This window comes from Winogradskyella pacifica, assembly GCF_003386275.1.
GTDB lineage: Bacteria > Bacteroidota > Bacteroidia > Flavobacteriales > Flavobacteriaceae > Winogradskyella > Winogradskyella pacifica.
Window position 1 is genome coordinate 1 of record NZ_QREI01000001.1, and the last position, 57671, is coordinate 57671.

A 57671-nucleotide genomic window follows, 5' to 3' on the forward strand; every position below is an offset into this window, starting at 1 on the left:
TGTATAATGGCCAGTCATGTCAATAACTCTAATGGAACTGAAGATGATGGATTGGATATTCGTAAGACCTTACAATTAGCCAATAAATTACTCCCTTTTGATGAAGGTGAGTTTTTAGATAATGTGAATGTTTTGTTGAAAGATAACAGATCAAATGACTAATATATTCTCAAAGAATACTAAATATCAATTCATTGAACAACCTTCAATACATTATAATAAACATATTTTAAGTTTTCTAAATTATTACCTTTTAATGGCTTTAACATTACCAAACTTGATTAGGTTCCTATCGTTCAATTTTATTTATTTAATTCATTAAACTGTAAGGATATGTACATCGATATTCAAAAATCTTCGAGTATCTCTTCTATCCGTAATTATACTTTTTAATAATTATTTAAAGTATCTTATAATGCACGCTTTTATTTGATGTCATAGAAAATAATTATGTGGCTCTTATATCAAATAATAAAATTAGCTCCGAATTATTATAATTTATAATGCAGACATAAACTTAAGTGTTAAATTTTGTTAAATCGAGACCAATTCGGTGACCAATAAAATCAGATCCTTTTGAAAGCATTATAAACACTGAAAAGTACAATTTATGGTCGTTGTCTCCGACTCCACTATTAAGCACAACTTTGTTGTGCTTTTAAGCATAAAAAGCTCAACAAGTTTTACTTGATTGAGCTTTGTTGTTTAAAAGCATTTGGGCTGAAAGCACAAAAAGTTGTATTTACAGGATGGGATTCACTAGAGAACAACGACGTTAATCTCTCCGACTCCACTTTTAAACCCTGTAAGTTTTTAACTTACAGGGTTTTCTATTTATAGTTCACACATAACACGAATGATATAATCGAATTATTATGTAAATTGCTGTGATTTAGATATGGACCATTGTTTATATTTAATTGTTGTGGGTAATTAGAAAAAAAAAACTTTATGAATAGAAATATAAATCTCGAAATTTCAAATCCTAAAAAGTTCATTTCTGATATAGAAAACAAAAAATTTGTAGAAATACCAGGAAGTGATATTTGGGATTTAGGTTTTTCTAATATACCACATCACAACTATACACAGCCTAAAGATTTTCCAAATTGTTGTGAATACCATAAAAGCATTCTTTCCAACCTAAATGACTGGTTTAATACTTTCCCAAATTGTTGTGACAATCACAAAGCTCTGCTTAAGAAAAAATGGTTTAAAAAAGAATTATATACTGATATTCCAAATAAAGTACTCAATTCAGTTAGCTACACAAGTAGTTTTATTGAGCATAGTATTGAAAAAGATAATTGGTATAAAGAAATAACCGACTATATAGACTATATAATTGATAGCTTTGGAACACCAAGCATAGGTGGAGAAAGGTTTTTTAGTGTTATTGAATATTGGGTAAAAAACAGTCTTGAAATACCAAAAGAAATTGAATGGAAAAGGAATCAACTATTAGACTACTTTAAATCAAAAACTGAGAAGAAAGTTAAAAAAAATACTGATTTAAACCTATTACATTCAACTTTTCAAAATTGGATAAAATTCATTCCCGAAATTCCTGTATTTAATTCTATAAAAATAGCTTATAAAGGTAAACTACCTATGAATTTATTCTTGTATGATGGAGAATACAATAGGTTTACAGGATTAACAACATTCAAAGGTAGAACACAAAGTGAATTAATTGAAATTATTGTTAATCATACAAAGAAAATCTTATTTCAATTAACATCTGAAAATGTTTACAAAAGTTTAAATCTTACAGATAAAGAAAAATATGAAATTCAAATTATTGCTGAGAAGCACAAACTAGGGCAATTATTGCTATTAGAAAACTTCTCAAAAAACGAATTAAAATACATTAAAGTTCTAAAAAAATGGTTGAAAAATGAAAAAGGGTTTATTAGTGAATTAAAGCCTATTTTTGATAAAATTAGTGAACAAAACTTTCATTCTTTTTTAATTCAACAAATATTCTTTTTTGGACAAAGTTTAGAAAAATTAAAACACCTTCATAGCTCATTTGGAGAAGAAGATTTTAGAGATTATTTTCTTCCTCATTTAACTCAAATATCAAAAAAACATATAGCAACTGGAGAAACATTTAATAAAAAAGGGAAAACTGATATCCTAATTCAGGATATGAATGCTATAAATACCTTTGTTGCGGAATGCAAACTATGGAAAGGGAAGTCTTATTTAAGTTCAGCAATTAATCAACTTATAGAAAGATACGTTTTATGGAGAGATGAAAAAATTGCGCTTATTATTTTTAACAAGGACAATAAAGATTTCGCAAAAGTTATTGAAATTGCAAAAGAAACAATTGAGGAACACGAACTTTTCGAATCGTTTGTAGAAGAAAAATTTAAAACAATAATCACTTATAAATTTAAACATTCAGAAGATATAACGAAAATTGTAACACTTGAACTAATTTTATTTAATTGTTATAAGCAATAACTACCCACAGCACCATATATAATTAATGGCTAGTTCTCGCCGACTTACGAAAATCCTCGCAGATATTCTATTGGGTTTTTATTTACTAAATTAGGTGCTTACACACGCCACTAATCATACACAAGACATTTAAACGAAAATGTGCCGATACGGAATTAATACATATAAACCACATTACGCTTGTTTTGAATGTCGGAAAACCTTCAAAAGAAGATTACTGAAGGATATTGATAGAGATTCAATAGAATTTGAAAAACAATCTTATAAATGTCCTGAATGTGGCGGAATAACCGCGAATATGGGATTTGACTTTGAATCACCAAAAAAGCCCAACACAAAAGCCTGGAATCACATGGAATCTCTTTACGAAACAGGGATTACCTTTCATTCGTGTGGCTGTACTGGTCCTGGATATATTCCGAGAGACAAAAACAAATTGATTGAGTTTCTCAATGAGAAAAAAGTCATTTATGTAGAGAATCTAAGGTTTTGGACGACAAGATTAGAACCAAAAAATGAAAGTGAAAAAAGCAAAGATTGGGATAAGAACAGTCACTTTCTATTCAGCCTTCCTAGAGAATTTACAACTGGAACTAAAAAGAAAAGATATACTGATTTAAAAAAAGCAGTGGAATATTGGACCGAAAGAATTAATGAAATTGACAGTAGAATAATAAAAATAACCAACAAAATTAGGCATAGTTAATCGCTCATTCACAATACATTAACAAAAGCCTTAATGCATTTTCTATCTGTGATTTATTGACTAAATTACGGTCATAACCAAGCAACTAACCATTATAGAAAACATATTAACCACTATTGCAACCTCCATGAATAAACTCGATTTTAGTATCTCACTGAGAGAAAAAGGACTAGATTCAAAAGACATAAAAAAGGAAATGAAAGAGAGTGGTTTTGATGATTCTGAAATTCAATATTATTTAAAAAAATCAGATGAAATATTTCTAGATCAGTCTTATCGTTATAACAGATATAAATCTAAAGGCAAAAACAAGAATACATTAAAAATGCTAATACTGATAATCAGCCTCATACTTTTAACAGGAGTGCTCCTCGGATACGCCACTATAGGATTGATTGGACTATTTATTTTGTGGAGCCTAATCGGTTATGGTTCTTTTAGAAATTAAAGTCGAAAATTCGGACTTACAACAACCCAAAATAAAAATAAAGGCTGTTTTATCTATTAATGTGAATTAAAAAGATGCAAATCAAAAACTCCAATCTTTTAGTAAAACTTAAAAATTAAGATTATCAGTATAACTGAACACTAACTACTCAACAACACTAAAACCCTTTTGCAAAGTGGCTACAGAACTCCCTCCAACCCAAACTTCAAATGCACCAGGCTCTACCTCCCATTTTTTATTTGCTGTATAAAACTGAAGTGTCTCAGCATTAATTGTAAACGTGACTGTTTTAGTTTCACCTGCCTTAATCATTAGCTTTTTAAAACCTTTTAATTCTTTAATTGGCCTTACCAAACTACCAACTAAATCTCTAATATATAGTTGCACGACTTCCTCTCCATCTGTATCTCCAGCATTTGTTATAGACACAGAAACATTGATACTGTCAGTCGCTTTTATTTCAGTTTTATCTAATGTTAAGTTATCATATTTAAAAGTGGTATAACTCAATCCATGTCCAAATGGATACAACGCAAATCTTGGTGCATCTCTATAAGCAGAATACGTTACTTGTTTTGATCCGTGAGGTCGTCCTGTGTTTTTTTGATTGTAATATAGCGGCTCTTGCCCTACATGATGCGGAAATGACACTGGTAATTTACCCGATGGATTATAATCCCCAAAAATAACATCTGCTATGGCATTACCAGATTCCGACCCTAAATGCCAACATTCTAAAATAGTTGAAGCCACTTCTGAAGCACGAGTTAAATCCATTGGACGGCCGTTCATCAGCACAATTACAATGTTTTTATTCACCTTTTGAATAGCCTCTAACAATTCTAATTGTAAACCTTTAAATCCGATATCTACCTGACTTCGTCCTTCTCCCGTCTGATAGGCGTCTTCACCTATAGCTAATAAAACCACCTCAGCTTTCTTAGCAGCTTCAACTGCTTTTTTAATTCCTGATCTATCGGTTGTATTAAATTCTAAAGGTATTAAAAACTGATTTTCGCCTGGCTTAACCGTTGGAATCGTTAACTCAATTCCTTTTTCATAATGTATCGTTGTTGACTTAGATACCGCCTGCTTTACGCCTTCTAATAGTGATACCGCAGAATTATAGTCACCTTCTGCTCGCCAATTCCCTAAAGGCGCATTTTTGTCATCAGCTAACGGCCCAATAACAGCGATACTTTTTATGTCTTTTGAAAGTGGTAAGACTTGATTATCATTTTTAAGTAATACAATAGATTTCTTAGCGACATCTCTAGCAATTTCTAAATTCTCTTTAGAATAGATCTCAGTTTTCTCTCTTTCTGTATCACAATATTTATAAGGATCATCAAACAGTCCTAGCTGAAATTTGATTCGTAATACACGTCTCACAGCATCATTTATGACATCTATTGAAACTTTACCTACTTCTATTAATGTTTTTAACGAAGCTTCATAAGCATACGATTCCATATCCATATCACTCCCTGCATTAATAGCAATTTCTGAAGCATGCTTTAAATCTTTAGCATACCCATGTGCTATCATTTCGCCTATACTTCCCCAATCGGAAACCATTAGACCTGGCCAATTCCACTCGTTTTTCAACAAATCTCTTTGCAAATGCCTATGTCCTGTTGCTGGTATGCCATCAATATCATTAAAAGCATTCATAAATGTTGCCACACCGGCTTCTGCAGCAGCTTTAAAAGGAGGTAAAATAGTATTATGAAGTTCATACTCACCAATATTCACCGTATTGTAATCTCTACCAGCCTCACCAAAACCATAACCTGCAAAATGTTTTGCACATGCCGCAATAGTATGTGTTGCCGATAAATCGTCTCCCTGAAACCCTTTTATTCTCGCTACTCCAATTTTTGTAGTTAAATACGTATCTTCACCAGAACCTTCCATTACTCTTCCCCAACGTGCGTCTCTAGAAACATCGATCATGGGTGCAAACGTCCAGTTTAAACCAGATGCAGATGCTTCTTTTGCTGCAATTGCAGCCGATTGTTCTATAATATCTAAATCCCAACTCGCACTTTCACCTAAAGGAATAGGAAATATAGTTTTGTAACCATGAATAACATCATACGCAAAAATAAGGGGAATCTTTAATCGAGAATTCTCCATTACAATCCGTTGTGTTTCTCGGATTGAAGCTACAGAAGCCACATTCAGCATAGAGCCGACTTCACCTTTCTTTAGTTTGTTGTACTTATACTGATCTCTTTCTGAAGTTGATGGACCTGTCGCATTCCATTTACCACTATACTGTACTAGTTGGCCTATTTTTTCATCAATGGTCATTAATGCTAATACAGAATCTACTTTGAGTTCAATCCGCTTATCTATTAAAGACGTTGTGTGTTTTATAAATCCGGAATTAGCCTCTACTGACGTATCAAAATCTACTGTAGCACAAGTAACAAGTAGAATAACAGCAGCCTTTACACTAACGACTGCAAATAGGAATGTTTTTTTTGTATTAATCATTATACTAAAATCATTTTAACTCCATTTCTGTATACACAGGAAAATGGTCTGAAGGGAATTTGAAATCAATAGCACTAGATAATACGGCATACTTATGTACTGTAATGCTAGGAGATTTTGAAATAAAAATATAGTCGATGCGTCGCGTTACGAGTTCATTATATTGAAAGGCATTAAATGTTCCCTCCGGTCCAAACTTTAATGTGGCTATTTGTCTTGAATCTGACATGGTTGGTAAAATTTCTGCTACGACCAGACTATTAGGTTCTACATTAAAATCACCCATAAGCAGAACAGGATAGTTTTGGATGTTTTCTGAAGCTATTTTTTTTAGAATAAGTTTTACACCTTCCTTTTGCGCTTCCGCACCAACATGATCTAAATGGGTATTAAACACCCAAAACTTTTTACCCGTTTTATTTGAAGAAAATAAACCATACGTACAAACTCTAGGATAGGCAGCGTCCCAACCTGTAGAAACTTTATCTGGCGAATCGGATAACCAAAAGGTGAATTGTTCTTCAACCTTTAAGTTGTTTGAATTGTAATAAATTGCAGAGAACTCGCCCTCTCCGTTGCCATCTCTTCCTTCACCTATAAATTTATAATCTTGCAAAGCGGCATTTAAATCTTCAATTTGATTCGGCCGTGCTTCTTGTACTCCAAAAACATCAGGACTAAGAAACAATATTTGAGAACTTAAAAAATCTTTTCGATTTGGCCATGCATTTTCTTCATCTGAAGCAATATCCAAACGAATATTATAAGTCATTGCCTTTAATGTAAACTGTTCATTTTTAGCTTCCGGCTTACTTTTATTAGAACTACAACCTAAAAGTATAAGGCTAATAATAAATAAATTAATTTGTTTCATTTATTTCTTGTTTCGAACTTATGCTCTCTGTCTTTCAAAATAAATTATCGACAGCATAAAAATAATCTCTGATAGCAACGCTTAGTTTGTGCTACTAGAATTTGCTTTTAATTTCTTAAACACCAATTCTGGTTCATCTGTGGTAATATAATCAAAATCATGACTCAATAACCAATCAATATCTTCTTCTTTATTGGCCGTCCATGCATTTAGTTTTAAACCTAAATCTCTAGCTTCTGTAATCCAATTTGGTTTATTTTTTAATTTCCAAACTAAATAATCGAGTCCGGTAATTCCATCTTTATGTAAGTCTTCTGGTGCTTTTGAACCATCTAGATATAAGACCTTAGCATTAGGTTCTATTGTTTTAATGTGTTTAATAACCTCATAACTAAAACTGATATAATAAGACACATACGCTTCTGCCTTAAGCTCTTTGACTGTGGCTACAGCTTTGTCTGCCATAAGAACATTACGTCCTTCAGTTTTAGAAGGTTTTATTTCGCAAACTAAACCTGTAGTGGTATTATTTGTCATGCCCGCAGTAATAAAATCTTTTAAAGTTGGCAGTGTTTCACCGTTTGATAATTTGTGTTTAGCAAGTTCTTCATAGGTTGAAGATTCAATATCTAAACCTTCATAATCGGCATCGTGAGTAACAACTAGGATTTCATCTGCCGTCATACGAACATCAAATTCTGAGCCTGTACATTTTAAACTAATCGCCTCTTTTAATGCCGCAATTGAATTTTTTGGTAAATCTTTAGTTTTCCATGCTCCTCTGTGCGCAATGACAGGGTTATCTGCAAAAGTAATTTCAGTGTCTTTACTTGTAGAATTGCATGAAACAAATCCTATACACAACAACAAAACAGTTAAATATCTCATATGAAATTGTATTTTTAATATATAACGTCTAAATATTAAGAAAACAAAAAGGCAAGTGAACTTGCCCTTTTGTTTCAATAGAATGACTAATTCAAATAATTATTAATTGTAACCATTATTTTGAGGGTAATCTGAACCTAAAAGGTCTAAATCATTTTGAGATATTGGCCAGTTAATAAAATGTGATCTCCAATTCTCTCTAGGATCTTTAGACCCTAAATTGGCTGGAAAATACTCTCCATCACCAGCGTAATTGGTCATTTGAAAATCGATAACCGATTGTCCCATTCGTTTTAAAGTAAACCAACGTTGCCCTTCAAAAGCTAATTCTCTAGCGCGTTCGTCTAAAATGGTTTGTTGATTTACGGTGGTCACTGGCGTAGCACCAGCTCTAGTTCTTACCGCATTTATATATGGTAAAGGATCACCTGAAGATCTCATAATAGCCTCTGCAGCTATTAAATATGTCTCAGCTAATCTGTAAACCGTTACATTACCTCTTATTAAATAAGATTCTTCATTACCATCTTCTTGTGAAAATTTTATACAAGAAGGGTGCATTCTTTGGTAATATGATGTGTAGTTACTACTTGGATTATCTAAATCCGTGATTGCCGCATAATCATCTACTTCCTCACCAATTCTATCTCCAGATGTATAATAATATTTTAATCGAAAATACGTATCATCATCTCTTGTATCGTTTGGATCTTCTGCTAAAAGATTTAACAGATATAGGTTTGGCAAAATTCTAGAAAAACCTCTACCTCCTTGTTCATTATTAGATTCTATACCTGAAATCTGAAAATATTGAGTGACATAATTTGCATTCATCATGGTTGTGTTACCACCACCAAGTAAATCATCTTGAGATTGAATAACGAATAATGATTCAGAATTATTTCTATCACCAGCAAATACATCTGCGGTACTAGACACCAAACCATGAGGTCCTTCTTCTATTAAGGATACCGCTTGATTTTTTGCTTCAGTCCAGTTACCTTGCCACATTGCTACTTTAGCCTTTACATGCTTTGCTGTTCCTTTAGTAACACGTCCAAATGTATCTGACCACTCTAAATTGTCTATCGCAAAGTTTAAATCACTATTGATAAGTGCGAAAATTTCTTGCTCTGTAGATTTATCATTAATAACATCAAAAGCATTATCCACAGTTATAGTTTCTGTCGTCACATAAATATTATTGTACATTCTGTATAAGTAGAAATACGAATGTGCTCTAAAAAACTTTGCTTCAGATAAAATTTGCGCTCTTGTATCTTCATCTATACCCTCTAAAGTTTCAGCTGCATTTATTATTGCAGTCGCTTTATTAGCCATATTATAAAAATGTTTCCAAAATAATGAAGACGCAAAATTAGTACCCTGATCTACTGGAGACGTACCTCTTTCATATCTCCCCATTAAACCAGTATAGCCAGATCTTGAAAAGGTTAAATCACCCCGAGAAGACATCAATACCGATCCCATGAAATCCTCAGTACTATTATCATAACGATCTCTTTCAAACTTATATAAACTTACTACTCCAGATTTTAAGCCTCCTTCAGTAGTATAAACATAATCCGCATCAATTAGCGTACTCGGTTGTTCTTCTAAGAAATCTTCGCAAGAAGTAACAACAAAGAATAACGCCGTGGCTAACAGAAATCCACTTTTTATTTTTGAATAAAAAAACTTCATTTTCATAATATTATTCTTTTTATAATTAAAATTTAACTCTTACTCCAAATGTGAATGACTTTGCATCAGGATAACCCGTATCAGCATTTGAAAAGGTAGATCTAATATTTACCTCTGGACTGTAACCTATATAATCTGTGTTTGTAAATAAATTTGTTGCAGTCACATAAAATTTAATCTGCTCAAAATTTAATTTAGATGTAAACTTGTCTGCTAAAGTATATCCTAAGCTCACCGTTCTTAATCTAAGGTAAGATGCATCCTTAACCGCTAAAGCATTTAAATACTGATCGGCAGCATCTTTATTCGGACGCGGAAATGAATTTGACGGATTTTCTGGTGTATAATAATCTACTTTAACACCGTTTATATCTCCTCTTAAAGTCCCACCATTATTGTACTCATTTAAGAATGGATTCACTTTTGTAGCCCCTTCTACAGCATAGAAATCGACAAGTAAATCAAACCCTTTATAATATACTGTTGTAGATAATGACCCAAACCAGTCTGGATTAGGATCGATAAACACACGATCTTCTTGTGTAATTTTACCATCAGGTCCAGCGATAATATTACCGTCCTCATCGACTCCGTTGACATCTTTAATTTTGATATCACCAGGCCTTAAATCTGTTTGAGGATTTGCTGATTCTGAATTAGCTTGAGGTGCATTTTCAAAATCTTCACCTTCTTGCCAAATCCCATCAAAAGCGTACTGATAAATAACGCCAACTGGCTGACCAACATAATAATTAAATGAATTATCTTCAGTGATCGCGTTACCATTTCCATCATCATAAAGTTCTAATATTTTGTTTTTATTATTAGACCAATTTGTAGAAACTGACCATTTAAAATCTTCAGTATTAAAAATATTTGCTGTTAAACTAAGTTCAACACCTGTGTTTTGCATTTCACCTGCATTAAAGAATGTTGACGTGTATCCTGTAACTGGCGGCACACCTCTTCTTAATAATAAATCTGTAGTTCTTGCATCGTACCAGTTAATACTACCTACTAATATTCTATTGAATATTGAAAAATCTAAACCAAGGTTTAAAGTGGTGATTCTTTCAAACTTCAAATCTGGATTAGGTAAAATAGTCGATGGTGAGAATCCTGACCCAGTTTCCTCGTCAAATATATAAGGTTGGAAATCTGCTGTAAATAGTGATGTATAAGCACGACCTAAATCATTAACCAAAGAACCATAACTTGCTCTAAATTTTAATTCTTGTATAGAACTTACATCTTCTAAAAAGTTTTCATTATGAATTTTCCAAGCAAAAGAACCCGCTGGGTTATAACTCCATTTATTACCTTCACCATTTAAAGAGGCACCATCAGCTCTCACAGTACCTTCAAAAGTATATTTATTTAATAATGAATATCGTGCTCTGGCTAAATACCCTAAATATCTAAATTGATCACCATCGCGCTCTACAGTAACATTACCTATGGCGCTTGAAATACCATTATACCCTAAATCTTCATTAGCAAACCCCTGACCTTCGGTAAAGGTTCTTGTGAACGCATTTTCTTGCGTCGATTGCACTAAGGTTACATTAAGACTATTATTAGCATTTATGGTTTTGTCATAAGTTAAAATATTCTCTATTAAATACGACTCACGTAATTGATTGTCAATTCTAGCAATACCTCTAACATCGTCACCCGCAGAACTTAAAGAAGATTGGTATTGCCCTCTTTCTGAAGTTCTTCTTGTTAAATTAGCCTTTAACTGGTATTGTAAATCATTAGTAATCTGCCATATTGGTGTTACATTAACAACATAATCATTACCTTTTTCTTCGTGATTTTGTTCTCTTAAATTCCACAGTGGGTTAACAGCTGACAACTCTTCACCACTTGGAAAACGTGTAATACTTCCGTCGACGTTATAAGCACTACCTAATGGAGATGTGGTAATTACGTTAACATTTGCAGCTCTATCAGTATCATCATTTAATAAGTTTATATCGAAATTTACAGAGAATTTATCCGATATTTTTTGATCTACATTTAAACGTAACGTTTTTCTTGTATAACTAGATGAAGGTATAAGACCATCTTCTTTGAAGTAATTAATACTACCAAAAACCTTAGTCAATTCCGTACCACCACTAACGCTTATTGCCTGACTATTAACGAAACCATTTCTCATTAATTCATCTTCCCAATTTACGAAACGATTGTTTGTAAGATTATCATATTCAACTTCTGTAAATACATTATCGACAACATCATCAGCATAACTATCGTCTGCTCTTGTGGACCTCCAAGCTTCTCTTCGTAATTGCGCTAACTCTTGTCCGCTATAAACATCAAAATTCCGCTCAATACTTTTTGTTGTTAAAAAACCGTGATAGCTCACACTTACTTTACCTGCAGAGCCACGTTTAGTTGTTATTAAAACAACACCATTAGCACCTCTAGAGCCATAAATAGCCTGAGCAGAAGCATCTTTTAAAAACTCAATAGATTTGATATCATCTGAGTCAATATCCTCAATACCTCCATCTCTAATAATACCATCTACAACATAAATCGCACTTACATTACCTTCTATAGAACCTTGCCCTCTAAAAATAATATCAGATGTACCACCTGGCCGTAACGTACCTCCGCCGACATTAACTTGTAAGCCCGCAATTCTACCTCTCAACATTTCATTAACGTCTGATGTTGGTGATAAGGTTGCTTTCTCTAGGTCTGTAGTTGACACAGCATTTACGATATCACTTTTCTTTTGTGAACCATAACCAATAACTACAACTTCTTCTAAAGCACTATCTTCTTCTAAAGTTATCGAGATTTCTCCCGAACTATAGACCACTTCTTTAGATTTAAATCCTACATAAGATACCACCATAATAGCGGATTCATTTGAAACATCTAAAGTAAACACACCATCAAAATCTGTTTGTGTTCCATTAGAAGTTCCTTTTTCTATGACAGACGCACCTGGCAAAGGCATATTATCTGAAGCAGAAAGCACTTTTCCTTTTACTGTGGTCTGCGCAATCAGAGAAAACGAACTGCACAATAAAAAGAGACAGAAGAATATTTCAATTCTTGATTTTTGAAATTTGAATTTCATGAATGATTGATTTAGTTAAAAATTAAAGCCCAAAACTATCATTTCAAAACATGTAGAAATGAGATGCAATGTTAAGCTTTTGTAAATTTAACCTCAAATAATTGCTAATTTGATAATCGATACCTCGATAAAAAACGAACATCATAAAATTTAACAATAATAAATCTTGAAAAAATCTCGGTAAGTATTATAAACATTAGCAATGTAGAGAACTTAAAATTTCTTAAAAAAAACCAAAAATTCAGCGTAAAAACACGCTTGTCGAGGTAAAGTCGTGGTAGAAAATGGGATTGTCGAGGTGTTAGAATTTTAAGATATAGTTAACTAAACTGTCATCATGATTTAATTGTAACCTTTTACGTAATCTGTAACGCTTAGTCTCCACACTTTTAATAGATATATTAAGCAATGGAGCCATTTCCTTAGAGGATAAATTCAACCGTAAATAAGCACAAAACTTCAAATCATTTGGTGTTAAATCTGGGTGTGCGGCCTTAATTTTATCCATAAAATCTTTATCTGCATTATTAAATGCCTCTTTAAAGAATTTCCAATCTTTATTATTGTTCAAATTGGTATCAATTAGATTTACGGCGCTTTCAATATCTTTATTATTTCTATTCTTTTTTAATTCCTTCTTTATTTTATTGAGTAACTCATTTTTCTTAATGATACTCATTGTAGAAATCACTAACTCTCTATTTTTTCCTTCGATATCTTGATTTAATTTTTCATTCTTTATTTGAATGAGTGCACGTTCACTTTTGATGTGTTCATGCTTAAGAATTCGTTCGTAGTAAAATTTATAAACCTTATTAACTAAAAATGCAATTCCTATTAAAATTAAAACATACACCAGAATCGCTAAATTGGAAATATACCACGGTCTATTCACTTCAAAATGATATACAATTGTATTCTCCGTAAGTTGATTTCCAACTTTTCCTTTAACTTCTAAAGTATAATCACCAAAAGATATATTTTCAAATTGCACACTCGACGAGTGAGACCAATCGCTCCATTTATCAGAAAGCCCTTCAATTTTATAACTATAGCTAACATCTAGGAATTTATTGTATTCCGGAACCGAAAACCCAAATGAGACGATACCTTTCTCGTGTTCAAATGAACCACTTTCGGTTAGAGACAAATGAATTGAACTCCCATCTATATTCTTTTTCATTATAGTATTAAAATGAATTGAATGGGAGGTGTCAGCTTCAATATTTGCTAAATCAAGCGTTAGATAACCGTTTACTGTTCCTAAAATATATTTTTCACCTTCAATGTGCTGTATATTTTCAAATCCTAAAACCCCTTTTCTTAAAGTTGAAGGAATTGCAATATCTGTAATCTGGGGTTTATTAGTAAGATTGTCATTAGTAATATAGCTAATGTTGTTTTTGAAGAACAGCCATAATTTACCTGTCTGATCGACCACCATTTTTCCGGAAGTAAAATTTTTGGACGCAATCAAATCTGTTAAAACACTATTCTTAACGAATTTATGTTCAGCTTCATTATAATTAAATATGCCATTTTTTGAAGTATACAGTATGTCTCCTTGGTAACTCTCCAAACTAGAACTATTTCCAATAGTTAATTCTGAAACATCTACCACATCTATAGTTTGAGTAAAATCAGAATTCATGTTTAAAACAAAAACTCCTTTATACTCATGGTTTACCATGATTTGGTTGGCATTATTAATTTCGAAAAAGCGCGATGAGTTTTTAAAGTTTTCAATTTTATTCCTGACCGTCCAAGTTTTATTTTTAAGCTCTAAAACATATAAGCCATCATAGTTTCCTTGAAGCAATAGATTATCATGATTTGGAATTTTCTTAAAGTTCCAAGCCCCTAAATCTGAACTGATTTTTTCTATCTGATTTCCATCAACACTAAAAGTTCCTAAATGATGACCACATATCAAACTTTCGTTATTATGATTATATAAGCTCCACACCTGGCCAGCAGTGCCTTTCACAAAACGAAACGTTTCATCTGTAGACTTTAATGATCTATAAAACAAGCCTTGATTAGTCCCTACATAAAGTAAATCCTTGTAAATAATGGTAGAATACACGGTTCCTAAAACCCCTTCGTAATCTATAAATGTTTGTATTGGTGATGTGATATTTATACAGTTAATACCGTTATCTAATCCTGCCCAAACATTATGGTTCGCATCTTCAAACAAAGCTAAAACGGTGTTATTACTTAATCCTAATTTCTGATTTATAACATATTCAAATTCACCTGCATTACTAATTTTCACAATTCCATTAGAAATTGTACCAATCACAAAACTGTTATCTTCAAGCTTAATACTATTAAATATGTTTAATCGTTTTAACCGCTCATTTGCGGTAATCTCCCATGGTTCTAATTGATTATTCTTGACCTGAAAAAAACCAGAATTCCTGGTAAGAATCGTCAGAAGGTCATCTACAAAAAACATATTAATAACCCGATCTTCTAAAACGACAGCATCACTAATTATTAATTTAGGTTGCCCATCTTTTATAAGATAAATCCCCTCGTTAGCTACATGATAATAAATATGATTATTGATATTAAATACTTTGTAAATAATTTGTTGTGACGTAATAATTTTAAAAGTCTCAGCTTCCTTGTTGAAAAAATGCAAAGCGTGACCCGATTGAAAAAGCACCCATTCTCCAAGGTCTAAAATGTTCCAAATTTGATCATCGCTAATATTGGCTTCTTTTAGTTTTGGAATTAGTGATGTATAATTTAGTAATCCTTTTTCATCCTTTACCCAATACCCAAAATCTTCATAGCAACCCGAATAAATTCTATCTCCAATAACCTTTACTGCTCTCAAAATAGTATTGTTTGGAGACGGATACGCCACCCAACTAGAACCATTATACTCTAAAAGGCCTTTATTATTTGCTGCATAAATGTAATTATCCGCACTTTGGGAAATCATCCAATTTTGATTATCACCACCATAATCTGAAGCTGTAAATTTTTCAATAGGCGGTAATTCTTGCGCAGGAAGCATCAAGAATACATTTAGAAATAATATAAATATGAAGTGTTTCATCTGTTTCGTAAAGATAGTTTTAGATAATGAACAAACAAAATGCCAGCTCGTTATGAACTGACATTAAAAATTATAAACTTGAAATACTAAGCTATGACAACGCAAGCATTAAAAAAGCTGCTAACGCTCCACCGGTTAATGGCCCTAAAACAGGAATCCAAGCATACGACCAATCACTTTTAGCTTTATTTTTAATTGGTAAAATAGCATGCATAAGTCGCGGCCCTAAATCTCTTGCCGGATTAATGGCATAACCAGTAGTACCTCCTAAAGACAAGCCAATGGACCAAACCAAAAAAGCAACAGGCAAAGCTCCTAAAGACCCTAAACCTATAACGGCTTCAGTCTCTGTAATACTGGCATCTGCAAAATAAAATATGGTAAAGAGTAAGACAAACGTCCCGATCATTTCACTAAAAAAGTTTGAAAACGTATTTCTAATCGCTGGCGCAGTACAAAAAACGGCTTTCTTAGAATCTGCGTCTTCTGTTTCGTCAAAATGATTCTTATAAGTTAACCAAACTGCAGAAGCTCCTATCATAGCTCCAATCATTTGCGCTAAAATATACATCGGCACATCAGCCCAGGGAAATTTACCAGCGATTGCCACAGCAACTGTAACTGCTGGATTAATATGCGCTCCACTATAAGGCCCCGCAATAACCACAGCAACATAAACAGCCAAAGCCCAACCTGTTGTAATCACTATCCAACCACTATTATTACCAATGGTTTTATTGAGGACGACATTAGCCACAACTCCTCCACCTAGTAAAATTAAAATCGCTGTACCTATAATTTCTGCTATAAATGGTGTCATAATTTAAACGCTGTTTTAAATGTTTTTAGTCCAATACTCCAAAGCATCAATAGCTCTATACCAACCTTTAATATTGGTTTCAATTTCCGTTCTGTCCTCTTTTGGACTAAACGTTTTATCCGCCTGCCAAATATCTTGAATTTCCTCAGAACTTTCCCAATAACCAACAGCCAAACCTGCTAAAAACGCCGCTCCCATAGCAGTGGTCTCTACTATTTTTGGTCTTACCGTTTTAGTGTTTAAAACATCCGATTGAAACTGCATCAACATATTATTAATTGTAGCACCACCATCTACACGTAATTCTTTTATAGATATATCGGCATCAGCTTCCATAGCTTTTAAAATATCCATAGTTTGAAATGCTATAGACTCTACAGCTGCTCTAGCGATATGTGCATCTGTACTCCCTCTTGTCAATCCAAACATAGTACCTTTTGCATGCTGATTCCAATGTGGCGCTCCCAAACCAGCAAAAGCCGGAACAAAATAGACGCCATCTGTACTATCTACCGAAGCTGCCAATCTTTCGACATCTGAAGAATTTCTTATAATTTTTAAACTATCGCGAAGCCACTGCACAACGGCTCCTGCAATAAAAACACTTCCTTCTAAGGCATAAGTTGTTTTTCCGTTAATTTTCCAAGCTACAGTAGTCAACAAGTTGTTTTTTGAAACGATTGGTTTATCTCCGATATTCATTAACATAAAACAACCGGTTCCGTAAGTATTTTTAACCATGCCTGGTTTGGTACACATTTGTCCAAATAACGCAGCTTGTTGGTCACCTGCAATACCTGCAATGGGAATTTTAGTATCGTAAAATGTCGATGTCGTGTGACCATAAACTTCACTAGAAGCTTTTACTTCTGGCAACATACTTTTAGGAATGGTCAATAACTCTAACAATTCGTCATCCCATTCCATGGTATTAATATTAAACATTAAGGTTCTTGAAGCATTAGTAACATCTGTGACGTGTTGCTTACCTTTTGTAAAATTCCAAACCAACCAACAATCAATAGTTCCTAAAATTAAATCACCAGCTTCGGCTTTAGCTCTCGCTCCTTCAACATTATCTAGGATCCATTTAACTTTAGTTCCTGAGAAATAAGAATCTATAACTAAACCTGTTTTTTTCTTTATAAGTTCTGCTTTGCCTTCTTTTTTAAGTTGATCGCAGTAATCTGAAGTTCTTTTATCTTGCCAAACAATCGCATTATAAACAGGTTTCCCCGTGTTTTTATCCCAAACCACAACAGTTTCACGCTGATTTGTAATTCCAATAGCCGCGATGTGCTCAACGTCCAATCCATTTTTAGCAATGGCCTCTGCTGCAACTCCGGCTTGTGAAGACCAGATTTCTATAGGATCATGCTCCACCCAACCTGGCTTAGGAAAATATTGAGTAAACTCCTTTTGAGCTATTGAAACAATACCACCTTTTTTATCAAAAACTATTGCCCTAGAACTTGTTGTACCCTGATCTAGGGACAGAATATATTTGCCCATAATTTATTAGTTTATTTATTAGTTTACCGAAGTAGAGTTCGGAATAAATTAATATTATTTTAATATGTATTGATCTGCAATTTGTATAAATTCTGAAATTTGTTCAACTCTCCAATCATCAGTTTCATTTAATTCTACTCTTAATAATTCGCCAACAAGCGGTGCTATTTCTATAGCTGCTTTTGCATCTAAAAACAGTATTCGCACACGCCTTGCTAACACATCTTCAATGCTTCTCGCCATTTCATGTCTTACAGCCCAAATTATTTCTGCTTTTGTAAACTCTAATCTTGGATGCAAAAGTTCTCCTAATTCAGGATTTTCTTTAACAAGCTGAGCAATACCTTTTTGATCTGTTCCGTAAATATAAAGATGATTTGCGCGATCTACAGTTCCGTTAGAACCATGAATCTTAATGTTTTGTGTTTTGCATTTTGAGCTCGGCAGCTTCTTTAACTCTATGACTTTATCCACGGTATCTTGAGCCATTCTTCTGTACGTAGTCCATTTTCCTCCTGTGATTGTAATCAATTCAGAGTCTGAAACTATTATTTTATGGCTTCTAGATATTTCTTTAGTTTTTTCTGATTTATCTTTTGGTGCTGCCAAAGGTCTTAGTCCGGCATAAATACTTAACACATCGGCCTTGCTCGCTTTTTTATTAAGATACCTGTTTGCTGTCTCTAAAACAAAATCGACCTCTTTATCTAAAGCTTTTGGCTCTAAACTATGACTATCTAATAAAGTGTCTGTTGTACCGACCACAACTCTATTATGCCATGGTACTAAGAATAACACACGACCATCATCCGTTTTCGGAATCATTATAGCATCGTTTCCTGGTAAGAATGATTTATCAAATACCAAATGAATACCTTGACTTGGACGAATACTGTTCTCTGCAGATTTATTATCCATTTGCAAAACCTCATCAGAAAACACTCCTGTTGCATTGATAACTGTATTTGCATTTAAGGTATATTCAGTGTGAGTTTCGGTATCTATAGCAACGACCCCATTAACTAATCCGTTATCGTCTTTTTGAAGGTTTTTTACCTTAACATGATTCAAAACTGTCGCACCTTCTTCAATACAACTCTGAGCGATGTTTACGGCTAACCTAGAATCGTCAAACTGACCATCGTGATAAACAACACCACCTTTTAACTTATCTGTTTTTAAAGTTGATAACCTAGCAATGGTTTCACTCTTCTTAATTCTAATCGACTTACCAAAACTTAATTTTCCGGATAAAAAATCATAAACCTTCATTCCCACCGTATAGAAAAAATTATCCCACCATCTATAATTTGGAATTATAAAAGACTGATTACTTACTAAATGTGAGGCATTTTGCAACATCAACCCTCTCTCATATAAAGCTTCTCGAACCAAATCGATGTTTCCTTGTGCTAAATATCTAACTCCCCCATGTACTAATTTTGTACTTCGACTCGAAGTTCCTTTAGCAAAATCCACCTGCTCTAAAAGCAATGTTTTATAACCACGGGTTGTGCAATCTAAGGCAACACCTAATCCTGTTGCGCCACCTCCAATGATGATAACATCCCAATTTTCGGACGTTTTTAACTGATCTAATAACGTTTCTCTTTTGAACAAAATAGTGTGTTTGTATTACAATTAGTTTCAAATATAAATAAATTAATCTAAAATGAAACAAAATGAAACTTATATTTCCTTAATAATGAAGATTATCGAAAAACACCAACTTCATTTTGTTTCGTTTTATTATATTTGTTTGTTTTCAAGCCTTATCATTATCAAAAAAGCATCGCATCAAAATTCAATACATGAAGAGACATCAAGACATACTAGACCGGTTAGAGAAAGAAAAACACCTTGAAGTTTTAGACTTATGTGAGATTTTAAATGTTTCTGCAGTAACCATTAGAAAAGATTTAAAACTTCTAGAACAAAAAGGTTTACTCCACAGAACTCATGGCGGAGCTTCTTTAGAAAACCCATACATTAATGAACGTACGGTTTTAGATAAAGAAAAAATCTCAGTAGAAGAGAAAAATGGCATTGCGCAATTGGCCGCAAGTCGTATTGTTGAAAACGACTCTATTTTAATTGCGTCTGGAACAACCGTACAAGCCTTTTCAAAATACATTCAACCCAAAAATAAACTGACAGTAATTACGTCTTCGCTTCATGTGGTTCTACACCTTATACATGATAAAAATATTGAAATCCTTCAACTTGGTGGTTATATACGCCACAGTTCGGCTTCTGTAATCGGAAATTACGCGGAATATATTTTACAAAATGTGTCTTGTAGTAAATTGTTTTTAGGTGTTGATGGAATTGATTTAGAATACGGCCTTTCTACTACAAACTTAGAAGAAGCCGAATTAAACAAGAAAATGCTAAATGCAGCTCAAAAAGTGATTGTTTTGGCGGATTCATCAAAATTCGGAAAAAAGAGCTTTGCTCGGATATGTGATCTTTCACGTGTGGATGAAATTATCACAGACAGCGGTATTTCTGACATAAAACGAAAAAAATTAGAAGAAAAAGAAATCAAAGTCACGATTGTAGATGGCTTGTAAATTTGAATTAACCAAAACAACTTTTAAAATGAAACACGTCGTAACATTACTAGTTTTCGCTTTATTATTTTCATGTCATTCAGAAAAAAAGAAAAGCGAAACTTCTTCAGAAGATATGGCAATGCAGAATGAAAAACCAAACATTCTTTTAATTGTTATAGATGACCAAGGTTATGCTGATTTTTCGCCCTTTGACAATTTTGACACCTCTGTTTCTAGTCCAAATATCGCACGATTAGGAAAATCCGGAACGGTGTACTCACAAGCTTACGTTACAGCTCCTGTTTGTAGTCCATCTAGAGCAGGAATTATTACGGGAAAAAACCAGTTTCGTTGGGATAAACCCGCAAGTTGGGGACCAGGGTTACCAGACGACGTAAAAACAATTCCTGAATATTTAAAAGAAGCAGGCTACCACACAGCGCGCATTGGCAAAAACGATTTAGGTCGTAATTTTCATAAAAATGATGTTAGAGAATATCCATTACAACATGGTTATGATGAGTTTTTAGGGTTTTCTGCACACGCTCACGATTATTGGGCAAATTCTCAAAGTATAAAAGATCGCACTCCAGATCCTTATGGCACGAGTGCTTTACTTGGACCTTTAATGCATAATATGGGAGAAAAAAGTTACGAAGAAGGTTATCTTACCGATATTTTAACAGACGAGTCTATAGATTATCTAAAACGTAAACACGACAAGCCTTTCTTTTTAACACTATCCTACAGTGCTGTTCATCATTTAATTCACGAAGTACCAAAAAAATATTTAGATAAGTTTAATGTTAAAGAGATTCCTAACTACGACCCTGACAACTTAGAAGAGTTTGGAAATCATAAACCAGGAAGTTACTCAGCGTACTACGATAAATACTCTAGAGTTGGCGCCATAAATACAGATGACTTACGAAAATACTACTTAGCCAATTTGAATTGTTTAGATGATAATATTGGCCGTGTTTTAGATGCTCTAAATGAAACCGGATTAGACAAAAACACCTTAGTTGTATTTGTATCAGATAATGGTGGTTCTCCGCTTACAGGTGCAAATAACGCTCCATTAACAGGTGGTAAATACTCTCTTTGGGAAGGTGGCATCAGAGTGCCAATGGCAGTAAGTTGGCCAGGACATGTGGATGCTGGAAAAATTGAAAAACGTTATGTATCTGCATTAGATATTCTACCGACGTTAACGGACGCTGCAGGAATTACAATCACTGATAAGGATATTGACGGTATTAGTTTACTTAACCCAAAAGAAGAACGTCTATTAGTTTGGAAATGGCAAAAAACTTGGGCTGCACGACAAGGAAAATGGAAAATAACAAATGCTAAGGAAAATCATTGGAAAAGCGAACCATCGGCACAATATATCGCGCCAATAAGAGATGATTTAACTCTGAAATTATTTGATATTGAAGCTGACCCAGGAGAACGCAATGATGTCTCAGCGCAGCATCCAGAAATAGTTAAAGAATTACAAACCGCATACGATGCATGGTGTGAAGCACACATTATAAAGTAAATAGCCTTTTTGCCCTTGATTTTTAATAAAAAAAGCTGTAAAGTTGAACTTTACAGCTTTTTTCTATTTTGTCACATGGGTGCATTCGAATTACCACTAAAAGTAATTTTCATAAGGTCTTCGACTACGCTCAGACAGACACTTATTTAATCTCTACTAATTCTAGATCAAATACTAACTCTTGTCCTGCTAATGGATGATTTCCATCTACTACGATATGGTCATCATTAACTTCTACAATTTTAAAAGGGTGCTCATTACCTTGCGCATCTTTAGATACTAAACCTAAACCTACTTCTGGCTTTACTTCTTCAGGAAGTTGTGTTTTTTCAACTTTATGAAATAATTCTTGTTTTACCTCACCATAAGCTTCAGTTACAGGAATATCCACAGTTTTCTTATCGTTCACTTTCATATCAATGACAGCATTTTCAAAACCAGGAATCAACATGCCCTTACCTAAGGTAAACTCTAATGGCTCACGCTCTAAAGAACTATCAAAGATTTGTCCGTTTTTTAACTTCCCTGTGTAATGAACTTTTACTGTATCATTTTCTTTTACTATACTCATACTTCTTGTTTTCATTTATTTAAGTTGCAAAACTATTATTTCTAAGACAGAATAAAGAATGAAACCTAATATTTTCGGTGTATTTAAGAAAAACTTAACGTGATATATTAACCGTTTGATGTAAATTTAGAAAGATACCTAGGTAACGCACTTATAATTCTATAACTGTAAGAAATTGAAAAACATTTCGACTACCTTTATCTTGAAAACAGATAGACAAATCAATTATAACAAGAAAGGACCATTAACTATGTTAACTTGGAAAGAAGTCATCAACTTTTCCGTAAATGGAAATCCAACTCCAGATAAAAGAGTTGAAAAAACAGAAGCAGAATGGAGGGCTCAATTAACTCCTGAACAATTCAGAATTACGAGACAAAAAGGCACAGAACGCGCACATACAGGTGAGCTCTGTACAGCTTATGACGAAGGCAAATACAATTGTGTTTGTTGTGACACTCCGTTGTTTGATTCTACCATAAAATTTAGCTCAGGCACAGGTTGGCCAAGTTTTACGCAACCCATAAAAGAAAACGCCATTAAGTATGAAAAAGACACAGCTTTCGGAATGGTACGCGTAGAAGTGATGTGTAACACTTGCGATGGACATTTAGGACATGTGTTCCCCGATGGACCCGAACCGAGCGGATTGCGCTATTGCGTGAATTCAGAATCCATGATTTTAGATACGGAGACTGCCTAATGACAACTAAAAATTTACAAATAGCAACCGTAGGCGGAGGCTGTTTTTGGTGTACAGAAGCTGTTTTTCAGGAAGTAAAAGGTGTGGAAGAAGTGATATCTGGATATTCGGGTGGAACTGTTCCTGGACGACCAACGTATAGGGAAATTTGTTCTGGCTTAACGGGGCATGCTGAAGTTGTACAAGTTACTTTTGATGCTAACGTCATTAGCTACGAAGATATTCTAGTCATTTTTATGACCACGCACGACCCTACAACGCTGAATAGACAAGGAGCCGATCGTGGCACACAATACCGCTCTGTAATTTATTATCATGATGATAAACAGAAAGACATTGCGGACCTTGTACTTAAGGAGATGAAACCTTATTACGAACAACCTATTGTTACCGAATTAACTGCTGCTCCTGTTTTTTATGAAGCAGAGAAAGAACATCAAGATTTTTATGAAAGCAATCCGGAATATGGTTATTGTAGTTTCGTTATAGATCCCAAATTAGCGAAGCTCAGAAAACTGCATTCAGATAAGTTGAAATAACAAACAAATATTTAAGAGCGACTTTCAAAAGAGAGTTGCTCTTTTTTTTATCAACAAAAACGCGCGAATAACACATGCCTTCTATTTTAAAAATCAAGCTATATGGCACATCGCGATGCCATAAAACCCAACATTACATAAAGCTTTTGAATGAACAAGGTTTAGCATATTCGTTTTTAGATGTAGACATCAATGAAGATCATGCTGAAGAATTAAGAAACTTATATATCAATAAAAAACTTAATTTTCCAACACTCACTTTAGGAACTAAAAAATTACGAAACCCATCGGACGCAGAATTAATAAAATGGATAGACCAACTAAAATAGCATTTGGAGGTGGTTGCCATTGGTGTACCGAAGCTGTATTTCAATCTTTGAAAGGAGTCTATAATGTAGAACAGGGTTTTATCGCTTCTACCGAGAATAACAGCTCGTTTTCCGAAGCGGTAACTTTACAGTTTGATTCTGATGTTATTTCACTTCAGGTTTTAATTGAAATTCATTTACGTACACACAAAAGTACATCTGCACATTCTATGCGAGACAAATACCGTTCTGCCATCTATTATTTCTCAGAGAATCAGAAAGCAGAAACTGAAACTTTATTAAATGCATTTCAACCAGAGTTTAGAAACCAACTAATAACTAAAGTGTATCCGTTTTCAGAATTTAAAGCGTCTCGTGAAGCCATTCAGAATTACTATCAAAAAAATCCTGAAAAACCTTTTTGCGAACGCTTTATAAATCCTAAATTGAGACTCTTATTAAAGGATTTTTCAAATTATATTGATATAGACTTTATTCCCAAAACATTACAATCGACATCAGAATAATTAACAGATGAGCAACACAAAAATTGGATTAGGCTTAGCCGCTTTAGGCCGACCAGATTATATAAATATAAGACCAGCACAAAACATAGATAAGTCTATTGAGAGTTTTAGGACAAATGCATTAAAGGTATTAGATGAGAGCTATGCCTTAGGAATTCGGGATTTTGATGTGGCTCCTTCTTATGGTTTGGGGGAACAATTTTTGCAAAATTGGAATGACTCTAGAAACCACAAAGACGTTCATCTTTCTACCAAATTTGGGTATACCTATGTTGCGAATTGGGAAGTTGGATTTTCAGGTAAGCATGAAATCAAAGAACATTCTATAGAGAAATTGAACGAACAATGGGACGTTTCAAAAGCCTTATTGCCTAATTTAAAAATCTATCAAATTCATTCAGCAACATTAGATAGTGGTGTTTTAACCAATGATGCTGTACTCTCGAGATTAAACGAATTAAAACAAGAGCATCAACTTAAAATCGGAATTTCTTCGAGCGGAACTGAGCAGGTAAAAATTATAGAAGAAGCTCGAAAAGTTAGTTTTAATGGTGAAGATCTATTTGACAGTTATCAAGTGACCTTCAATATTTTTGAACAATCTACTTTTGAAATTTTAAAAGAATTATTAGCACAAGATAAAACCGTAATCATTAAAGAAGCTTTAGCTAATGGTAGAATTTTCAAAAACGATACGTTTCCTGCTTATAAATACTCTTATGACTACCTTGAAACGCTCTCTAAGAAATACAACGTTAATGCAGATGCTATAGCCATTCGTTTTATTATGGATAGTTTAGAGCCAAGCCTCATCTTAAGTGGTGCGTCGAGCACTAATCAGCTTCAACAAAATTTGAAAGCTTTTAATTTAAAACTAGAAGCAGACGAGATTTTAAAACTAAAATCGCTTACTGTAGATCCTCAAGACTATTGGCAAGAGCGAAGTGATCTCAGTTGGAATTAACCGCTTATTTTAACTTCTTTTTCAACATACATAACACTCCGATTTCTTCTCTTGAAAGATTTTCGTTGACCTTCAAAAGTCGCAAAATTTCCTTTTGAAAATAATTAATGGTTTTACCATCAATATATTCATCAATGACACGTGGATCAATATAAGAACTACGTGCTACCGAAGGCGTATTCCCTAGCCTTTCACTAACCTTTATAACAGCATTGCGAATATTACTATCCAGTTCTTTTTGATCTTGTTCTTTAGAATAGCCAATCTCATCTAATGCCATAGCAGCAATTACAGTGCCTGCCCATGTTCTAAAATCCTTAGCCGAAAATTCGTCTCCCATCACATCCCGAATATATGCATTGAGATGATCGCTCTTCACGTCTTGTTTTACACCGTCTTCATCAATAAATTTGAATATTTCGTAACCCGGTAAGTCGTCGATTTCTTGTACTATTTTAGCTAACTTTTTATCTACAATATGCCGTTCTTGTTCTTTACCAGACTTTCCGATGTAATGAAAAATCAACTCATCTCCATCAATCTGTAAGTGTTTACTTCTCATCGTTGTTAAACCATAACTGCTATTTTCTTTGGAATAACGATCACTTCCTGGACGAAAATAAGCCGCTTCCAAAAGGCGAACCATACACGCAAGCACTTTTTCCTTAGCTAATTTACGCTTACGAAGATGCTGCCCAGTAACACGACGCATATGCTCTAAATTGTCGGCGAACTTAAGAATGCGATCAAACTTTTCTTGATCTTGTTTTTCTCTAAATTTAGGATTGTAGATGTATTGTTTTCTGTTTTTATCGTCTCTACCTGTCGCTAAAATTTTAGTTGTCTTCTTAGAATCGATTTCTACTTCCGTCCAAGCCGGAGGAATAACTAAAGACTTAAACCATTCTTTTAGATCTTTATCTTTAATCGTATTATTAGAGCTATCGACGTAGCGAAAGCCCTTGCCATGCTTTTTTCTGTAGTACATGATGCCATTCCTGTTAATGAATTATAAAGTAAATTCTTTAACACCACATCGCTTAACTCAAAAGCCATGTAGTGTGTCTTTATTACATTTATGGTTATAACCCTAATAGAAAATACAGCAGAATAACTCTTAAAGGGAGAAGTCAGAATATGACAAAAAAGCTGATAATAAAAAGCGTAAAACGTTCGTTTTCTTAATCCTTAAAATTCCCAATCCCTTCTTTTAACCATGCCTCGTATTCCTCAATATCTGGAGTGTAAGCAACAGGCTCAATAAGATTTTCTTCATTATGATCCATCAATACATAATACGGCTGTGTATTGGTTTTGTACCTAATAGTTTGCATTTCGCTCCACTTCTGACCACGGTTTTTTAATTTTTTACCAGGTCTTAATTTTGAATCTGGTGCTTCACCTTCAGGAAAATCGATTTGCTCATCGACATATAAAGAAATAAGCACAATGTCGTTTTTAAGTTTTGACAACACTTTGGGATCTACCCAAACATTTTGTTCCATTTTACGGCAATTCACACAAGCCCATCCAGTAAAGTCTAGCATCACAGGTTTCCCTACTTTTTTAGCATAAGCCAAACCGGTTTCGTAATCATTAAATGCTAAAATATCATGTGGTGCTAATAAATGGGCACCCTCAGGAATATCTGTTATACTTGCGCCACCACCTTTTGAATTACCGACTCCATACGGAGATTCAGAATAATCTAATGGAGGAGGAAAGGCGCTTATAATTTTTAAAGGTGCGCCCCAAAGTCCTGGAATCATATAAATCGTAAAGGTCAACGTTAGTAAGCCAAATAATAAGCGTCCTACGGAAATATGTTTCAGTGGAGAATCGTGTGGTAATTGAATTTTCCCAAAAAGATATAAGGATAAGGTTCCAAAAATGGCAATCCATATGGCTATAAATACTTCGCGTTCTAAGAAATGTAATTGCAATACTAAATCGGCTTGCGATAAGAATTTAAATGCTAAAGCTAGTTCTAAAAATCCTAAAACGACTTTCACTGTATTTAACCAGCCTCCTGATTTTGGTAGAGAATTTAACCAACCCGGGAAAGCAGCAAATAATGCAAATGGTAATGCGATTGCAGATGAAAAGCCTAACATTCCTATTACCGGTGCGATACCTCCTTTGGAAGCTGCTTCAACCAAAATAGTTCCTACTATTGGACCTGTGCAAGAAAATGAGACAATTGCTAAGGCTAAAGCCATAAAAAAGATGCCAACGAGTCCGCCTCTATCGGCTTGCTTATCGGCTTTATTTGCCCATGAATTTGGTAATACAATTTCAAAAGCACCTAAAAATGAAATGGCAAAAACCACTAATAATATAAAGAAGATAAGGTTAAACCAAACGTTTGTTGCTAATGCATTCAACGCATCAGCACCGAAAATCGCTGTTATGATTGTACCTAATAAGACATAGATGACGATTATTGATAATCCATAAATAATAGCATTACGGATGCCTTTGGCTTTAGATTGACTTTGTTTTATAAAGAAACTCACCGTCATTGGTATCATTGGAAACACGCATGGTGTTAATAATGCTACAAATCCTGAAAAGAAAGCGATAATAAATATAGACCATAAGCCTTCGCTCGACTCGTCGTCATCTGCTTCAGAATTCTCAGTAACATCTGAAGAAGCCACAACTGTCTTAGTTAAATCATATTCTAAATCGATATAAGTTGGTGCGGTACACTGTGTATCATCACAAGCCATAAAACCAACCTCAGAAACGATTGAAGAAATTGTAGCATCTGAAACTTTAATTTTTTGTCTGAATTCAGTCGTATTTCTAAAGTATTTAATCTTCATATCGAAGACCTTATCTATACTTTCTTCACCCTTTTCTTCGTTGGTAGAACCTACAAGCTCAATACCGTCTTTTAATGTATAGTCAAAACTTGTTGGAATTGGACCTCCTTCTTCAATATTTTGAGCATACAATTTCCAGCCACTATCAATAGTTGCAGTAGACACCAAAATCAATTCGGTATCATTTAGTTTTTCAACAGAAGTACTCCATTTTACAGGCTCAAGAATTTTTGTGGTATTACCTGTTAAATTTAATGCCATTCCTGCAGGAATCTCCTTAGTATCTTCAGCATCCTTTAGGTTAAACGTAAGATCTATATAAGTTGGTGGTAAACATTTTTCGTCATCACAGACCATAAATTCCACTTCACCTTCAACAAGTGACAATTCTTTATTAAGAACTTTAATACGTTGTGAGAATTCTGCTTTTTCACCAAAATATTTAATTCGCATTTGAAAAACAGGATCGTCAATAGTTTCACCTTCTTCTTCAGATGTTTTTCCTATTAATTCAAAATCTTTAGATTCGGTATAAACAAAGGTTGTAGGAATAGGGCCATTGTTTGGCACATTTTGCGAGTATAAATGCCAGCCAGCATCTATCGTTGCTGTTGAAATAAGATTGTATTCTGTATCTGAAATTTTTTCAACTTTAGTTTCCCATTTCACGGGATCAAAAACTTGCGAAAATAAATTGAATGAAAACGTAAATGCCAAAAGGCAAAGTAGAAGTATTTTATTAAATTTCATAAACGACATGTTAATTTGCAAATGTAACAGAAGGGTTTCTATTCTAGGATTACAATCGTCTAATTTATAAAAATCTTAAGAATTCGGGAAGAGAATTGTGAGTATAAAAAAACCGAACATTAAGTTCGGTTAGTTTGTTACGATTTTTCTTCAATTTTGATTCCATCGGAAAATTTCCATTTAGAAATTCCTCCTTTAAGATCGTAAATCTTTTTAAATCCTGCATCTTTCATCTTCTTAGCACATTTAGCACTTCGACCTCCAGATTTACAGTACAATATCACAGGTTTATTTTTATCTAATTTTGTAATGTCATCATCAAAAGTAGGTGACATAAAATCTATATTTTGCGCATTAGCAATGTAACCACCTTCATATTCTTTGGGGGTTCTTACATCAATTAATTGCACATCTTCTAATTCTAAAATAGATTGCATTTCGTCAGCTGTTATTAGCTTTATTTCAGAGTCCGCCGGACTACTGTCTAAACAACTTGTGCTAACGCCTAGTGTTAACAACAAACAACATATTACAAATACTCTATACATTTTTGTATGTTTTAAAATCATTGATTGTGGGCAACCTCACCTTGCCATTCGCTAAAACCACCCAAGAGGTTATAAGCATTTTCAATATCTAATTGATTCATAATAGCACAAGCCTGTCCGCTTCTATTACCAGATTTACAATACACATAATAGTTTTTTGTTTTATCTAACTGTTCTACTTCGTGTATAAATCCTTGTCCTTTAAATATATCTATATGAATTGCATTAGGAATCATCCCTAAATCAATCTCATCTTGTGTTCTTACATCTAAAACAACTGCATTATCGTCTGCTTTGAGTTGTTTTGTCCATTCTTCTTGTGATAAATCAGCCATTCTTTATTCTTAATTTTTAGCAAAATTAACATTCCATTATGATATAGACGTAAAAAAATCAGAAGTGTTACATTTCAGATTCATTTTTTAACATATTCTGCCTTTATCGTAAGAATCTACTGTAATAATACAGCTAATTACTCGCTTTTTATTCATTTTTATACGATGTTCTTTTAGTATTAGACTAATAGCATCCTATATATAACTCTTGTATCATTCTTTTAGTACATCTTTTTTTGAAAGTCATGAACTTCAAAATAATTAAAACCTACACGTTTTAAATTTAACAAAATATTAATTTCACATATCAATAAAACACATACATTTGTATATACAATTGTTGTACATGAAAGAATTAAACGACATACTAAAAACAAAAGCTGATTTGCCAATACCAACAGCGACAGTCATAAATATTTTTCACACCACAACATGGATGAAGGATGATTTATTATTAGAGCTAAAACCTTTCGATTTATCCTTAGAACAATTTAATGTCCTTAGAATTTTAAGAGGTCAAAATGGAAATGCTATAAACTTACAAGACATACAAGAACGTATGGTAAGTAAAATGAGTAATACCACAAGATTAGTTGATAAGCTAATAAAGAAAAAATTTGTAAACCGTACCATTTGTAAAACCAACAGAAGAAAAGTTGAAATCGTCATTACAGATATGGGTTTAGAAACTTTAAAAACAGTGGACCCAATTATAAATCGTACAGAAAAAAACATCACAAAAAACTTGACTCAAGAAGAGTTAATACAATTGAATACCCTTTTAATAAAACTTAAAAACAAATAATTATGAAAAACAGAAATTCAAACATTGCTATGCTATTCATTTTAGCATTATCATTTATGTCTTACACAACGTTAAAAGACAAAACCGTAAAAATTAAAGAGAGCTCAGTAATTTGGAAAGGCTATAAAGTAGGTGGCGAACATACCGGAACTATTGACTTAAAAAGTGGTTCATTAATTTTTAATGGAAAAACCTTAACAGGAGGAAACTTCACTATCGATATGACGACTCTTGGTAGCACAGATCTCGATGGAGAATACAAAGGGAAATTAGATAGCCATTTAAAATCTGATGATTTCTTTGGTGTAGAAGAATTCCCTACGGCGACTTTAGACATTACATCTGTTACAGGTAAAGATGGAAATTTCAACGTAAAAGCTAACATTACCATTAAAGGAAAAACAGAAGCTATTTCTTTTCCTTTACTAATTAAAGATAACACAGCAACTGCAAATTTAAAGATTGACAGAACGAAACATAATATTACTTACAAATCACCTTCTATCTTAGAAACGATAAAAGATAAAGCAATTTATGACGAATTTGATTTAAATGTGACGCTTAAGTTTTAATCCCAAATAAATACATTTAGTAATATTTAAATTTTGATTCCTGTCTGCCTGAAATTTACCGCAACAGGAATCTTTTTTTCCTAAAGTGTTTGAAATCCGAATTTTGATTTCTATCTTTGATGTTCAAATGAAAATAAATACAAATCATACTTGGTGGTGGAATTTCTCAAACTTACGTTCGTGAACTAATCCTTGGTATGTAATACTTATATAAAAAAAAGGCTTGTCATTCACGACAAGCCTTTTTTAATTTAACCGAATACTGAAATAAATTCAGCAAAGATGAAAACATTTAGTTTAAACACACATTATAAAAAAATATTAGCAGACACTATTACGCCAGTTAGTATTTATCTTAAAATTAGAGATAAATTCCCAAATAGTATTCTGTTAGAGAGTAGTGATTATCATGCAAACGACAACAATTTTTCATATATCTGCTGCAACCCCATCGCTTCTATAAAAGTGGAAGGTGATACAATTTCTCAAACCTATCCTGATGGAAGCTCTAAGAGCAATTTAATTCAAACCGTTGGTGTCATTGAAGAGATTCATAAGTTTACACAACGTTTTAAAGTAGATTCAAACAAAGAATTCAAGTTTATCAATAATGGAATTTTTGGATACACGGCTTATGATGCGGTAAAGTATTTTGAAGATATCGAAATTTCAAAAAAAGACAATTCTGTTTCTATTCCTGAAATATACTACGCTGTTTATCAAAATATCATCGCTATAGATCATCAAAAAAATGAAGCTTACATTTTTGCACATTGTTTTCATAGCGAAAATAACATTGACGACATTTTACAATTGATCCAAACGAGACAATATGCCTCTTACGATTTTAAACCCAAAGGAGACATTGAATCTAATCTTACAGATGAGGAATATAAAGCAAATGTAGAACTAGCAAAAAAACATTGTGGACGCGGGGATGTCTTTCAATTGGTATTATCTAAACAATTTTCACAACAATTTAGTGGAGACGAGTTTAATGTATACAGAGCCTTAAGAAGTATTAACCCATCCCCTTACCTATTCTATTTTGATTATGGGAATTTTAAAATATTCGGCAGCTCTCCAGAAGCACAATTAGTGGTTAGTGATGGTAAAGCCGAAATTCACCCTATTGCTGGTACTTTTAAGCGAAGTGGAAACGACCTTAAAGACGCGCAATTAGCTGAAGAATTAATAAAAGATGATAAAGAAAACAGCGAGCATGTAATGTTAGTTGACTTGGCAAGAAACGACCTAAGTAGAAACGGAAGCAATGTTACTGTCGAAAATTATAGAGAAGTACAATTCTTCTCTCACGTGATACATTTAGTGAGTAAAGTTACAGGTACAATTCACAAAAATACCGATACCATGCAAGTGGTTGCAGACACATTTCCTGCCGGAACTCTAAGTGGAGCACCAAAACACAAAGCCATGCAATTGATAGAGAAGTATGAAAAAACAAGCAGAGGTTATTATGGAGGAGCTATCGGTTTTATGGATTTTAACGGCAATTTTAATCATGCCATCATGATTAGAACATTTTTAAGTCAGAATCATAAATTATTTTGGCAAGCAGGAGCAGGAATAGTTGCCAAATCTGAAGCTGAAAGTGAATTGCAAGAAGTTTATAATAAATTAGGAGCATTGACGAAAGCGATTGAACAGGCTGAGGAAATTTGAGTTAGCTGTCATTCCTGCATAGGCAGGGATCTATTTAAAAAATTGAAGTATAATTAAAAAGATATTCCGTTTCACGGAACATTGCGATGAAAAAAATATTAGTCATAGATAATTACGACAGTTTTACATACAATTTAGTTCATTATTTAGAAGATTTAGATTGTGAAGTCACCGTAAAACGAAACGATAAACTAACACTAGAAGAAGTCGATGCTTTTGATAAAATTGTGTTATCTCCAGGACCTGGAGTCCCAGATGAAGCCGGTTTATTAAAAAAGATTATAGAAACTTATGCTCCAACCAAAAGTATCTTAGGTGTTTGTTTAGGACAACAAGCTATTGGTGAAGTTTTTGGTGGTTCATTAGAAAATTTAGATAATGTGTATCATGGTATAGCCACTAGCATTACACTTTCAGTTGATGACGAATCCCTTTTTAAAGGCTTAGGCAAAACTTTTGAAGTGGGCAGATATCATTCATGGGTCGTTAATGCCAATTTACCAGATTGTTTAGAAGCTACGTCTTTTGACGACAACGGACAAATAATGTCATTAAGACATAAAGTTTACGACGTTAAAGGTGTGCAATATCACCCAGAATCGGTGTTAACACCAGATGGAAAGCAAATTTTAGAAAATTGGGTAAACAGTGAGAAGTGAGAAGTGAGAAGTGAGAAGTGAGAAGTGAGAAGTGAGAAGTGAGAAGTGAGAAAAAATTAAAATATAATTTGGGAAGAATACAATATTTAGTAAAAATTAATGCCCCAAATTTCGACATAGTCGGAAACATCAAAAATCAGAAATAATAAGGGAAGGAATGGAACTGCAAAGCGAAGCTTTAAGCATGGAATTTCGAAAACGAATGGTGCTTTAGCAATTTCCTAATTTTGATCGTGATTTTTGGTTCGTTTGCATCAAGGCAAATGAACAAAAGAAAATAAGAACAAATAAAAAAAAGATACCTGCTTTCGTAGGCATTGATATGAAACAATTATTAAACAGACTTATTAACCAAGAAAGCATCTCTAGTGAAGAAGCAAAAAACGTCTTGGTCAACATATCCGAAGGAAAATATAACCAAAGTCAAATTGCATCATTCTTAACCGTTTATATGATGCGAAGTATCACCACAGAAGAACTTCGAGGTTTTAGAGACGCATTATTAGAATTATGTATTCCAGTAAATTTAGATAACTACGAGACTATCGATTTATGCGGAACCGGAGGTGACGGAAAAGATACTTTTAATATTTCAACGTTATCATCATTTGTTACAGCAGGTGCAGGAGTTCATGTTACGAAGCATGGTAATTATGGCGTGTCTTCTGCTTGTGGATCTTCAAATGTTATGGAATATTTAGGGATTAAATTTACAAGTGATACCGACTTTTTAAAACGTAGTATAGATGAAGCCGGAATATGCGTTTTACATGCTCCTTTGTTTCATCCTGCTATGAAAAACGTAGCTCCTATACGAAAAGAATTGGGTGTAAAAACCTTTTTCAATATGTTAGGCCCCATGGTCAATCCTGCATTTCCAAAAAATCAAATGGTTGGTGTTTTTAATCTTGAATTATTGCGATTATACAGTTATTTATATCAAGAATCGGATAAAAACTATGCCATAGTTCATGCTTTAGATGGTTATGATGAAATCTCGTTAACAGGAAAAACGAAAGTGATTTCTAATACTGCAGAAACCTTATTTGAACCGGATGAATTAGGAGTCAAACAAATACAACAATCTGAAATTTTTGGGGGAAACAGTATAAAAATGGCTGCCGAAATTTTTAAAAGTGTTATCAATTATAAAGGTACAGAAGCACAGCACAATGTGGTGTGTGCCAACGCCGGACTAGCCATTGCTACAGCCAAGCAAATTTCTCACAAGGAAGGATTTGCATTGGCGAAAGAATCTCTTGTTAGTGGAAAAGCAAAACAAAGTTTAGATAAACTAATTGAATTGAGCAAATGAACATCTTAGACAAAATAGTAATAGACAAACGCAAGGAGGTTAATCTTAAAAAAGAACTAATTCCTATAAAAGCTTATGAACAGCTACCTTATTTCGGAATGAAAACAAGGTCATTGTCTAAAAAACTAAGAGCAAGTCAGACTGGTATTATTGCAGAATTCAAACGCAAATCGCCTTCTAAATCTATTATAAATGACACTGCTTTAGTTGAAGATGTTGCCATTGGTTACGAAAACGCAGGAGTATGTGGCATGTCTATTTTAACAGACGAGATTTATTTTGGTGGTTCAATGGACGACTTAATGATTGCCCGAGAAAATTGCGAATTACCTTTACTTCGAAAAGAATTTATTATTGATGAATATCAGATTATTGAGGCCAAAGCCATTGGTGCAGATGCTATTTTACTAATTGCAGCCATATTAACTAAAGCTGAGATTAAGCAGTTTTCGGAATTAGCAAAAAGCCTAAATCTCGATGTGTTATTAGAAGTCCATAACGAAGACGAATTACACAAGTCCATTATGCCTTCTTTAGATATGCTAGGTGTGAATAACAGAAATTTAAAAACATTTGAAGTCAGTTTAGATATCTCAAAACAATTAAGTGCATTGATACCAAATGATTTTGTAAAAGTATCAGAATCAGGTATTAGTTCGGTGGACGCCATCAAAGAATTACAGCCTTATGGTTACAAAGGCTTTTTAATCGGCGAAAACTTTATGAAAACAGGTAATCCTGGAGCGAGTGCTACTCAATTTATAAAAGACCTAGCAGGTTTATAAAACCTAGCAGGTCTAAAATAGAAAAGAAACAAATTAATTTTAACGTCACTTCGAGTGTTATTTGAAGTACGAAAAAATTATATCGAGAAGAAATAAATAGATTCTTGCCTTCGCAGGAATGACAAAAGTTAAAAAGCGTGGTGAGATTCCCGCTTTCGCGAGAATGAAGATGAAACTAAAAGTCTGCGGCATGAAATATAAGGAGAACCTAGAAGCTGTGGCTAATTTGCTGCCAGACTATCTCGGTTTTATATTTTATAAAAAATCAGCCAGACATTTTGATTCTATTATTCCTGAATTGCCAAAATCAATAAAAAAAGTTGGTGTTTTTGTGGATGAAAAACTAGAAATTGTACAAGACACTATTAAGACATTCAACTTACAAGCCGTGCAATTACATGGTCACGAATCGCCAAAATATTGTGCTGCTATAAATACTGTTGAAGTTATAAAGGTGTTTAGCATTAAAGATGAATTCAACTTTGATATGCTTCAACCTTTTGAAGATGTCTGTGATTATTTTTTATTCGATACCAAAGGAAAATTACCAGGAGGAAACGGTTACACGTTCAACTGGAATGTATTAGAAAAGTATCCATCAACCAAACCTTATTTTTTAAGTGGTGGAATTGGATTACATGAAATTGAAAAGATAAACAGCTTTAAAGAAAGTCCGGCTTCAAAATATTGTTTCGCTATTGACGTTAATAGTAAATTTGAAATTGAACCTGGGTTGAAGAATGTGGAGGAATTGAAAACGTTTAAACATAATGTAATTAGCTGTTAGCTGTTAGCTGTTAGCTGTTAGCTGTTAGCTGTTAGCTGTTAGCTGTTAGCTGTTAGCTGTTAGCAAAAATTAAAATAACTTGGGAGGAAAGCAAAAATTAGCATATAAGAGTGTCCCAAATTCCGACAGCGTCGGAAACAACGATTTTCAGAAATAAAGAGCGAAAAAGCGGAACTGCGAAGCGAAGCTTCAAGCATGTAGCTTTGAAAGCGAATGGTGCTTTAGCAAATGCTTTGCATTCACGAATTCCTTATTGAAACAATAGAAATCAATGAGTAATTCCTAATAAATCGTTTTGAATTTTTGGTTTTGTATTAAACAAAAATCGTCCACTGGACAATTTTTATTTAATAGTGTTTCAAGACAAAATGAACGGAAAGAAAGAAAGAAAGAAAGAAAGAAAGAAAGAAACAGATTGCCATATCACGCAAAAAAGCGTGATCCACAATGAAAATAATAGATTTCTGCCTTCGCAGGAATGACAAACGATTATGAAAAACACATACAAAATCAACGAAAAAGGCTATTACGGAGAATTCGGTGGAGCATACATTCCCGAAATGCTTTATCCTAATGTAGAAGAATTGCGTCAAAACTATTTAAAGATTATGGCTGAACCTTCGTTTCAAGAAGAGTTCAATCAACTTTTAAAAGATTATGTTGGTCGTCCTTCTCCACTCTATTTTGCGAAACGTCTTTCAGAAAAATACAATACCAAAGTGTATTTAAAACGTGAGGATTTAAATCATACTGGAGCCCACAAAATCAACAATACCATTGGTCAAATTCTGATGGCAAAACGTTTAGGCAAAAACAGAATTATTGCCGAAACCGGAGCTGGTCAACATGGCGTTGCAACCGCTACTGTTTGTGCTTTAACAGGTATTGACTGTGTGGTTTATATGGGCGAAATTGATATTGCACGTCAAGCACCCAACGTCGCCCGAATGAAAATGTTAGGCGCCAAAGTGGTACCTGCATTATCTGGTAGCCGTACTTTAAAAGACGCGACTAATGAAGCTATTCGCGACTGGATTAACAATCCGGTTGATACCCATTACATTATTGGTTCTGCTATTGGTCCACATCCCTACCCAGACATGGTTACGCAATTTCAATCGGTGATTTCCGAAGAAATAAAATGGCAATTAAAGGAAAAAGAAGGTCGAGAAAATCCGGATTACGTTGTGGCTTGTATTGGCGGAGGAAGTAATGCCGCAGGAACCTATCATCATTTTTTAGACAATGAAGATGTTGGTATTATTGCTGTAGAAGCTGCAGGAAAAGGTATTCACTCCGGTGAAAGTGCAGCAACTTCTGTATTAGGAAAAGAAGGTATAATTCATGGTTGTAAAACCTTATTAATGCAAACCAAAGACGGACAAATTACAGAGCCGTATTCGATTTCTGCAGGATTAGATTATCCTGGTGTTGGACCACTACATTCACATTTGTATAAAACAGGTCGTGGTGAATTTTATTCAGCAACCGACGATGAAGCGATGAACTCTGGCTTAGAATTAACAAAGTTGGAAGGTATTATCCCGGCTATTGAAAGTTCTCATGCTTTGGCTATTTTTAAACATAAAACTTTTAAACCTAGCGACGTTGTGGTGATTAGTTTATCTGGTCGTGGTGATAAGGATTTGCAGAACTATATTGATTATTTTGATTTGTAGTCGTTGGCTGAAAATAGAATTCTAAATTGGAATTTAAAACTTATGTTTTGGATTTGAAATTTTAAGCAATACATTTACAGTTACCAATTATTTATATTTATAATATGTCCGAAACGGTTTTAGAACTTAGAGATGCTACAATTTATCAAGGTGACAGTATGGTGTTGTCTAAGGTGAATTTTGAAATGAAGAAAGGCGATTTCGTCTATCTTATTGGTAAAACAGGAAGCGGAAAAAGTAGTTTCATGAAAACGCTTTATGGTGATTTACAATTAACAGAAGGAGAAGGTTCAATTGTGGATTTCAATTTAAAAACCATGAAAGAAAAAGACATCCCTTTTTTAAGACGAAAATTGGGTATCGTTTTTCAAGATTTTAAATTACTACCAGACCGTACGATTATCGGAAATTTAGAATTTGTACTAAAAGCTACAGGTTGGAAAGAAAAAGACCGTATTAAAGACCGTATAGATACAGTTTTAGATAAGGTGGCAATGAAGACCAAAGGCTTTAAATATCCTCATGAACTTTCTGGTGGAGAACAACAACGTATTGCTATTGCACGTGCATTGTTAAATGATCCTGAACTCATTTTAGCCGATGAGCCAACCGGGAATTTAGATCCACAAACCAGTGTTGAAGTCATGGAAGTATTACAAGATATTAATAAAAATGGCAATACTATTTTAATGGCCACACACGATTATGCTTTACTTTTAAAGTATCCGAGCAAAACATTAAAATGTGACGAGAACAAAGTTTTTGAAGTTGTACAACGTAAGAGTTAAATCTTCAATGTAACGCTCTTAAGTTCTTGGTTAACCTTTGTAAAATCTTATGATTTCTGTATTAATTCCTGTTTATAATTATAATATTTCAGAACTCGTTTCCGAAGTACATAAGCAGTTAATTACGTCGGAAACCCCTTTTGAAATATTGTGTTATGATGACTGTTCTAACGATATTAAATTTCAGGAGTATAATAACATTATAAATACACTTTCACATTCTGAGTATCATATTCTGCCAAAGAATATCGGCCGAAGTGCTATAAGAAATAAGCTTGCTCAAAAGGCAACATACGACTGGTGCCTTTTTCTAGATGCAGACGTCATTCCCAAAAATGATGATTTTATAAGTACCTATCTTAAATCTATTTCTGAACAATCAGATGTTATTTATGGTGGTATTTTATATCAAGAAAAACATGTAGATGATGCTCAACTCTTACGTTGGATTTATGGAAATAAACGAGAAGCCTTATCTGCCGAAGTTCGAAACAAAAACACATATTTGAGCTTTTTAACCTTAAACTTCTTAATACATAAACGTGTTTTTGATACGGTTCGTTTTAATGAAGATATTCCTAACTTACGACATGAAGACACCTTGTTTTCATATAACTTAAAGGAAGCAAACATTAGAATACAACATATAGAAAATCCCGTTTACCATCTTGGTCTTGAAGACAGTAAGACTTTTTTACAAAAATCATTAGACTCGGTTGAAGCGATAAATCTATTTATCAATCAAGATTTATTACCATCTAATTACACTCGAATTACAAACATCTATTCAAAAATTAAGGATAACGTCATTTCAAAAGTTCTAGCCTCTATTTATTATAAGTTTGAAGCTACTTTCAGAAAGAACCTACTTGGTAAAAACCCTTCGCTATTAATTTTTGATTTGTACAGATTAAGTTACTATTGCACTTTAAAATCGAAAAGATAAATGGCATTTTTCTCTGTAATCATATCGGTTTATAATAAGGAAAACTATATTCAACACACTATTAAAAGTGTTCTGAATCAGAGTTTCAAAGATTTTGAGGTTATTATTATTAACGATGGTTCTACAGATAAGAGCGAAGCTGTTATAAACAGTTTTGACGACTATCGTATAAGACTTCTATGCATTAAAAACCAAGGAGCTTCAAATGCTAGAAATACAGGAATAAAAACGGCAACCACTGACTATATTGCACTTTTAGATGGAGATGACACTTGGGATGCATCCTATTTGCAATACATGTTTGATGCTATCACCGCATTTCCTAACATAAATATTTTTTCTGCTGCTATAGCTCAAAAATATGAGAATAAAGTTGTTCCTGTGCCATATAGCTTCAAACAAACCGAACTTTACGGAGTTTATAATTATTTTAAAGCCAGCAAGAAATACACACTTCTTACAAGTTCTAGCGTCGTTTTCAAAAAATCAGTTATAGAGAAAAGTGGAGTTTTTGATACATCACTTATTACCGGAGAAGATACTGACATGTGGATTAGGTTTGGGCTTCATTTTGAGATCCTATTTATTAATAAGCTCTTGACCTATTATCACCATGACGATTATAGCCTATCGAATACAAATTTCGATTTAGAAAAAAAACCAAATTTTGACTCCTATTTTGAATATGAAAAAACCAATAGTTCTTTAAAAGATTTCTTAGATCGTAATAGATACTCGATGGCCGTATTAAGTAAGTTACAAAATGATAATAAGAGTTTTTTGTATTACACATCGCATTTAGACCGTAAGAATATTAGTATTAAACAGCGTTTGCTTCTTAAGTCACCTAAATGGTTGCTTCAACTCTTGCTTAAATTACAATCATTAAAAGGAGAACGTTTAATTTATCCTAAAAGCTGATTTTTAAAATCATCGTAATCTCTTATATATTCAACTTCATCATATTCTGTAGAAGCTAACACTAAGCAAACAGAGCCAGAAGAAAAATTATCGATTTCTCTCCAAATATCTGTGGGTATATATAAGCCTTGATTAGGTTTATTAAGCATGATTCGTCTTTTAGTCTTACCATCGTCTATAAGAACTTCAAAACTTCCACTCAAAGCAATAATCACCGATTCTTGTTCCTTATGCGCATGTCCACCTCGAAAACTATCACTTGGTACATCGTATAAATAATACACACGTTTTATTGCAAATGGAATAGCGTCTTTTTCTATTACGGCTAAAAAACCACGCTCATCATGTACCTTAGGAATGTCAATTATTTTTACGTCGTTTATTGTATTCATATTAAGGTTTTACTTTAAAATAGATTGCCATTGTGCTGCTATATTTTCTTCCGAAAACTGCGAAACACTCAATTTAGAATTCTGTTTACAATGCAAGTATAAATCTTTATCTTCAAAAAGGCGGTTCATCGCCTCTGCTAATGCATCTGAATTATAATTTACTATCAAAAGACCATTGTGATTATTTTGAATAATTTCATTTGGACCAGATTTACAATCGACTGAAATCACAGGAGTTTCCAACCCCATGGATTCTATAATCGATCTAGGAAAACCTTCATACCTACTTGTTAATACTGTAAACAACGCCGATTTAACTACTGCTGAAGGATTAGGACTGTAACCTAGAAACTCTACAGAAGCGTCTAAATAAAGATCTTTAGTTTTACTTATTAATTTCTCTAAATCTTTACCGTCTCCTAAAATTTTAAGTTTAATATTCTGACTCGGTAAATTTGATTTTGAGTAGCCATCTAACAGCAACGAAATATTTTTTACATCATCATCTAAGCGTCCAAAAAACAGGATATAGTCCTCAGTTGTTTCCGTTGTTATCACTTCAGTTTTAAAGTTAATTGCATTATAAATAGAAGTGACATTGCTTACCCCATAATCTTCCTTTACTTTTTGAGCAATAAGCTTAGAAACACCAACAATTTTATAGGCATTACTATATATTAATTTTCCTAAAAATCGATTAGGATTGATGTATAAATCTACATTATAACTTCTAACACAATAAATCGTTTTCTTAGGATTGTAGATGAACTGTGAAATAATATATTCTTTTAAAGTCCCAATTCTTGTTCTATTATCAATGACATAATCAAAGTTATGCTGTTTTAAATAGGCTTTTAAAATTCTTAATCTTTTAAATCTTCCAAAGGTGGTATCATTTTCATCCTTTAATTCTCCAAGGTTAAGCAGTTTCCCTTTGTATGGAAATTCTATATCATTAAGCACACTAACTACGTGCACATCATAACCAACATCAAAAAGTATTTGCGATAATAAGCCAGAAGAGCGTTCTGCGCCGCCTTTACCCAAGGAAGAAACAACAATACAAATCTTTTTATTCTTAGCTTTTGGCATTAACGATTATCTTTAAGACAAATGTAACGATATAAATGAAACATCTATATTTCAATGCTATTCTAACTAGATTATTCTTGAGATGTTCCTTAACTTTGATTACAATAATTAGAATCTACACATGAGAGTTTTATTGGTTGGCGAATACAACAGGTCACATAGATATTTAAAAGAAGGGCTGCAAAATTTAGGACATGAAGCAATTGTTGTTGGCATGGATGATGGGTTCAAAAAAATTGATGTTGATATAGAAATAAATCAAAAATTTAGAATAGGACCATTACAAAAAGTGAGATCTTTAATGATCCGTTTGTTTAAAATAGACTTACATTTTATTGATGTAAAGAAGCAATTATTAAAACATAAAGCGCAATTAGAAAACTTTGATGTTGTCCAATTTATAAATGAATCTTCTTTTCTCTGTTCGGCTAAAGATGAACAAAACGTATTTGATTTATTAACTAGCTGGAACAAGAAAGCATACATATTATCTTGTGGTACAGACTACTCTAGCGTAAAATTCTCGATAGATAAAAAATTTAGATACTCCATACATACCCCTTATTTTGAAGGTCGTGTAAAGCCTACAGATTTCGCGTTAGGTTTAAAATATTTAACACCTGAATTTGTAAAATTACACCATCATATTTACAATAAAATTGAAGGAGTTATTAGTTCTGATCTCGATTATTACATTCCTTTACAAAACCATAAAAAACATTTAGGAATGATTCCTCATGTTATAAATGTAGATAGTATACCTTATCAGGCACCTAATATAGAGAAAAAAATAACTATTTTTCATGGCATCAACAGAGCCAACTATTATAAAAAAGGAAATGACATTTTTGATGCTGCATTAGATCTAATTGATGCTAAATACAAAACAAAAGTCAATATAATTAAAGTTGAAAATTTACCTTATAAAGAATACATTACAGCTTTTGACACTGCTCATATCTTACTAGATCAAGTCTATGCTTATGACCAAGGCTATAATGCCTTAGAAGCTATGGCAAAAGGAAAAGTAGTGTTTACAGGCGCTGAAAAGGAATGGGAGGACTATTATAATGTTACACCCAATACTATTGCCATAAATGCGTTACCAGACGCTAAGGAGATTGCCTCTAAACTAGAATGGCTAATTGAAAACCCTGAAAAAATAATTAACATTTCTAAGAATGCACGTCAGTTTGTAAAACAGTATCATGACCATACCGAGAATGCGAAATTATTTTTAGAAAAATGGTCTTAATTTTTTTGTTTTGGAAATCGAAGTTCTAAAGAAACTCTTGTAATATCTTCATTTTCGTTTACGGCAGCACCATGAATTAAAAATGGAGAAAATAATAAGGCTTCACTTTCCTTAGGGTTTGGTCTTGTCATCTTTATGACTCCAGATTTTGTCTCCAAAATACAGGGCACATAATAAATATTACCGTTAATTTTTGCGCCCTTACTTTCTGTTCTTAAAATTTCGTTTTCTGGTATAAGGTGGCTTTTTGCTACTACTGGTAAAGACGATTTTTCATTACAACCTGCTATAGGTAACCAAACATTAATAATATCTTCCCAATAACTCAAATAACCATCTCTGTGTGGTGGATTTATATCCAACGACTTTGGTCTGCTTATTCTTATTTGAATATGTGATTTTTTTAATTCCTCTACATAAGATGTCAATTTGTAACCCAAAATGTCCCCAAACCGTTTTGCTAACAAGTCAATATCAAAATCAAAATCTAAGGTTTCAAGATTACGAGTTATAGAAATTACCTGATTATGTAATGCATCTGTAGTCACAAATTTGTGATAATCCTTTAAATCAAATAATTTATTATCTACACCGACATTATTAGCCTTTAAAGCTTCAATTATAATATTTTTTACAGATTCTTGAAGCTTTAAAAAATCTTGATTTTCAAATGCTTTCACGATATTAAAACCTTCATTTTCCCACTCCATTTTAGACAAAACATTATCTTCCTGTGGGTAAAGTAATTCTGGTTTCCCCCAAAAAAAATCACCTTCAACCTTAAATTCAAAAGGTTGATTATCAATAAATATTTTACATGTTTTTTCCATCGGTGAAATTATTTTTTTGATTACTGAAATATATTTTTATAACAAAAAAGACCATTATAAAATAAAGAATGTACCTCACAAAATGAGCAATTACAATCCCTTCGGTACCATAATACTGAATAAACACTTTAGACAATACAAAAAACAATGCTAAAGACGCTATTTCAGTAATTACAAAACTTTTTACTAAACGTTTCGCTAAAAACTGATGTGATAAGACTAAGGCTCCTAATCTTACAAAATCACCTAATAATTGCCATTTAAACAAAGGTTCCATTCCTGTGAAATCTGGATAAATTAATAGAATAATATAATCTTTCAGGATATAAACCAAAAGCATTCCTAATCCAAAAATCGGCAAAATGGTTTTATAAATATTGAGTACTTCAATCTTAAACTCATGCTTATTATGGATACTCGCGAATTTTGGTAATACATACAGTGTAAATAATCCTGTAGCGAACACCATATAGTTTTTAGAAATAAATGTAATTGCTGTCCAATACCCAGCTTCATTAATGTTTAATTCATCAGTGACTAGAGTTCTTATATTCAACTCAATATAATTCAACAAAAACGTAGAAATAAAAGACATTAATGTAAATGCCAATAATTTATTTTTATAAATGAGACTGAAATTTAAAGACTTAAATTTCACATAGGTTTTCAGGGTTTTTCCAAAGACAAAGGCCAAAACAACTAACTGAATTACTGGTGCTAGTGCAATAGCAATGATTACTCCTTTTAATTCTGAAGTATATACACCAATAACAAGGGCCACTGTTGCTAGAAGATAACTTATGAGTTCAATTTTAGCATAGCGTTTATAATCCGACAACCCACTAACCACCGCATTGGTAACTCTACCAACAGCAATAAATGGCACAATAGCAGCAAACAATTGAAAAATATAAATATACTCTTGAGATTGAAACAGATAATCGGATAAGAACGATGCTCCTAAAAATAATATCGCCGCAGAAAGCATTGAGCCAACTATTGCAAAAACACTAACAGTAGAAAATAGCTTAGAAAGTTCTGGCTGATCCTTTTTAAATTCTGCGACATATTTAACAACTCCATTAAAAGTCCCTAGAGTAGATGTGCTTGTAAGCATCGCCAATACATTTCGTACCTGACCAATACTTGCATAGCCAGCTTCGCCAACAGTAACCGCAAGTAAACGCTGAACAAATGCAGAAACAATTAGTCTAATAGTAATCACCACTGCATTAAGCGAGGTAATTTTAAGCACTATATTACTACTAATAAATTTTGGAAGTTTCACGTGTTTGCTTTTAATATCCTTCTATACCATCTTCAGTTAAAACCCCAAATAAAGAACTACTAAAGAGTAATAATATTATTCCGAAGTACATAAAATAACTCAAGCAATGTCCCATTACAGCTCCTTGTAATCCAAACTCATCAATGAGATAAATACTAGAAAAGTACATCATTATGAATAAAAACACTTCTAGAATTAAGAAATGTGCAAACATCTTTTTCGCTAAAAACTGATAGGCTATAACCATAGAAAGTACACGTGCAATATCACCTAAGATCTGATACCCAAATAAATCTTCTACTGGTCTAAAATCTTCGGTAAACAATATGTTTATTAATAGAGATCTGCTTAAGTAAATAATTAATAGTAATACCAAAAATGCAGGCATAATACTCTTGTAGAAACTAAATACTTCCTTTCTAAAATCGCGTTTAGAATTAATTTCAGAAAAACGAGGCAAAATATAAAGTGCCGTCAACGAATTGATAAACATCAAATAATAATCTGAAACTCTTGTCATTGCTGTCCAATGGCCTGCGGCTTTAATACCAACTTCGTCAATAAGATAATTTCTAATTATAATCATCACAATTGGTATTGCAATAGCACTAACCAACGCCATAATCATATAAGGACTTAATTTCTTTAAGACCGACAGACTTATTTGTGTAATCTTAACAAATGACATTAAACTGCGTCTAAACGCTATACCAACAATAGTTATAAGCAAATTAAGCGCAGGCGTAATCACTATGGCTATTAATGCACCATCTATATTTTCTTGATATATGAGAATTAACGTTACTAAAAGCCCAAGAACTTGACCTAAAACATTTATAAGCAACAAATATTTGTGCTTAGAAAACCCGTTCATAATAGAAAAGGTAAACATATTTAAAGCATAGAAAGGCAAAATAATGGCAAGCGTTTTAATGATATATGTATATCTATAATTTGACGAAAAAATAATATCATTTATAAACTGAGCATTGTAATAACATAAAAAAGCGAGGAAAGTAGACGAGAAAAACCCTAAATAAAAGACAGTGGATAAGGTTTTTGTAAGCTCAACCGAATCATTTTTAACCTGACTTACAAACTTAACAACACCTTTATAAAGTCCTGAAATCGATAACGACTGCAGACCGCTCATAAAATTTCGCAAATTTCCAATAAGTGCCATCCCCTGTGGACCAATGTATACGGCAATAAATTTAGAAATTAAAATACCTGCTAAAATTCTGAGACTAATATTGGCTAAGTTTAAACTTGCTGCCTTTACTAAAACTTCGCTATTGATGTAATTAAAAAACTTTTTCAATTAATATGTGTTTAAAGCCGAGATAACCGACTGAATATCTTTATCTATCATCACAGGACTCATAGGCAAACTTATAATTCTTTTATGAATATTTTCCGTAAGTGGAAGATTAAAACACGAAAAAGAACGCAAAGCCTCTTGTTGATGCGGTGGTATAGGATAATGAATCAACCATTCTATTTGATTGGCATCTAGAAACTTTATAAAATCAGCTCTATCATCAACCTCAACGACAAAAGCATAAAATATATGATTCTTGCTACCATCATAAAGTGGTAATTTTAGCTTTGGGTTTTTAATGCCATTTAAGTAAGCCTTAGCAATTTCCCTACGTCTATCATTATCGTTGTCTAAGGTCTTCAATTTTATGCTTAAAAATGCCGCTTGCATATCATCTAAACGACTATTAAAACCAATAATTTTATTAGTGTACTTTTCTTCACTACCGTAATTTCGCAATAACTTAATGACAGTAACTAATTCTGAATCGTTAGTTGTTATGGCTCCACCATCTCCAAGTGCTCCTAAATTTTTACTCGGATAGAAGCTAAATGCTGCCGCATCTGAAAGGTTACCTGCTTTAGCTGAATTTGAAATTGAATCTGCAATCGAATTTGAACTATTCTTTTTGGAATTTAGAATGGCTCCGTGTGCTTGGGCTGCGTCTTCAAATAAAAGTAAATTAAAATCTTTAGCTATTTGTTGTAAGCCTTCAACATCTGCCAATTGACCATATAAATGAACCATTATAATGGCTTTAGCATCAACAAATATGGCCTTATCTGTATCGACAGAAATCGTATATGTATCTGGATTGGGCTCCACCAAAACAGGAATCAAATCCGCATGTATAACCGATAAGATTGTTGCAATAAATGTGTTGGCAGGTACAATAACCTTATCTCCTTTTTTTAGCTTACCGAGTTCTATATAGCCTTTTAAGATCAGAGTTAAGGCATCCAATCCATTACCTGTACCAATGCAGAATTTTGTACCACAATAGTTGGCAAACTCGTTTTCAAAATTGGTAACGTTATTTCCTAGAATAAAATGGGCATCGTCTAAAGATTTACTAAACGACGCTTGAAACTCGTCTCTAAAGCGGTTATTGATCTTATATAAATCTAAAAACTTAATCATAAATTTAAAAATTGAAAGGACATATCTCTTCGTTGTACAATTAACTAATCAGATAAGTCTGTGAAATATAAAACAACAATTGATTAAATTAAAACTTTAATTAATTAGATTTCAACAACCTTATATAATACTCATTTTAATTAGTTCATAATTATTTGAATTATAAGGAAGAAAAATAAACTTATGTTTTAGGTATATCCAAAATTTTATGACTAGACGTCTCTAACAGATACGTGTTAGCCGTATAACTTCGTGCACCACAGCTTTCTTTCCAAAAGATGAGGCCTTCATTAATCTTATTCCCGTTATCTTCACTCGAAATATTAAAATCAAAATAACGCTTATCATCGCACATTTCATTGATTATAAAATCATAAGCCAAATCGAGACTGCCGTATGCATTTTTATCAGCATTACCAGAAACATACTGAGGATGAACAGTTGTTTTAGTTAAAAAAACGGTTGATCCTGCGACAACTTTACCATCTTTATAGATGTTGACCTGTTTGATATTATCTGGAAAACGCGTCGCCAATAATTCTATTTCTTCTAAAGAATGGACTGGTTTTACACCATGTTTCTTATCTAGATTTGGTATTAAAACTGAATTCCAAAACTCGCTGAAATTTGTATCTACTTTAAGTTTTAGTCCAGATCTTAAGGCTTTATTGATACCTTCTCTTCTATTTTTTTGAAAACGTAATTTATGAGCATAATCAATGACCATTAGCACATCTTTTTTTAATAATTGTGCGTTAGCTTTATAAAGGAAATAGTCCAATTCATCTGCTGGCATACTATTATAAAACGTGGGTATCACTTTTATTTCGAGTTGCTTAATCCCTTCTAATTCATAAAAAGCAAGCATCGCTTTAAAAGCTTCAAAAGCATAAAAGAATTTAGATTTATCTTGAAGCACAAAGCTCCCATAAGTTAGGCCTTGATGAGAAATTACTTTATCCTCAACACTATTTGCAGGAAGTAACGCATACAACTGATCATCTTTATAGATCATTATTGAAAAATCCTCAAAACGATCATTGTGATAATCCATAAAACCACGTTGAAACAAGAATGTCGCATTCTTAGCCTCTTTCACAAACGCATCCCATTCCGATTGTAAGCTAGAGTGATATTTTTTTACTGAGAAAATAATGTTGACTATTTAGTTAGACACCAAAGTAAACAAAAAACTATGAGTTAAGTTTATTAATACAGAGTAATTATTGAAGCGACAAGGAAATAATTAACCAGATTATAAGCAAAACCCAATGAGTGATTAACGTGTTTGTTTTCCTGAATTTATAAAACAAAAAAAGAGAAACATTTTTCAATGTTTCTCTTTTCAAATATATAATAAATCTTAGTAGATTATATTTTATTACGCTTACGATCTGTTTCTTTCAAATAGATTTTACGTAATCTTAAAGAGTTTGGAGTTACCTCAACATACTCATCTTTCTGAATATATTCTAAAGCTTCTTCTAAAGAAAACTTAATTGCTGGTACAATCTTAGCTTTATCATCTGCTCCAGAACTACGTACATTACTCTGCTTTTTAGCTTTTGTAATGTTTACAGACATATCATCTTGACGAGAATTTTCTCCGATCACTTGTCCTTCATAAATACTTTCCCCTGGCTCAACAAAGAACTTACCTCTATCTTGTAATTTATCAATTGAATAAGGAATCGCTGTTCCGTTTTCCATAGAGATTAAAGATCCAGAAATACGTCCAGGAATATCACCTTTATAAGGCTGGTATTCTTTAAAACGGTGTGCCATAATTGCCTCACCAGCAGTTGCTGTTAGTAATTGGTTACGTAAACCAATAATACCACGAGAAGGAATCATAAACTCACAAATCATACGCTCACCTTTAGTTACCATACTTAGTAACTCACCTTTACGCTTAGTAACAAACTCTACAGCTCTACCAGATACCGTCTCAGGAAGGTCAATTGTTAACTCTTCAATTGGTTCACATTTAACACCATCAATCTCCTTGATGATTACTTGTGGTTGTCCAATTTGTAATTCATAACCTTCACGACGCATCGTTTCGATTAATACCGATAAGTGTAATACACCACGACCAAAAACCATGAATTTATCTGCACTACCTGTTTCACCTAACTTAAGCGCTAAGTTTTTCTCTAATTCTTTTTCTAAACGATCTTTAATATGACGAGATGTTACAAATTTTCCGTCTTTACCAAAGAAAGGAGAATCGTTAATTGTAAATAACATACTCATTGTTGGTTCATCTATCGCAATAGATTTTAAACCTTCAGGATTTTCTAAATCCGAAACAGTATCTCCAATTTCAAATCCTTCAACACCAACAAGTGCACAAATATCTCCAGTTTCAACGCTTTGAACTTTCTTACGTCCTAAACCTTCAAAAATGAATACTTCTTTAATTCTACTTTTTACGATTGAACCATCTCTTTTTACTAAAGCGATTTGTTGTCCTTCTACGATGTTACCTCTTTGTACACGACCAATAGCGATACGACCAGTAAAAGAAGAGAAATCTAAAGATGTAATTAACATTTGAGTTGTTCCTTTCTCAAATTCTGGAGTTGGCACATGCTCAATTACCATATCTAATAATGGCTCAACATTTTTAGTTTCATTTTTCCAATCATCACTCATCCAGTTGTTCTTTGCAGAACCATAAACGGTTGGGAAATCTAACTGCCACTCTTCAGCACCAAGTTCAAACATTAGATCGAAAACTTTTTCATGTACTTCATCTGGAGTACAGTTTTCTTTATCCACTTTATTGATAACTACACAAGGCTTTAAACCTAAATCAATTGCTTTTTGTAATACAAAACGTGTTTGTGGCATTGGCCCTTCAAAAGCATCTACCAATAACACAACACCATCAGCCATGTTTAATACACGTTCTACTTCACCTCCAAAATCGGCGTGACCAGGTGTATCAATAATGTTGATCTTCGTATCTTTGTATACTACAGAAACATTTTTAGAAGTAATTGTAATACCTCTTTCTCTTTCTAGATCATTGTTGTCTAGAATTAAGTCTCCTGTATTTTCGTTTTCACGGAATAATTGACAGTGATACATAATCTTATCTACCAATGTTGTCTTTCCGTGATCGACGTGCGCAATAATTGCAATATTTTTAATCTTGGTCATAACTGATGCTGATTTTTAAGCGTGCAAATGTACGTTTTATTCTTCTTTTTCCGTTAATTATATGTTATAATTTTATTATCAAATAATTTGAAGCCGTATCTTACGTTAAATAATTGATTAACAGGTAAAGCCTTCCCTACAAAACCTACCGCTAACTAGGCAACTAAAACTGCCTTTTTTAGGCTAATCTGAACTCTAAAAAATTAACAGATGAAAACTCTTAGCAAATACACCAAATTTATCCCTTACCTCTATTTTTTGTCGGTAATTATATATTGGTTTACAACCATGAATAAAAGTGAAGGCATTTCTGCTTATCCTATATTATTATTTGGAATTCCGTTTTTATGGCAACTAATTAAACCAAATAGAAAATTAAATTTCTCTTTAGGAATTATTTTTGTGTGCTTGTCTTCTTACTTAATTCTAGCTTATGTATTTGATTTACTTAACATTATTCATTGGACCGAAACCTCAAAAAAACTACTATTTTATGGAGGGCTTTTAGTTATTGGAAACTTTGTAATGTCACTATGGATTGTGAGAAATAGTATTAAGAAGGTCTTTTAATTGAATACGGAAGACTTATTGATGGCTAAGTAAAAAAAATACAAATTTGCAAAAACGCAAAGTATCGAACTTTTGAAACTTTGAAACTTTGAAACTTTGAAACTTTGAAACTTAATATCCATTAATCATAGTTTCATCTAAACATACATAATCGTATCTTTGTACCTTACTAATTTTAAGTCTAAAGCTTTGATATCAATTCCAAAATTAAAACATACTGATTCCAATAACTTCTTTTTACTTTGCGGCCCTTGCGCTATTGAAGGTGAAGATATGGCATTACGTATTGCCGAGAAAGTCATAAAAATTACAGATAAACTTGAAATCCCTTACGTTTTTAAAGGTAGTTTTAAAAAAGCGAATCGTAGTAGAATTGATAGTTTTACAGGTATTGGAAACGAAAAAGCTTTAAAAATTCTCAGAAAAGTTTCTGAAACTTTTGACGTCCCAACAGTAACCGATATCCACGAAGTATCTGATGCTGCAATGGCTGCAGAATATGTAGATGTTTTACAGATTCCTGCATTTTTGGTGAGACAAACAGATTTAGTAGTTGCTGCTGCCGAAACCGGAAAAGTTGTTAATTTAAAGAAGGGACAATTTATGAGTCCTGAAGCGATGAAGCATGCCGTTCAAAAAGTTAAAGATGCTGGCAATGATAAAGCTTGGATTACAGATCGTGGTACCATGTTTGGTTACCAAGACATGATTGTAGATTTTAGAGGTATCCCAACCATGCGCCAATATGCCCCAACAGTTTTAGACGTTACCCACTCATTACAACAGCCTAATCAAAGTATTGGTGTTACCGGAGGACGACCAGATATGATTGAGACAATTGCAAGAGCTGGTGTCGTTAATAACGTCGACGGTTTGTTTATTGAAACACATTTTGACCCCGCAAATGCAAAAAGTGATGGAGCCAACATGTTACACTTAGATAATTTGGAAAGCTTATTATCTAATTTAGTTGCTATTAGAAAAACAATTAACTCATTATAACTTCTATTTTCACAACTATTGTAAGTAAGCGATTAGATTAACGTCTACCCTTATCCTTACGGAAGTTATCTTATGAACTATTTAAATAGAATTCTAAACTTAGGATTCACTTTGTTATGTACAATAACATACAGCCAAACTCAAAGAACACTAAAATACTCAACCTCTAATAAAGGAAAATTATTTATTAGCTGGGGCGGAAATAGAGGAGCCTATTCAAAATCGGATATTCGCTTTAAAGGTGAAGATTACGATTTTACGATAAGTGATGCTACAGCAAAAGACAAACCTAAAGGTTGGCATATCGATTATATAAATCCTACTCGAATGACCATCCCTCAAACAAATGCCAAATTGGGTTATTTTATTTCAGATCATTACACCGTTTCAATTGGTTTAGACCACATGAAATATGTTATGAATAGAGACAGAAATAGAAATGTAAACGGCTATATTAATTTACCAGACAATGAACCTGGAAGCAATTATAACGGTGAGTTTAACGATGAAAATGTATTTATTTCTAGTGATTTATTAAAATTTGAACACACGGACGGTCTCAACTTTATCTACACCGAAATTGCAAGATATGATGATATTTCATCATTATTTCATATAAACGATACAGATAAATTTCAAGTCAATATAACCGAAGGTATCGGAGGAGGTCTTTTATTTCCTAGAACGAATACAACATTGTTACAAAAGGATAGATACGATCAATTTCATGTGTCAGGTTATGGATTATCTGCTAATATTGGATTAAATCTCACATTCTTTAAACACTTTTTTATACAATTAAATGCAAAAGGTGGCTATATTGATATGAATAATATAAGAACAACCAATGATTCAGCAGATCATGCAGAGCAAAGTTTTTACTTTTTTCAGCGTGTGGTCTCTTTTGGTAGTATATTTAAATTAAAAAAATGATACAAATAAGACCCGCAACATTAGAAGATATTCCTGAAATCACTTCACTTTTTAGAGATACTATTACTCATATTAATAAGAAACATTATTCTGAAAAGCAAGTTAATGCTTGGTCTTCTGGTGCTGACGATGTTGAAGAGTGGGAAAAACGAATCGATAAATTCTATTTTATTATTGCTGAAATCGAAAACAATATGGTTGGTTTTGCCTACTTAAAAAACGGCAATTATTTAGATGGATTATTTGTTCATAAAGACCATCAACGCCAAGGGGTGGGTTCAAAACTATTACGGATTATAGAATCTCAAGTGATGATGAATGATTTTGAAGTCCTGAAATCTGACGTCAGCAAAACAGCTTTACCTTTTTTTGACAATAAATACTTTGAAGTTCTTAAAAAACAAAACAAGAATGTTAAAGGCGCTGGCTTTGAAAATTACCTGGTAGAAAAGCAACTATAAAGTAAAAATCATACAGTAGATAGAGGCATCATGTTTAGTGATTTTTATAAGCTTTTACTCCGGCTTCAATTTCTAGTTTAATATAATTTTCACCGGGTACAATAGGACAAGAATACTTTTCATTATAAGCACACATCGGATTATATGCAGAGTTAAAATCTACTTCTAATGCATTGCCATCGGGAATTTCTAAATCTATATAGCGACCACCACCATAAGTTGAATATCCATTACTATGATCTAAAAAAGGCAAGAATAAATAATCTTCAAAACCTTCCGTTTGCATCAATTCTTCTCCTTGGTAAACATTCAATTGATGAGATTCACCTTTTAATTCAAAAGTTAAAACACCAAAAACACGTTCTTTAGATAAGCGATCTGTACTGGTTTTCATATAAAACCATTCGCTATTTGGCGTGCGCTTTAAAGTGGCTATTACAACATAAGTCGAATCATAAGGAAAGAAATCTAAACCTTCAAAATTTTTTAAATCCTTCGCTTTTAAAGGGGATTTTGACGCATCCTTAAACTCAGTATTCATTTTTTCTTGAAATGGAGTTTCATATTTTAAAACCTTTTTTTCCTGAGCACAGCTAAAACAAAACAAAACCGTAATTAAAACAACTAAAATGCGCATAATTTTATGATTTAAACTTCAAAAATACAACATATAGAATTTCATTTCAGTTTTATGAGATATTTAATAGTATACATTTTATAATCATCTACTTTAAATGTAATTTTAAACACTTATGAAAGATTTAGATTTAGACGTTTTAATTATTGGAGCTGGCCCAATAGGAATTGCCTGTGCGTTAGAATGCAAAAAACGAAACTTGAATTATCTGGTACTCGAAAAAGGAGCTTTAACCAACTCATTATTTAATTATCCGTTGAACATGACCTTTTTTTCAACATCTGAAAAATTAGAGATTGACAACATTCCTTTTATTAGTAACAACCCTAAACCAACGCGGAATGAAGCTTTAGAATATTACAGGCGTGTTACAACATCTAACGCTTTAAATATTAATCTTTATGAAACGGTAATAGACGTCAACAAAACACCAACCGGATTTAAAGTTCAGTCGGATAAAGCAGAATACAACACAAAGAAAATCATCATAGCGACAGGGTTTTATGACATTCCAAATCTCTTAAATGTAGAAGGTGAAGATTTACCAAAAGTGTTTCATTACTATAAAGAAGCCCATCCTTTTACTTTACAAGATATTGTAGTTGTAGGTGCAAGTAATTCGTCGGTGGATGCCGCTTTAGAAATTTATAGAAAAGGTGGTAATGTTACTATGATTGTAAGAGGGGACGCCATTGGAGAACGTGTAAAATATTGGGTCAAACCAGATATCTTAAATCGAATTGAAGAAGGTAGTATTAAAGCTTATTTTAATTCTGAAATCAAAGAAATAAAACCTTCAGAAATTATCGTTAATACTCCTAAAGGCGAAAAAACAATAACCAACGATTACGTCATTGCATTAACAGGTTACAGACCAAATTTTAAGTTTTTAGAGAAGGCTGGAATTGCATTTTCTACAGATGGAAAATCCATTCCAAATTACGACTCAAAAACAATGGAATCTAATGTTAAAGGCCTTTATCTAGCTGGAGTTATTTGTGGAGGAAAAGAAACGCACAAATGGTTTATTGAAAACTCTAGAGTACATGCCAAAATGATTGCTAATCATATAGAGCAAACTATATAATTATTAAAAGAAAACAGACTTACGAATCTAGGCTTCTCTAGAGTAATTATTTCACAGGTTTAATTTCACTGTACTTAATAACATGAGATAGTACAATCTGGGTTTTAGTTTCACCATAACTAATTAACTGATCAATAAAAACCTCTAAGTGCTTCTGATTTTTTAGCACCACTTCCATTACTATATTTTCGTTACCCGTAATACGATAGCAATTTACCACCTCATCATAGGTTTTCACCTTCTCTAAAAAAGGTTTTAGCATCCCCATAAACGCTCGTAATGTAATTAAAGCCTTAAGCTGATAACCCGCTTCAAAAGGAGAAACGAATGTGGTATACCCTTGAATAACTTCAGCATCCTCCATTTTTTTTATACGTTCCGAAACTGCTGGCGATGTTATACCAACTTGTCTTCCGATTTCGGCATTAGATATGCGCGCATTCTGTTGTAAGCACTTTAAAATCTTCCAATTTAAATTATCTATCTTCATTTAAAGAAATTTAACTATAATAACATTATTATTAAAGTAAATATACAAAATCACTTTAAATCTTAAAGTTTAAATTCGTATTTAGTCCTTAATTTCGTAGTAATTGCTATTGAAATTATGAATTATAACCTACCATCGCATTTTTCTCATTTGCCTGTTTACCAGAAGGCAATAGATATTATTGTGTTGTCTCGAAGTATCTCAACCTATCTCAATCAAGATTTATCATACTTGAATGCTGATGGTTCAGAGGATGAGCATATTTATTTCTCAGGAGATATTGTTCAACAATCTACAAATCTTGCCCCTCAAATTATTAGTGCTGAACAAGAACGTTGTTCTCATAAAAAGAGTAAGCATCTAGAAAGCTTAGACCGTTTAACAACGCGTCTATACAGCAATTGCAAAAGACTAGAAAAATCTAATAGTAACGGAAGAGATTATCTACCTATTCTTCGTGGAGAATTAAGAAAGTTTAGAAAATTACAACGCACTTGGATGTTGACGCTTTAAGACGTTATTTTTTTTCAATTAGTTGTGCATTGCTCATAAAAGAATTTTGATAATTCTTAATTTTAGAACTCATGGCATCTGCTATAATTACAAATTGACTTTTACCAACACTTTCTGATAAGCGTAATAGGAGATTATAGGTGTTATTTCTACCTACATAATCCGCATCTTCAATAACAAATAATTGGATTTCTCCTAAATGAATACCATTTAAAAAATACAACTTACTTAATCGTGCAGGAGTGGCAATCACAATATCTTGACCGTAATACACTTCCG

General features: G+C 33.0%; 53 protein-coding genes (1 of these 53 running past the window's edge). 28 read left to right on the plus strand and 25 right to left on the minus strand.

The window, feature by feature from the left end; all coding sequences use genetic code 11:
* The first annotated feature begins 951 nt into the window (after positions 1–951).
* The 3 genes from DFQ09_RS00005 (at position 952) to DFQ09_RS00015 (ending at position 3626) form a co-directional block, all read left to right on the plus strand.
* Positions 952–2472: a hypothetical protein gene (locus DFQ09_RS00005; protein WP_115807547.1), complete on the plus strand. Its 1521-nt coding sequence runs from the start codon at positions 952–954 to the stop codon at positions 2470–2472.
* Between the two features lie 139 nt (positions 2473–2611).
* On the plus strand, positions 2612–3178 hold the full coding sequence (locus DFQ09_RS00010; protein WP_115807548.1) for a hypothetical protein: 567 nt from the start codon (positions 2612–2614) through the stop codon (positions 3176–3178).
* 127 nt (positions 3179–3305) lie between these two features.
* Positions 3306–3626 (plus strand): hypothetical protein, encoded by a 321-nt coding sequence (locus DFQ09_RS00015; protein WP_115807549.1) that lies wholly within the window; start codon positions 3306–3308, stop codon positions 3624–3626.
* A gap of 144 nt (positions 3627–3770) precedes the next feature.
* Here DFQ09_RS00015 and bglX read toward each other — a convergent pair whose 3' ends face one another.
* The 9 genes from bglX to DFQ09_RS00060 all read right to left on the minus strand — a co-directional run bounded on the left by bglX (position 3771) and on the right by DFQ09_RS00060 (position 19719).
* A complete protein-coding gene (gene bglX, locus DFQ09_RS00020; RefSeq protein ID WP_115807550.1) occupies positions 3771–6128 on the minus strand; it encodes a beta-glucosidase BglX in 2358 nt (785 codons plus the stop codon).
* A gap of 10 nt (positions 6129–6138) precedes the next feature.
* Positions 6139–7002 (minus strand): endonuclease/exonuclease/phosphatase family protein, encoded by an 864-nt coding sequence (locus DFQ09_RS00025; RefSeq protein WP_115807551.1) that lies wholly within the window; start codon positions 7000–7002, stop codon positions 6139–6141.
* Positions 7003–7083: 81 nt separating this feature from the next.
* Positions 7084–7890 carry a glycerophosphodiester phosphodiesterase gene (locus tag DFQ09_RS00030; protein WP_115807552.1) on the minus strand — a complete coding sequence of 269 codons (807 nt, stop codon included), beginning with the start codon at positions 7888–7890 and terminating at the stop codon, positions 7084–7086.
* A 102-nt stretch (positions 7891–7992) separates the two neighbouring features.
* Positions 7993–9600 carry a RagB/SusD family nutrient uptake outer membrane protein gene (locus tag DFQ09_RS00035; RefSeq protein ID WP_115807553.1) on the minus strand — a complete coding sequence of 536 codons (1608 nt, stop codon included), beginning with the start codon at positions 9598–9600 and terminating at the stop codon, positions 7993–7995.
* 19 nt (positions 9601–9619) lie between these two features.
* Positions 9620–12694 (minus strand): SusC/RagA family TonB-linked outer membrane protein, encoded by a 3075-nt coding sequence (locus DFQ09_RS00040; protein ID WP_115807554.1) that lies wholly within the window; start codon positions 12692–12694, stop codon positions 9620–9622.
* Positions 12695–12995: 301 nt separating this feature from the next.
* Positions 12996–15767 (minus strand): helix-turn-helix and ligand-binding sensor domain-containing protein, encoded by a 2772-nt coding sequence (locus tag DFQ09_RS00045; protein ID WP_115807555.1) that lies wholly within the window; start codon positions 15765–15767, stop codon positions 12996–12998.
* A 91-nt stretch (positions 15768–15858) separates the two neighbouring features.
* Positions 15859–16587 (minus strand): MIP/aquaporin family protein, encoded by a 729-nt coding sequence (locus DFQ09_RS00050; RefSeq protein ID WP_115807556.1) that lies wholly within the window; start codon positions 16585–16587, stop codon positions 15859–15861.
* A 15-nt stretch (positions 16588–16602) separates the two neighbouring features.
* A complete protein-coding gene (gene glpK, locus DFQ09_RS00055; protein WP_115807557.1) occupies positions 16603–18099 on the minus strand; it encodes a glycerol kinase GlpK in 1497 nt (498 codons plus the stop codon).
* 54 nt (positions 18100–18153) lie between these two features.
* A complete protein-coding gene (locus DFQ09_RS00060; protein WP_115807558.1) occupies positions 18154–19719 on the minus strand; it encodes a glycerol-3-phosphate dehydrogenase/oxidase in 1566 nt (521 codons plus the stop codon).
* Positions 19720–19910: 191 nt separating this feature from the next.
* Between DFQ09_RS00060 and DFQ09_RS00065 the strand changes: the two genes are divergently transcribed.
* Together DFQ09_RS00065 and DFQ09_RS00070 are read left to right on the plus strand one after the other, a co-directional pair.
* Positions 19911–20672, plus strand: coding sequence for a DeoR/GlpR family DNA-binding transcription regulator (locus tag DFQ09_RS00065; protein WP_115807559.1), 762 nt, complete (start codon positions 19911–19913; stop codon positions 20670–20672).
* A gap of 28 nt (positions 20673–20700) precedes the next feature.
* Entirely contained in the window at positions 20701–22200 is a 1500-nt protein-coding gene (locus DFQ09_RS00070) for a sulfatase family protein (protein ID WP_181897121.1), read from the plus strand.
* 142 nt (positions 22201–22342) lie between these two features.
* On the opposite strand, the gene DFQ09_RS00075 is transcribed toward DFQ09_RS00070, so the two are convergent.
* A complete protein-coding gene (locus tag DFQ09_RS00075) occupies positions 22343–22771 on the minus strand; it encodes an FKBP-type peptidyl-prolyl cis-trans isomerase (protein ID WP_115808388.1) in 429 nt (142 codons plus the stop codon).
* 250 nt (positions 22772–23021) lie between these two features.
* On the opposite strand from DFQ09_RS00075, the gene msrB reads away from it, so the two are divergent.
* The 5 genes from msrB (at position 23022) to DFQ09_RS00100 (ending at position 25812) form a co-directional block, all read left to right on the plus strand.
* Positions 23022–23474, plus strand: a complete 453-nt coding sequence (gene msrB, locus DFQ09_RS00080; RefSeq protein WP_115808389.1) for a peptide-methionine (R)-S-oxide reductase MsrB — start codon at positions 23022–23024, stop codon at positions 23472–23474.
* Positions 23474–24013 carry a peptide-methionine (S)-S-oxide reductase MsrA gene (gene msrA, locus DFQ09_RS00085; RefSeq protein ID WP_115807561.1) on the plus strand — a complete coding sequence of 180 codons (540 nt, stop codon included), beginning with the start codon at positions 23474–23476 and terminating at the stop codon, positions 24011–24013. Before msrB ends, msrA begins: the two co-directional genes overlap by 1 nt.
* 74 nt (positions 24014–24087) lie before the next feature.
* A complete protein-coding gene (locus DFQ09_RS00090; protein ID WP_115807562.1) occupies positions 24088–24342 on the plus strand; it encodes a glutaredoxin family protein in 255 nt (84 codons plus the stop codon).
* A complete protein-coding gene (locus tag DFQ09_RS00095; RefSeq protein ID WP_115807563.1) occupies positions 24321–24848 on the plus strand; it encodes a peptide-methionine (S)-S-oxide reductase in 528 nt (175 codons plus the stop codon). The genes DFQ09_RS00090 and DFQ09_RS00095 overlap by 22 nt, the downstream gene beginning before the upstream one ends.
* Positions 24849–24855: 7 nt before the next feature.
* Positions 24856–25812: an aldo/keto reductase gene (locus DFQ09_RS00100; protein ID WP_115807564.1), complete on the plus strand. Its 957-nt coding sequence runs from the start codon at positions 24856–24858 to the stop codon at positions 25810–25812.
* Positions 25813–25816: 4 nt separating this feature from the next.
* Here the strand turns inward: DFQ09_RS00100 and DFQ09_RS00105 are convergent, their stop codons facing one another.
* The 4 genes from DFQ09_RS00105 to DFQ09_RS00120 form a co-directional block, all read right to left on the minus strand.
* Complete coding sequence (locus tag DFQ09_RS00105; protein WP_115807565.1) at positions 25817–26800, minus strand: DNA topoisomerase IB; 984 nt, start codon at positions 26798–26800, stop codon at positions 25817–25819.
* A 193-nt stretch (positions 26801–26993) separates the two neighbouring features.
* The gene (locus DFQ09_RS00110) at positions 26994–29390 is read right to left on the minus strand and encodes a protein-disulfide reductase DsbD family protein (protein WP_115807566.1); all 2397 of its coding nucleotides are present in this window, start codon (positions 29388–29390) and stop codon (positions 26994–26996) included.
* Between the two features lie 137 nt (positions 29391–29527).
* A complete protein-coding gene (locus tag DFQ09_RS00115) occupies positions 29528–29938 on the minus strand; it encodes a rhodanese-like domain-containing protein (protein WP_115808390.1) in 411 nt (136 codons plus the stop codon).
* 17 nt (positions 29939–29955) lie between these two features.
* The gene (locus DFQ09_RS00120; RefSeq protein WP_115807567.1) at positions 29956–30273 is read right to left on the minus strand and encodes a rhodanese-like domain-containing protein; all 318 of its coding nucleotides are present in this window, start codon (positions 30271–30273) and stop codon (positions 29956–29958) included.
* Positions 30274–30619: 346 nt separating this feature from the next.
* Between DFQ09_RS00120 and DFQ09_RS00125 the strand changes: the two genes are divergently transcribed.
* The 11 genes from DFQ09_RS00125 (at position 30620) to DFQ09_RS00175 (ending at position 41213) form a co-directional block, all read left to right on the plus strand.
* Positions 30620–31078, plus strand: a complete 459-nt coding sequence (locus DFQ09_RS00125) for a MarR family winged helix-turn-helix transcriptional regulator (protein WP_115807568.1) — start codon at positions 30620–30622, stop codon at positions 31076–31078.
* A 2-nt stretch (positions 31079–31080) separates the two neighbouring features.
* On the plus strand, positions 31081–31650 hold the full coding sequence (locus tag DFQ09_RS00130; protein WP_115807569.1) for a YceI family protein: 570 nt from the start codon (positions 31081–31083) through the stop codon (positions 31648–31650).
* A 282-nt stretch (positions 31651–31932) separates the two neighbouring features.
* A complete protein-coding gene (locus DFQ09_RS00135) occupies positions 31933–33333 on the plus strand; it encodes an anthranilate synthase component I family protein (RefSeq protein WP_115807570.1) in 1401 nt (466 codons plus the stop codon).
* A gap of 86 nt (positions 33334–33419) precedes the next feature.
* The gene (locus tag DFQ09_RS00140) at positions 33420–33992 is read left to right on the plus strand and encodes an anthranilate synthase component II (protein WP_115807571.1); all 573 of its coding nucleotides are present in this window, start codon (positions 33420–33422) and stop codon (positions 33990–33992) included.
* Positions 33993–34314: 322 nt separating this feature from the next.
* Positions 34315–35307 carry an anthranilate phosphoribosyltransferase gene (gene trpD, locus DFQ09_RS00145; RefSeq protein ID WP_115807572.1) on the plus strand — a complete coding sequence of 331 codons (993 nt, stop codon included), beginning with the start codon at positions 34315–34317 and terminating at the stop codon, positions 35305–35307.
* Entirely contained in the window at positions 35304–36092 is a 789-nt protein-coding gene (gene trpC, locus DFQ09_RS00150) for an indole-3-glycerol phosphate synthase TrpC (protein ID WP_115807573.1), read from the plus strand. The genes trpD and trpC overlap by 4 nt, the downstream gene beginning before the upstream one ends.
* A 169-nt stretch (positions 36093–36261) precedes the next feature.
* Positions 36262–36879, plus strand: coding sequence for a phosphoribosylanthranilate isomerase (locus DFQ09_RS00155; RefSeq protein ID WP_115808391.1), 618 nt, complete (start codon positions 36262–36264; stop codon positions 36877–36879).
* 491 nt (positions 36880–37370) lie between these two features.
* A complete protein-coding gene (trpB, locus tag DFQ09_RS00160) occupies positions 37371–38558 on the plus strand; it encodes a tryptophan synthase subunit beta (RefSeq protein WP_115807574.1) in 1188 nt (395 codons plus the stop codon).
* Positions 38559–38662: 104 nt separating this feature from the next.
* The gene (locus DFQ09_RS00165; protein WP_115807575.1) at positions 38663–39346 is read left to right on the plus strand and encodes a cell division ATP-binding protein FtsE; all 684 of its coding nucleotides are present in this window, start codon (positions 38663–38665) and stop codon (positions 39344–39346) included.
* 49 nt (positions 39347–39395) lie between these two features.
* Positions 39396–40292 (plus strand): glycosyltransferase family 2 protein, encoded by an 897-nt coding sequence (locus DFQ09_RS00170; RefSeq protein ID WP_115807576.1) that lies wholly within the window; start codon positions 39396–39398, stop codon positions 40290–40292.
* Positions 40293–41213 (plus strand): glycosyltransferase family 2 protein, encoded by a 921-nt coding sequence (locus tag DFQ09_RS00175; protein WP_115807577.1) that lies wholly within the window; start codon positions 40293–40295, stop codon positions 41211–41213.
* Here the strand turns inward: DFQ09_RS00175 and DFQ09_RS00180 are convergent.
* Together DFQ09_RS00180 and DFQ09_RS00185 are read right to left on the minus strand one after the other, a co-directional pair.
* A complete protein-coding gene (locus DFQ09_RS00180; RefSeq protein ID WP_115807578.1) occupies positions 41198–41605 on the minus strand; it encodes a sugar 3,4-ketoisomerase in 408 nt (135 codons plus the stop codon). The genes DFQ09_RS00175 and DFQ09_RS00180 overlap by 16 nt on opposite strands.
* A 9-nt stretch (positions 41606–41614) precedes the next feature.
* A complete protein-coding gene (locus tag DFQ09_RS00185) occupies positions 41615–42697 on the minus strand; it encodes a glycosyltransferase (protein WP_115807579.1) in 1083 nt (360 codons plus the stop codon).
* A gap of 121 nt (positions 42698–42818) precedes the next feature.
* Here DFQ09_RS00185 and DFQ09_RS00190 point away from each other — a divergent pair, with 121 nt between their 5' ends.
* Positions 42819–43952 carry a glycosyltransferase gene (locus DFQ09_RS00190; protein ID WP_115807580.1) on the plus strand — a complete coding sequence of 378 codons (1134 nt, stop codon included), beginning with the start codon at positions 42819–42821 and terminating at the stop codon, positions 43950–43952.
* On the opposite strand, the gene DFQ09_RS00195 is transcribed toward DFQ09_RS00190, so the two are convergent.
* From DFQ09_RS00195 to typA, 6 genes are all read right to left on the minus strand, one after another.
* Positions 43949–44782 carry a phytanoyl-CoA dioxygenase family protein gene (locus DFQ09_RS00195; protein ID WP_115807581.1) on the minus strand — a complete coding sequence of 278 codons (834 nt, stop codon included), beginning with the start codon at positions 44780–44782 and terminating at the stop codon, positions 43949–43951. The genes DFQ09_RS00190 and DFQ09_RS00195 overlap by 4 nt on opposite strands.
* A complete protein-coding gene (locus tag DFQ09_RS00200; protein ID WP_115807582.1) occupies positions 44766–46070 on the minus strand; it encodes an O-antigen translocase in 1305 nt (434 codons plus the stop codon). The genes DFQ09_RS00195 and DFQ09_RS00200 overlap by 17 nt, the downstream gene beginning before the upstream one ends.
* Positions 46071–46080: 10 nt before the next feature.
* Positions 46081–47391, minus strand: coding sequence for an O-antigen translocase (locus DFQ09_RS00205; RefSeq protein WP_115807583.1), 1311 nt, complete (start codon positions 47389–47391; stop codon positions 46081–46083).
* Positions 47392–48531 (minus strand): DegT/DnrJ/EryC1/StrS family aminotransferase, encoded by a 1140-nt coding sequence (locus DFQ09_RS00210; protein ID WP_115807584.1) that lies wholly within the window; start codon positions 48529–48531, stop codon positions 47392–47394.
* Between the two features lie 181 nt (positions 48532–48712).
* Positions 48713–49585 carry a GNAT family N-acetyltransferase gene (locus tag DFQ09_RS00215; protein ID WP_147298299.1) on the minus strand — a complete coding sequence of 291 codons (873 nt, stop codon included), beginning with the start codon at positions 49583–49585 and terminating at the stop codon, positions 48713–48715.
* Between the two features lie 317 nt (positions 49586–49902).
* Positions 49903–51699: a translational GTPase TypA gene (gene typA / locus DFQ09_RS00220; protein ID WP_115807586.1), complete on the minus strand. Its 1797-nt coding sequence runs from the start codon at positions 51697–51699 to the stop codon at positions 49903–49905.
* A gap of 210 nt (positions 51700–51909) precedes the next feature.
* Between typA and DFQ09_RS00225 the strand changes: the two genes are divergently transcribed.
* From DFQ09_RS00225 to DFQ09_RS00240, 4 genes are all read left to right on the plus strand, one after another.
* Positions 51910–52269 carry a hypothetical protein gene (locus DFQ09_RS00225; RefSeq protein WP_115807587.1) on the plus strand — a complete coding sequence of 120 codons (360 nt, stop codon included), beginning with the start codon at positions 51910–51912 and terminating at the stop codon, positions 52267–52269.
* Between the two features lie 189 nt (positions 52270–52458).
* Positions 52459–53271 carry a 3-deoxy-8-phosphooctulonate synthase gene (gene kdsA / locus DFQ09_RS00230; protein ID WP_218845007.1) on the plus strand — a complete coding sequence of 271 codons (813 nt, stop codon included), beginning with the start codon at positions 52459–52461 and terminating at the stop codon, positions 53269–53271.
* Between the two features lie 72 nt (positions 53272–53343).
* Positions 53344–54204 (plus strand): hypothetical protein, encoded by an 861-nt coding sequence (locus DFQ09_RS00235; RefSeq protein WP_115807588.1) that lies wholly within the window; start codon positions 53344–53346, stop codon positions 54202–54204.
* Positions 54201–54665, plus strand: coding sequence for a GNAT family N-acetyltransferase (locus tag DFQ09_RS00240; RefSeq protein ID WP_115807589.1), 465 nt, complete (start codon positions 54201–54203; stop codon positions 54663–54665). The genes DFQ09_RS00235 and DFQ09_RS00240 overlap by 4 nt, the downstream gene beginning before the upstream one ends.
* Before the next feature lie 34 nt (positions 54666–54699).
* Here the strand turns inward: DFQ09_RS00240 and DFQ09_RS00245 are convergent, their stop codons facing one another.
* The gene (locus tag DFQ09_RS00245; RefSeq protein WP_115807590.1) at positions 54700–55302 is read right to left on the minus strand and encodes a DUF1684 domain-containing protein; all 603 of its coding nucleotides are present in this window, start codon (positions 55300–55302) and stop codon (positions 54700–54702) included.
* 115 nt (positions 55303–55417) lie between these two features.
* On the opposite strand from DFQ09_RS00245, the gene DFQ09_RS00250 reads away from it, so the two are divergent.
* On the plus strand, positions 55418–56389 hold the full coding sequence (locus DFQ09_RS00250) for a YpdA family putative bacillithiol disulfide reductase (RefSeq protein WP_115807591.1): 972 nt from the start codon (positions 55418–55420) through the stop codon (positions 56387–56389).
* 46 nt (positions 56390–56435) lie between these two features.
* Here the strand turns inward: DFQ09_RS00250 and DFQ09_RS00255 are convergent, their stop codons facing one another.
* Positions 56436–56879 (minus strand): Lrp/AsnC family transcriptional regulator, encoded by a 444-nt coding sequence (locus tag DFQ09_RS00255; RefSeq protein ID WP_115807592.1) that lies wholly within the window; start codon positions 56877–56879, stop codon positions 56436–56438.
* Between the two features lie 117 nt (positions 56880–56996).
* On the opposite strand from DFQ09_RS00255, the gene DFQ09_RS00260 reads away from it, so the two are divergent.
* Entirely contained in the window at positions 56997–57392 is a 396-nt protein-coding gene (locus tag DFQ09_RS00260) for a hypothetical protein (protein ID WP_115807593.1), read from the plus strand.
* A gap of 4 nt (positions 57393–57396) precedes the next feature.
* On the opposite strand, the gene DFQ09_RS00265 is transcribed toward DFQ09_RS00260, so the two are convergent.
* Positions 57397–57671, minus strand: the 3' portion of a protein-coding gene (locus tag DFQ09_RS00265) for a DEAD/DEAH box helicase (RefSeq protein WP_115807594.1). It continues 340 nt past the right edge of the window; 275 of the gene's 615 nt are visible here — the last part of the coding sequence; the start codon falls outside the window, past its right edge; it ends in the stop codon at positions 57397–57399.

What these genes read in the sequence shown, in the direction of transcription:
- DFQ09_RS00005 (WP_115807547.1), top strand. Translation starts at nt 952, where the DNA reads ATGAATAGAAATATAAATCTCGAAATTTCAAATCCTAAAAAGTTCATT.
- DFQ09_RS00010 (WP_115807548.1), top strand. Translation starts at nt 2,612, where the DNA reads ATGTGCCGATACGGAATTAATACATATAAACCACATTACGCTTGTTTT.
- DFQ09_RS00015 (WP_115807549.1), top strand. Translation starts at nt 3,306, where the DNA reads ATGAATAAACTCGATTTTAGTATCTCACTGAGAGAAAAAGGACTAGAT.
- bglX (WP_115807550.1), bottom strand. Translation starts at nt 6,128, where the DNA reads ATGATTAATACAAAAAAAACATTCCTATTTGCAGTCGTTAGTGTAAAG.
- DFQ09_RS00025 (WP_115807551.1), bottom strand. Translation starts at nt 7,002, where the DNA reads ATGAAACAAATTAATTTATTTATTATTAGCCTTATACTTTTAGGTTGT.
- DFQ09_RS00030 (WP_115807552.1), bottom strand. Translation starts at nt 7,890, where the DNA reads ATGAGATATTTAACTGTTTTGTTGTTGTGTATAGGATTTGTTTCATGC.
- DFQ09_RS00035 (WP_115807553.1), bottom strand. Translation starts at nt 9,600, where the DNA reads ATGAAAATGAAGTTTTTTTATTCAAAAATAAAAAGTGGATTTCTGTTA.
- DFQ09_RS00040 (WP_115807554.1), bottom strand. Translation starts at nt 12,694, where the DNA reads ATGAAATTCAAATTTCAAAAATCAAGAATTGAAATATTCTTCTGTCTC.
- DFQ09_RS00045 (WP_115807555.1), bottom strand. Translation starts at nt 15,767, where the DNA reads ATGAAACACTTCATATTTATATTATTTCTAAATGTATTCTTGATGCTT.
- DFQ09_RS00050 (WP_115807556.1), bottom strand. Translation starts at nt 16,587, where the DNA reads ATGACACCATTTATAGCAGAAATTATAGGTACAGCGATTTTAATTTTA.
- glpK (WP_115807557.1), bottom strand. Translation starts at nt 18,099, where the DNA reads ATGGGCAAATATATTCTGTCCCTAGATCAGGGTACAACAAGTTCTAGG.
- DFQ09_RS00065 (WP_115807559.1), top strand. Translation starts at nt 19,911, where the DNA reads ATGAAGAGACATCAAGACATACTAGACCGGTTAGAGAAAGAAAAACAC.
- DFQ09_RS00070 (WP_181897121.1), top strand. Translation starts at nt 20,701, where the DNA reads ATGAAACACGTCGTAACATTACTAGTTTTCGCTTTATTATTTTCATGT.
- DFQ09_RS00075 (WP_115808388.1), bottom strand. Translation starts at nt 22,771, where the DNA reads ATGAGTATAGTAAAAGAAAATGATACAGTAAAAGTTCATTACACAGGG.
- msrB (WP_115808389.1), top strand. Translation starts at nt 23,022, where the DNA reads ATGTTAACTTGGAAAGAAGTCATCAACTTTTCCGTAAATGGAAATCCA.
- msrA (WP_115807561.1), top strand. Translation starts at nt 23,474, where the DNA reads ATGACAACTAAAAATTTACAAATAGCAACCGTAGGCGGAGGCTGTTTT.
- DFQ09_RS00090 (WP_115807562.1), top strand. Translation starts at nt 24,088, where the DNA reads ATGCCTTCTATTTTAAAAATCAAGCTATATGGCACATCGCGATGCCAT.
- DFQ09_RS00095 (WP_115807563.1), top strand. Translation starts at nt 24,321, where the DNA reads ATGGATAGACCAACTAAAATAGCATTTGGAGGTGGTTGCCATTGGTGT.
- DFQ09_RS00100 (WP_115807564.1), top strand. Translation starts at nt 24,856, where the DNA reads ATGAGCAACACAAAAATTGGATTAGGCTTAGCCGCTTTAGGCCGACCA.
- DFQ09_RS00105 (WP_115807565.1), bottom strand. Translation starts at nt 26,800, where the DNA reads ATGTACTACAGAAAAAAGCATGGCAAGGGCTTTCGCTACGTCGATAGC.
- DFQ09_RS00110 (WP_115807566.1), bottom strand. Translation starts at nt 29,390, where the DNA reads ATGAAATTTAATAAAATACTTCTACTTTGCCTTTTGGCATTTACGTTT.
- DFQ09_RS00115 (WP_115808390.1), bottom strand. Translation starts at nt 29,938, where the DNA reads ATGTATAGAGTATTTGTAATATGTTGTTTGTTGTTAACACTAGGCGTT.
- DFQ09_RS00120 (WP_115807567.1), bottom strand. Translation starts at nt 30,273, where the DNA reads ATGGCTGATTTATCACAAGAAGAATGGACAAAACAACTCAAAGCAGAC.
- DFQ09_RS00125 (WP_115807568.1), top strand. Translation starts at nt 30,620, where the DNA reads ATGAAAGAATTAAACGACATACTAAAAACAAAAGCTGATTTGCCAATA.
- DFQ09_RS00130 (WP_115807569.1), top strand. Translation starts at nt 31,081, where the DNA reads ATGAAAAACAGAAATTCAAACATTGCTATGCTATTCATTTTAGCATTA.
- DFQ09_RS00135 (WP_115807570.1), top strand. Translation starts at nt 31,933, where the DNA reads ATGAAAACATTTAGTTTAAACACACATTATAAAAAAATATTAGCAGAC.
- DFQ09_RS00140 (WP_115807571.1), top strand. Translation starts at nt 33,420, where the DNA reads ATGAAAAAAATATTAGTCATAGATAATTACGACAGTTTTACATACAAT.
- trpD (WP_115807572.1), top strand. Translation starts at nt 34,315, where the DNA reads ATGAAACAATTATTAAACAGACTTATTAACCAAGAAAGCATCTCTAGT.
- trpC (WP_115807573.1), top strand. Translation starts at nt 35,304, where the DNA reads ATGAACATCTTAGACAAAATAGTAATAGACAAACGCAAGGAGGTTAAT.
- DFQ09_RS00155 (WP_115808391.1), top strand. Translation starts at nt 36,262, where the DNA reads ATGAAACTAAAAGTCTGCGGCATGAAATATAAGGAGAACCTAGAAGCT.
- trpB (WP_115807574.1), top strand. Translation starts at nt 37,371, where the DNA reads ATGAAAAACACATACAAAATCAACGAAAAAGGCTATTACGGAGAATTC.
- DFQ09_RS00165 (WP_115807575.1), top strand. Translation starts at nt 38,663, where the DNA reads ATGTCCGAAACGGTTTTAGAACTTAGAGATGCTACAATTTATCAAGGT.
- DFQ09_RS00170 (WP_115807576.1), top strand. Translation starts at nt 39,396, where the DNA reads ATGATTTCTGTATTAATTCCTGTTTATAATTATAATATTTCAGAACTC.
- DFQ09_RS00175 (WP_115807577.1), top strand. Translation starts at nt 40,293, where the DNA reads ATGGCATTTTTCTCTGTAATCATATCGGTTTATAATAAGGAAAACTAT.
- DFQ09_RS00180 (WP_115807578.1), bottom strand. Translation starts at nt 41,605, where the DNA reads ATGAATACAATAAACGACGTAAAAATAATTGACATTCCTAAGGTACAT.
- DFQ09_RS00185 (WP_115807579.1), bottom strand. Translation starts at nt 42,697, where the DNA reads ATGCCAAAAGCTAAGAATAAAAAGATTTGTATTGTTGTTTCTTCCTTG.
- DFQ09_RS00190 (WP_115807580.1), top strand. Translation starts at nt 42,819, where the DNA reads ATGAGAGTTTTATTGGTTGGCGAATACAACAGGTCACATAGATATTTA.
- DFQ09_RS00195 (WP_115807581.1), bottom strand. Translation starts at nt 44,782, where the DNA reads ATGGAAAAAACATGTAAAATATTTATTGATAATCAACCTTTTGAATTT.
- DFQ09_RS00210 (WP_115807584.1), bottom strand. Translation starts at nt 48,531, where the DNA reads ATGATTAAGTTTTTAGATTTATATAAGATCAATAACCGCTTTAGAGAC.
- DFQ09_RS00215 (WP_147298299.1), bottom strand. Translation starts at nt 49,585, where the DNA reads ATGGATTATCACAATGATCGTTTTGAGGATTTTTCAATAATGATCTAT.
- typA (WP_115807586.1), bottom strand. Translation starts at nt 51,699, where the DNA reads ATGACCAAGATTAAAAATATTGCAATTATTGCGCACGTCGATCACGGA.
- DFQ09_RS00225 (WP_115807587.1), top strand. Translation starts at nt 51,910, where the DNA reads ATGAAAACTCTTAGCAAATACACCAAATTTATCCCTTACCTCTATTTT.
- DFQ09_RS00235 (WP_115807588.1), top strand. Translation starts at nt 53,344, where the DNA reads ATGAACTATTTAAATAGAATTCTAAACTTAGGATTCACTTTGTTATGT.
- DFQ09_RS00240 (WP_115807589.1), top strand. Translation starts at nt 54,201, where the DNA reads ATGATACAAATAAGACCCGCAACATTAGAAGATATTCCTGAAATCACT.
- DFQ09_RS00245 (WP_115807590.1), bottom strand. Translation starts at nt 55,302, where the DNA reads ATGCGCATTTTAGTTGTTTTAATTACGGTTTTGTTTTGTTTTAGCTGT.
- DFQ09_RS00250 (WP_115807591.1), top strand. Translation starts at nt 55,418, where the DNA reads ATGAAAGATTTAGATTTAGACGTTTTAATTATTGGAGCTGGCCCAATA.
- DFQ09_RS00255 (WP_115807592.1), bottom strand. Translation starts at nt 56,879, where the DNA reads ATGAAGATAGATAATTTAAATTGGAAGATTTTAAAGTGCTTACAACAG.
- DFQ09_RS00260 (WP_115807593.1), top strand. Translation starts at nt 56,997, where the DNA reads ATGAATTATAACCTACCATCGCATTTTTCTCATTTGCCTGTTTACCAG.